Below are 57,671 nucleotides of genomic sequence, written 5' to 3' on the forward strand. Positions count from 1 at the left end.
ACTTCGTTATCGGTCGGGTACCACGTTCTATGCTAACTCGCTAAGGTTACCCTTTTAGTCCGTTGAGCGGTTAGATGAGTCGAGAACCACCATTATGTGGTTGTATATGACGATAGTTTGAAGGGGAATTTGAAAAATTCGTTCTATTCTTGCTCTTTTTCCCCGCCATCTGCCCCGCCAAATACTCCGCCGGTCGTTTCTTCGTCGTCCAGCCCGTCGAGCATGGCGAGCATGAGCGAGTCCTGAACCCAGGAGACGAAGTTGTACACCACAGCCATGTACTCTTCCTGGGTCTCGATCTCGGAAGGGTCGGTGAACGCTGCAATATCTTCTGCGGTGTCTTCGTCCACGATGTAGAGGCGGTCGGCGAGCACCAGGCGAATATCGCCGAGCGCAGCAGCCCAGGCGCGGGCGTGTTCTTCGTTCAGCCGCAGGTCGCTGGACTCGATGTCGAAGGCGAGCATGGCGAGGTTCGCGCGTTTGGTTTCGCGCAGGTCGCGTTCGGTGTAGCGGCGGTATTCGGTGGCGGCCTCGTCGTCGCTGCTTGCGGCGGGTAGCAGGCGTGCTACGGCACTGTCGGCGGGGATGGTGGGGTTTTCGGTGATGCCGACCAGCGCCTCCAGCGGGTCGACGGTGCCGCCATCGGCGGTGGTATCTGCCGGGCGCAGTAGCGCGCGCACGTCTTCGGCGAGTTCGCGGATCAGGTCACGTTCGGCGGGTTCGAAGGAGGCGGTGTAGCCTCCGGGGGTGCGGCGGAAGGGTCGCGCCATTAGTTTTCTACTTTCTCGAAGGTTGCCAGCAGACCCCAGGCGTGCATTGCCTGGGTGTGTTTTTCGGCGTCTTCGCGCGAGCCGGTGAAGACGATTGCCTTGCCGTTGTTGTGCACCTGCAGCATGAGCTCTTCTGCGCGGGCGCGGGAGTAGCCAAAGTGGCTGCGGAAGACGTAGGACACGTAGGTCATGAGGTTGACGGGGTCGTTCCAGACGATGACTTTCCAGGGGGTGTCTGTGGCGAGGATGTTCTCCAGGGCGGTGTCGAGGTCGGTGTCCTCGAGGGTTCCGGTAGAGAGGGTCACGGCGGTAGTGTTCATTGGTTTCCTTTGCGGCCGGTTCCCTTTGATTATACGGGCGGGTATGTGTTGCCCCTATGTGACCCCTGTGTTCGTCCTGCGCTACTGCGATGTTCGTCCTGCGTTGCTCCCGCGCAGAGTGCTGGTAATTTGTCATACTACAGCACTTAGAGTCAATAATACTTTATGTAGTGATTGACACGCCGACTCAAGAGGAAAAATACCCTAATCCCCCACTACAATAAACACATGGCTACTACTTCCCTTCTCACCGACCACTACGAACTGACCATGCTCCAGGCGGCACTCGCCTCCGGCGCAGCCAACCGTAAGTGCACTTTCGAAGTCTTCACCCGCCGCCTGCCCGCGGGCCGCCGCTACGGCGTCCTCGCAGGCACCGGCCGATTCCTCGAAGGCCTCGCTAACTTCCGCTTCAACGACGAAGAACTCTCCTTCCTCTCCTCCCGCAACATCGTCAACAAAGAAACCCTCTCCTACCTCGAATCCTTCACCTTCAGCGGCAACATCCGCGGCTACGCAGAAGGCGAAGCGTTCTTCCCCCACTCCCCCGTCATGCAGGTCGAAGGCACCTTCGCCGAAGCGTGCGTCCTCGAAACCTACCTGCTGTCCATCCTGAACTTTGACTCCGCCGTGGCGAGCGCCGCCTCCCGCATGAGCGCAGCCGCTGGCAACCGCCCCTGCCTCGAAATGGGTTCGCGCCGCGCCCACGAACGCGCCGCCGTCTCCGCCGCACGCGCCGCCGTTATCGCCGGCTTTGCGGGCACCTCCAACCTGGAGGCTGGCCTGCGCTACGGCCTGCACACCATCGGCACCAGCGCCCACGCGTTCACCCTGCTGCACGACAGCGAACGTGAAGCGTTCGAGGCGCAGCTGCGTTCCCTCGGCGCCCGCACCACCCTGCTCGTCGACACCTACAACGTGGACGAGGCAGTCCGCCTCGGCGTGGAACTCGCGGGCGAAGAGCTCGGCGGCGTGCGCCTGGACTCCGGCGACCTGGTCGCCACCGCGGCACGTGTGCGTGAATTGCTCGACTCGCTCGGCAACACCCACACCAAGATCACCGTCACCAGCGACCTGGACGAGTACGCCATCGCATCCCTGGCGGCAGCGCCCGTGGACTCCTACGGCGTGGGCACCAAGCTGGTCACCGGCTCCGGCGCGCCGACTTCCTCCATGGTGTACAAGGTTGTTGAGCGTGAGAACTCTGCCGGTGAAATGCAGCCGGTCGCTAAGGCGTCGGCTGGCAAGGCGTCCATCGGTGGCGCCAAGCGTGCGGCCCGCCGCCTCAATGGCATGGGCATTGCGACCGCCGAGGTTCTGGGCACCCACGAGGACCCGAACCTGCTCGAGGGCACCCGCCCGCTCATGGTGGACTTCGTCCGCAACGGCGAGCTGCTCCCCGGCTTCACCGGCGAGGAAGGTGTGCGCCGCGCAACCGCCCGCCACGTAGCATCCCTGGCTGAGCTTCCCGAAGCTGCCCACCGCCTCTCGGAGGGTGAGCCGATCATTCCGACCGAATTCATCTAAACCACCCTTCTGAGATACTGTTTTCACCTGGCGAATCAGAGTGAAAACTCATTCCTACTTGTAAAGGACAGACATGTCTAAGGCACTGATTATTGTTGACGTGCAGAACGATTTCTGCGCCGGCGGCGCCCTCGCCACCGAGCGCGGTGCGGACGTTGCCGCGCTGATTAGCGAATACGTGGAGAACAACCACCACCGCTACGACGCGATTGTCGCCACCCAGGACTGGCATATCGATCCGGGCTCGCACTTCTCTGACACCCCCGACTACGTTGACTCCTGGCCGGTGCACTGCGTCGCCAAGAGCGAAGGCTCGCAGATTCACGAGAACCTGGACACCGACTACATTGAGGCGTACTTCCGCAAGGGCCGCTTCGAGGCAGCGTACTCGGGTTTTGAGGGTCTTCTCGCCCCTGAGGATGAGGTCGCAACCGGCGAGCACGAGCCCGGTGCGGATGCGTCTGAGGACGGCCCGCAGACTCCCCTGTCGGAGTGGCTGGATGAGCGCGGTATCGAGTTCGTCGATGTTGTCGGTATCGCCACCGATTATTGTGTGTCGGCAACCGCTCGCGATGCGGTCGATGCAGGCTACGAGACTCGCGTTCTGGTTGACCTGACCGCGCCCGTGCACGAGGACAAGCTCGACGACGTGGTTGCCGAGCTTGAAGATGAGGGCGTCGAGGTGGTTGAGGTTCTCTAACCTCCACTATCACTGTAGGTAACTCACCATTTCAGGCGGGTACTAAAGATACAGAGACGTTGAATACACAGAGGCGGGGAGCCTGGGATGTACTATCCCAGGCTCCCCGCCTCTTAGCGTGCCCAATATCCTGGCGTGCCCATAACTTATGGTGCCTGCAACCAGCCGAGGTCATGAAACCTCTGCGGTTATGTAGCAGATTGAGCCGCTTATTTAAAGCGGTCCTCCGCCATGCCGTTCACGTGCACGTTCGGGCCAGCCGGCGCCTCCTTAGTGCCAACGATTGCGCCATTACGCACGCTCGGCGCCAGGTAGGATCCGCCAGCGCCACCGGCGCCGCCCTGCTGAACGTAGCCGACCGCACGGCGCGGGTTCTTCGGGTTGTTGCACCACTGCTGCGAGATGATGATTGCCGAAACCGCGTTCACCACGCCGGAGCCGCCGCGTACCCATTCCAGGCCGCAGACCGGGCTAATGGCGTAGCTGGAGCCGACGTTTCCGGGCGCAAAAAAGCCCGCGAGCGCATACACACCCGCGGGCTTCTACCTCTCAATCTTGAGAGGTCGTTAGACTAACCCTTAGTCTCGCAGAGGTACACCTTGGCCTCGCCGTCATAGACGTTAATGCCGGTCCTCATCGAGTTCATAGAGTTAGAGAGTTCACCCTGAATAACACGCGGCGACAGGTACGAACCACCCGCACCACCGGCACCGGAGAACTGCAGGTAGCTCACGCTCTGGCGGATACCCGCAGGGTTGTTATTCCACTTCTGAATGGTCGTAATAGCAGACAGCGCCAGTGCAGCACCCGAACCACCACCGCCGTAGCCGCCGCCACCGCCTCCGGACATTGCGAACTGGTAACCGTTGAACTCAGCGGCAGTCTCCTCAGCAGAGAATTCGATACGCTCGCCGCCGGGCAGAGTCAGCACTTCAAGGTTCTTCGGGTCATTATTGTCGAGCTGGTAGCTATAAGCGACAGCGCCGTTACCGCCCTTGGCCTCAAAACCGGAGCCGCCCGCGTTACCTGCAGCCGAAGAGCTGTACAGCACCTGGTTATTCTGGCTGTCGTAGCTAAAGATATGGTTGGGGCTACCGGTCGGCACCTCGGGCTTAGCTGCGCCCGCACCACCTGCGCCGTTGTTTCCGCCCTTACCGCCGTCAACAGATACCTTAGTGTTCAGGCTGTGGGTGTAGAACTGGGTTCCCGTGGTCGCATCCTCGCCGCGAGTGCTCAAACCGCTACCCGCAAAGCTGCGGATGGGCGGATCAGTCGGGTGGTAATTCTTCGTCACGCTCGCATCAAGAACAGCGGGGAAATGCTTCGCGTGAGGCGCTGAGGTGTAGGAGTACGTGATGCCGCCGCCACCGCCACCGCCTGCGACAGCGATGACTTCGCCGTCAATCAGCAGTGCCGAGGCGCCGCCGCCGGGGTGCCCATAAACTTCAACGGTACCCTTAGGACCGTCTTCAAGCTCCCTCCAGTTGAGGGCGCCCGGGTAACGTTTGGTCACTTCAGCCACCACTTCGGCAGGCATGGTGAATCGGGGTGCGTCGCCGCCGTCGCCGTAGCCACGCCCGCCTCGTGCCGGGCCGCCAGTCTTAAGACCAAACGGATAGGGAGTGCGGGCGTCACCGGAGCCGCCACCAGCAATGACACGAACCGTCTGGCCCGGCTTCACCTCAACGATTCCAATCGCGCGGGCACCCGAGCCGCTTTCGTGGCCGGTGTCGCTGACTCCGCCACCACCAAAAATATCGAAGCGAAGCTTACTCACGTTAGCGGGGACGGTGAATTCCTCTTCTACACGATAGTCGCTATATCCCCTCAAGAACTTGTGGGGGCTGTCAGCAAAGACGCAGTCCAGGGATGCAGCGAACGCGGGAACAGCAGCCGAGGTGGCGATGACGGGGGCGGCCCACGCGGCACCCGCAACGACCCTGCGGCGAGAAATATGAGTAGACATCAGTGTCCTTCGGTGTGGTTAGTTCAGGTGCTCGTTCCCCTACCGCGCGCGGGGCAGCAGACTGTGCCGGGCTGATGCTTCCCCGGAGGCGGGGCCCATCAGGTGCTACACTGCCACCTCAGCTGTGAAGCGGAAAATGTGGTGCTTCAGGTGTGCATGGTTAGAAAACGGTGACCTGATGTTTCTCTATATGTGCACCGCTCATGCACTCAGCACTGCCCTTTTATTCATTCTGGCTGGTGTCTAAGAACGGGGAGGAGTCTACACCGAACCGTGTGTTCGGCGCCGGATGTTACCTCCTCTCCTACCCTACAGGTATAAGGCTCTAGTTGAGGGTCATCTCTGCTTATGCGACCAAATATTACGGGCACGCAAAAGCCCCGCGAGCGCATACACACCCGCGGGGCCCCCTTATCCAAAGGTATTTACGTGCTCACCTTAGGCAGGGAAGGTTGACTATACCTCACAAAGATACACCGTCGCGGTGCCCCCCCTGACCATACTGCGAGCCTTTGTATGCATTATTGGCCCGAGAAATTTCACCTTCAATAACGCTCGGAGCCAGATAAGATCCACCTGCGCCACCCGCGCCGGCAAGCTGCGCAGAGCTGATACTCTGGCGAGCACCCGTCGGGTTATTATTCCATTTCTGAGCAATCGTAATAGCAGACTGTGAGAGCGCCGCGCCTGAGCCGCCACCACCGTAACCGCCACCGCCACCACCGGACACAATGACCTGCGCGCCGTTGAAGTATGGGGCGAGATGATAGTAGGACAGATATTTATAGGTTCCATCAGGGCGTCGGAGAGTTTCGTAATACTGAGAGTACATATCGTGGTTATCCAGCTGATAGCTCACAGACATCACGCCGTCGCCACCATTTCCTTGCAGACCATTAGTCCCGGGATTACCTGCAGTGGAGGAGCTATAAAGCACCTGCTTATTCTGACTATCGAAGCTAAAGATATCATTGGGGGTACCAGTCAACACGGTCGGCTTAGCACCACCGGCACCACCAATACCATTACCGCCACCCTTGCCACCTTCAACAGTCAGCTGAACGCTCGGGTCCTGAGCATAATATTCACGCCCAGTTGTGGCGTCACCACCGCGTGCGCGTTCCCCCGACCCACCCACACTGAGCACGGGCGGGCGGGTCTGGTTTTCCGGGCCAATCATACGAGCGTCAACAATTCCTGGGAAATGGTCCGGGTCAGGTTCCGTCGTGAACATTGTTGCCCGGGTGACACCACCGCCACCGCCGCCAGCAACAGCGATGACCTCACCGTTGATGAGCAGAGCCGAGGAACCGCCGCCCGAGCATCCATAAATCTCTTCCATAGGCTGCTTAGGATGCGGACCGTGATCCCAATCAGCAGCCCACACCCAGCGCTTGGTTAGCTTTTTCATCACGTCATCGGGAATCCTGGAGCTGGGAACTCCACCACCGTTACCGAAACCTTGGCCACCTTGGGAGCCTTCAGTCCGGTACTCATCTAAATTGTCAGCTCCGTACCCTCGGACTTCGAGCATACCGCCGCCACCTGCGATGAGCTCAATAGTTGCCGGACCATCCACCCCGATAACTCCGGTTACTTTCGCACCTGAACCGCCGAGAGAGTTGTTTTCAAAGCCTCCGCCACCTGCACCACCGATCAGTTCAAAACGTATCTTATAGAAGGTAAGGCGGCTATGAAGATATTCCGTTTCTTCCCCGCGCTTATACATGTCAGCATAGGCAGACATGTAAGGTTTTTCTGACACGGTGCAATCCGGTTTTGAAGCAGCGTAAGCTGGCACTACTGCTGAAGCCGCAATCACGGGGGTTGCCCAGGCGGCACCCTTCACGACCTTACGGCGAGAAATATGAGACATCACTGTCCTTCAATAGTTGGTGTAACCGTTCTTCTAGCCCATTTCTCGCACTCGGCGCGGCAGAATAACGGCTACATGGTGTTTCTGATGGAGGCTCCTCCGTAATGGCGACCATGCCAGGTTCGGGAGGGGCATCCACCAATAGAGTACATGAATCAGGTTTTAGAGGCACCCCAAAAGGTCATAAAACACCACGTCGAATCATTTTTATACCCGTTTTATAACTGTCCGGCAGGCTATTTCATGAGTTTAGAACGCGCAAAAGCCCCGCGAGCGCACACACCCGCGGGGCTTTTCTCTACGTTCTGTTCACGTTCTAGCGTCGGCCCACGAACCAGTCCGACAGCTTATCGATACGCGCCTGAATCTGCTCAGCAGAAGCCTGCGCGACCGCCGGGCCGCCACAAATCTTACGCAGCTCATTATGAATCACGCCGTGCGGCTGACCCGAACGAATCGACCACGCCGCCACATTCTTCGCCAACTTATTGCGTAGCTCCTTCAACTGGCGGTGATCCACCACCGAAGGCGCCGCAGTCGCCGGGCGGCGTGCCGCATGCTCACGCTGATGCGCTCGCAGCAGCGTACCGACCTGTTCGGCATCCAGCAGGCCAGGAATACCCAGGAAGTCCTGCTCCTCCTCGCTACCCACGGCAAGGTTGCCGGAGGCGAACTCGGCGCCGTCGAACAGCACACCGTGGAAGGACGCCTCGGAGCCGAGCGCCTCGAACTTGCCGCGTGCCAGCTGCTCGGAGGCGCGCTCCTCGCGGTTTGCTTCTTCGAGCAGGTGGTCATCCAGCCCCTCAACCATGGGGTCGATTTCCTGGGGTGCGCCGCGGTCGAGGGCGTGGTCACGTTCTACTTCCATGTCGTTGGCGAGCATCATCAGCTGCGGCACCGACGGCAGGAACACGGAGGCGGTTTCGCCGCGCTTGCGGGCACGCACGAAACGACCGATAGCCTGGGCGAAGAATAGCGGAGTGCTGGTGCTGGTGGCGTACACACCCACGGCGAGGCGGGGCACGTCCACACCTTCGGATACCATGCGCACGGCGACCATCCAGCGCTGCATGCCTTCACGGAATTCGTCGATTTTTGCGGAGGCTTCACGGTCGTCAGAGAGGATTACGGCGGGGTATTCGCCGGTGATTTTCTGAATCTGTTCGGCGTAGGCTTTGGCGTCCGCGTGGTCGGTTGCGATGACGAGCGCACCGGCGTCGGGCACGGTGCGGCGCACCTCAGTCAGGCGCTTATCGGCCGCCGCGAGCACGGTCGGAATCCATTCTCCGTTGGGGTCGAGGGCGGTGCGCCATGCCTGGGAGGTGATGTCCTTGGTGAAGCCTTCGCCGAGGTTTGCCGCCATTTCCTCACCAGCGGAGGTGCGCCAACGCATCTGGCCCGAGTACGCCATGAAGATGACCGGGCGCACCACGTGGTCCTTCAGCGCGGGGCCGTAACCGTAGGAGTAGTCCGCTTTGGAGCGGCGGATACCGTCATTGTCGACCTCGTAGGTGACGAACGGAATCGGGGAGGTGTCCGAACGGAACGGGGTACCGGTCAGCGCCACGCGGCGGGTCGCGTCGTCGAACGCTTCACGCAGGCCGTCGCCCCAGGACAGCGAATCACCGGCGTGGTGAATCTCGTCAAAAATTACGAGGGTCTTCGTTTCCTCGGTGTTGCGGGCGTGCAGCTGCGGCTTATTCGCCACCTGCGCGTAGGTCAGCGCCACGCCCTTGTAGTGGCGGCTGATGGTCACATCCGCGTTCTTGAAGTTCGGATCAATAGGAATACCGACCTTCGCGGCGGCGTCTGCCCACTGCTTTTTCAGGTGGTCGGTGGGCGCCACAACGATGAGCTGGCGGACCGTGCCGCGGTTAAATAGTTCCTTGGCGAGGGTCAGCGCAAACGTGGTTTTACCCGCGCCGGGGGTTGCGACTGCCATGAAGTCGCGGGGGTTGGTTTCGAAGTACTTCTGCATGGCTTCTGCCTGCCAGGCGCGCAGGCTGACGGAAGTACCCCAGGGGGCGCGGTCGGGGTATGCCGGGGAGAGCTTCGGCTTCACCATACTGTCGAATAGGGTGGGTTCCTCTGCGGGTGCGCTCATTCTCTCCTTCTTCCTCGTCTGCCTCTGCTGGTACCCTCTGCCGACTCAGGGCAGGTGCCTCTCCCCCGTTAGGAGGTGGCGCTCTAGTGTTCCTGATGCTCTGGCGGTCCGGGCACAGCGAGGTTAAATTCTAGCACCACATCCGCGGGTTGGGCCGGGCTGTGGTGCAAGAATTTGGTGCTCGTCAGCAAAGTCTCATGAGCGGTGTTGGGCCGTTGAGTCTTGCTACTGCGGCGTGTTATTTATTCGTATTTATTCAGGCGTATCGCCCAGGTTGTATCGCCCCGGTTGTGTTGTCTGAAGCGTGTCGTCTGACGCGTATTATTCGCCGGAGCCGTTGTCACCGTCGTTGCCCGGTGCCAGGCCTTCGTAGATTTCCTTGCACTGGGGGCAGACGGGGAACTTCTGCGGGTCGCGGCCGGGTACCCACATTTTGCCGCAGAGGGCACGTACAGGTTCACCGGTCAGCGCCGATTCGAGGATCTTTTCCTTGCGTACATAGTGGGAGAAGCGCTCGTGGTCGCCGGGTTCAGAAAGCTGGGTTTCTTCGCGTTCGAGCAGGGCGGTGCCACCTGCGGTTCCGGGGCCAAAGGGGTCTTCGATGCCTTCGATCGAGCTCATGTTTCTCCTTGATGATGAGGTGGGATACATAGGGTGAAGGGCGCCGCTGCACGGTTGGGTGATTGGCGCCTTCTCTATTTTAGTAGCAGTTGGGAGGTGCTGAGCCTACGGGCGGTCAATATGGAGGCAGGCCACAGCTCAACCATAGACTCCGGTGCCTTTCGGGCACTCCCCTGCGCCTCTTTCCGTTAGAAGTTCGGGCGGCACAGAAAAGGGGTTCCGCGCCAGACTTAGTACCTAACACGGAACCCCTCTCGTTTATTCCTGATGTGCTGGAGCTTCGACTCTTGTTAGTTCGCCTGGAAGCGTGCCACACGCTCCAGCATCTTGGAGCTGACCTTGTCGTAGCGGTGACCGCCCCATGCCACGCCGCCCACGAGCAGTGCGGCACCAATCAGCAGCTGAATCAAGCCACCGTAGACGAGGGTTAGTAGATCTTGGGTCACGAAAATGTACACAACAACCGAGATACCGCCGGGTAGCGCGCTGAGCATCACCAGAATTACGGTGAGCATGAGCAGCAACTGATTAGCGAAGCCCTCATTGTTCTTCGGGTTCTTGAACGGGTTAGCACCCGGAGGCGCCACGGGCGGGCTAATGAAGGTGTCCATCACGCTGCCCATACCAGCCGCTGCGGCGAGCACGCCCAGCTGGTGCATCAGCACGATGGGGAAAAGCTCCAGGTGTCCATTTGCCGCTGAGGCGACGAACACCATCACCACCACGATCGGAACCATCAGGATGCTGTAACCCCAGAGACGGCCGAGACGATCGTCAATACCGCGTAGCGGGGAGAGCACGTGCAGGCTGAATGCGGTGTTGTCGTAGGAGACGAGGTAGCACATGTAGTAGCCGGTGAAGACGGTGCAGAAGTACATCCAGAATCCGAAGAGCTGCATCACGCCGCTATTGATGATCTGGTTAGCTTCAGCCGCGTTGACGCCGTTAAAACTGGCCCGACTTTCGAAGGAGCCTACAGAGCTCAGGAACAGGGGCATAGCCACCGTCAGTATCAGGTAAAGCATGGCGGTGCTTGCGGTCAGCAGCTGCAGACGGTTGTCTTTCAGAAATGAGTGCAGGGTTCGTGCCGCCACGGCACCACGCGGGGTTGCGGGGAACCGTGCCAACAGACCCAAATCACCCGCGGCGACTTCAGCTGCGCTCGCGTGGTGCGCGCTACCGCCCACATTCGCCATGGAGCGTGCCAGGTTCTTACCCCACAGCCACCATCCGCCAGCCAGGTAGACGAGGGTCAGAGCCAGGCAACCAAGGGCGGTGCCCATATTGCCGGTCGCCATAAAGTAGGGCACCGCAAATGCCGACCCGAAGGGCGTCACGCTGAGCCACGGCAGGTAGGGCAGCACCTCTTCCCAGTGCTTGGTCAGGTAGGTTATCGTTCCACCGAAGATAAAGCCGGCGCTCATCATCAGTAGCATGGCAACGATCATCAGGGTGTTGGCGATGCGCGGGTTATCATTCAGCGCCATGCCCAGGCGGTTGGCGAGACGAGCCCACACCATGAGGTTCGCAAGGCCGAGCACGCAGCAGATGAGGTACACGACCAGCGCGAGCGGTTGCGATATAAACGCGATCGCACCCAGCAGCACGGCAATGATGCTGGCAATGCCGGGGATACCCACGAACCCGCCGAGGAACTGGCCCTTCTGCAGGGTGGAGGGCTTGATGGGGAAGAGCACGAATCGGCTCTCGTCCAGGGTGCCGTCCAGTCCGCTAAAGAAAATGGGGACAATAGCCCAGGCGAGCGCAATAACCGCGCCTACCAGGAGGGTTCCGAGCTGACCGTATTCGGGTACCTCCGAGTTAGCGATAAAGTATGCGGAGCCGAGGCCGAAGAGCATACCGCCCGCGTAGAGCGCCGCAAAAATCAGGCCGATGAGCGCCCAGATGCTACGGCGGAAGGCGGCGAGCACATACTGCCACTTTAGTGAGACGAGGTGCCCAACCATGACAATCCTTCCGAGGAGGTGCGGCCGCCGACCAGCTGCACGAATCGTTCTTCAAGGCTCATGCCGGCGCGTACTTCGTCGACGGTTCCGGCGGCGAGAATACGGCCGGAGTCCATGACGGCTACGTGGTCGCACAGGCGCTGGACAAGGTCCATCACGTGCGAGGAGATGACGACGGTACCGCCGGAAGCAACGAAGCCACGCAGAATGTCCTGAATATTAGCGGCAGAAACCGGGTCGACCGCCTCGAAGGGCTCATCCAGAATCAGCACGGAGGGCGCGTGGACAAGGGCGGCGGCGAGCGCAATCTTCTTGGTCATACCGGCGGAGTAATCGGCAACGGCACGACCCGCAGCGTCGGTCAGGTCCATTGCGGCGAGCAGGTCCTTGACGCGGGAGGCGACGGTTTCCTTATCGATGCCGTGTAGGTAGCCGGAGTAGGTGATGAGCTGCTCGCCGGTGAGCTTGTCGAAGAGATGCACGCCGTCGGGCAGCACACCCAGGTGCGCTTTGGCCTTGAGCGGGTCGGCCCACATGTCGATGCCGCGCACGTAGGCGGTGCCTTCATTGGGCATGAGCATGCCGGTGACCATGGAGATGGTGGTGGTTTTACCGGCGCCGTTGCGGCCGACCAGTCCGTAGAAGGATCCGGAGGGGATGTCGAGGTTGATGCGGTCGACGGCGACCTTCTGACCGAATGCCTTGGTGAGGCCGCGGATTTCGATGGCGGGGCGAGCGCCAGCTACAGGTATAGTCTGCGGGGTGACGGGTAGCTGCGGTGCTACCGATGCGGGAACTACAGCTTCAGGAGCTTCTGGGGCTACAGATTCGGAGGCTACAGCCTGGGGTGCTGCCGCGGCGGGGGTTGCCTCTACTGTGGTCTCTAGTACCGGGTTGGTCTCTTGTACCGGGTTCTGCGGTGAACCTGGTTCTTGCGGGTTCGGGTCCTGGGGAAAGTGACTAGTGTTCATATTTTCACCCTACCACCCCCCCCCATGAGGTCTAGCAGGTTTGGTGATGAAACCTGCATTATTAAGTACTCACAACGCATATTATGGACATTCCGGAGTGCTATAGATACCATCCAGCCGCACTATCAGACAGGTTGAGTCGATAAACTCTCCCCACCCTCAAAACCGCCAAAAAACGCAAAACAGAACGGGCTACCGTCTACCCCCGCAACCCGAGTGCGGGGGTAGACGATAGCCCGTCCGTATTCAACGTTTCAGCCGCCTAGATTAGCCAGAGCTAGCTAGACCGGCTCATGACGTTTCCCAGGCGACAGCGCCTTTTAGAACAGCGCCATAGTCAGTGCCGCACGCGCCTTGACGGTGCGCGGGTCAGATGCACCCACCACATCGAAGAGCTGCACGAGACGCTCGCGCACACACGCCTTATCGTCAGGACCAACAGCGCTGAACAGGCGCAGTAGACGGTTGTACGCGTCCTCCACGTGGCCACCGACCAGGTCCAGGTCGGCTACGTTGAACGCGGCGTCAATGTTCATGGGATCTGCCGCGGCCGCCGCACGTTCGGTTGCCATGTCCAGATCCTTCACACGGGCGAGCAGTTCAACCTGTTCCAGGCCGAGCTTCGCTTCCTTATCACCGGGGTTCTCGGCAATTGCCTTGCGGTATGCGGCGCGGGCGCCCTCCAGGTCGCCGCGGTCGAGGGCGGCGACAGCTTCTGCGTGCAGGGGCGGCAGGGGCTTTTCATCTTCGGGAACGACCGGGTCGAAGCCGCCGGGCAGCTGGTACTGTGCCGCGAGTTGCAGAACCTGGGAGAGCACATCGCCGAGGTCTTCTGCGCTGACCGGGCCGGTGTAAATCGGTGCCGGGCGGCCCGCCAGAACGGCAACGCCCGCGGGCACGCCGCTCACGCCGAATGCCTGGGCAGCTTCGGGGAGCTTGGTGACGTCCACGGCAGCGCAAATCATGCTACCTGCGGCGGAATCAACAAGCTTCTGCACGCCTTCGAGCATCTGCAGGGAGGAGGGCGAGTGCGGCGCGTAGAGCGCAAAAATTACGGCACCCTGGCTGGAGAGCTGAACGAACTTCTGGAACTCTTCGGGGGTGTTGACCTCGTAGCGCCAGGTGGGAGCGGAGGGGGTCTGCTCGCCGCCCTGTTCGCCAGCAGACTGTGCCGCGTTGGGGTTTAGTTCCATGGCGTTGCGTACGGAGGCGGGAATCTCCTGCGCTGCCCCGTTCTGCGCTGCACCACCCTGCGCGACATGACCCTGTGCCGCGTTCTGGGATGCGCCGCGGTCTGCCGGATCAAAAATAATGCTCATCCTGGGCTCCTTTACGTTCTGTACCTATTGTTGCGTGCGGGCTAAATCCTTCACGCGTTCCTTCCTCTATTATCCCCACAACGCACCGTTGCGAGCGCCCGTTCTCTGTCGCCTACGCTCTGAGCTCATGCCGGGGATAGCGTTTGGGCTATTGCCCGATCCGTCCCGCAAATATCTCTCCCACATGCACTCCCCTGTCCTTGGGATTCACCGTGGACGCCGTAACAAAGTAAACCAGCCGGTAGAATGGCACAGTAGAGAAAAAATACCCGGAATGATTCGGAAAGGAAGAGCATGAGCGAGAAGAAAGCCTCAGAAGCTCCCGCAGAGACGACATCGTCCCCCGAGACGCGCAAGAAGGAATCCCTCACCGATCAGCTAACGGAGACCTTCAGCGAGCTGACCGAAAGCATTAGCCAGGTGCGTTCCAACCGCCGCCGCGCTTCTATGCCTCCTACGGATACCATTCCGGTGGTTCCCGCCGCTTCTGAGGATGCGCCTCCCGCACCGAAGGTGGTCGGCAACGGCAAGGCATCCATGATGCACAACCCGGTCGCTTTTGGTTTCCTCATGACCGTGGGCGTGGGTCTGGCGCTCTTCGCCTACTACATTTTCAACAATGTGGGTGCCCTGGTGGGTTGGGTGACCGGTGCTATTTTCATTGCTCTGGGTCTAGACCCGATTGTGCGCCGCCTGGAGTCTTGGGGCATTAAGCGCGGTATCGGCGTGATTGCTGTGCTTGCTGGTTTTGCTGGCGCTGTGACCGGTCTGGTCATGACCATTGGCCCAATTATTAGCGAGCAGGCATCTAAGTTTGTGCAGTACGCGCCGGGTATCTATCAGAACACAATTGATTCTGATTGGTACCACGAGCTTGATCAGCGTTTTAACATCAGCACCTGGGTGAATGAGAACGTCCCTAAGTTCTTGGAGTCAACGTTCTCCTCTTCACAGGTCAATAGCTTCATGTCGAGCTTGGTTTCTGCTGGGTCTACTTTGGCGCAGAGCGTGACCGGCGTGATTATTGTGCTGTTCCTGTCTCTATACTTCCTCACCTCGATGGACACCATCAAGGCGTGGGGTGTGCGCCTGGCGCCGGCGTCCAAGCGTGTGCGCGTCAAGTACATTACCGACAAGATTACCGAGTCGGTGGGTAACTACGTGATGGGTCAGGCTCTGGTTGCTGTGCTGAACGCGTTTGTGGCGTTCTTGATTATGGCTTTTTTGGGCTTTAGCTTCCCGCAGTTGATGGCTTTGGTCGTCATGATTCTGGCGTTCATTCCGCTGGTTGGTGGCGTGATTGCGCTGATTTTGACCTCGCTGATTCTGCTGACTCAGGGTTGGAGTCTGGCGCTGTGGTTTGCGGTGGCGTACTTCCTGTACTTGCAGGTGGAGGCGTACCTGATTTCTCCGCGTATTATGGCTCGCGCTGTTTCGGTTCCTGCCGGTGTTGCGATTATTTCTGTGGCTGCCGGTGGCGCGCTCTGGGGCGTGCTGGGTGCGCTGATTGCTATTCCGGTGGCGGCTTCCATGCTGATTCTGGTGCGTGAGGTGTTCATTCCTCGCCAGGACCAACTGTAGTCACCGCCCAGTTGTAGTCGCCTCCCAGCTGTAGAGTCCCCTCTAGGTTCTCTACGCGCTCACGGCTCTTCCACCGAGCAGGCGTTTAAGACATAAGGCGGCGGCTTTGGATGTTCTATCCAAAGCCGCCGCCTTGATATTTTTATGCAGTGTTTTTACGCTGTGTTTTTATGCCAAACCTTTAGAGCTCAGTGATTTCTTCTGTCACCGGGCCATTGTATTCGGTGGGCAGCTCAGTGGGTACACCGGTCACGATGCTGACCACGGTGTTGAGGACCTGCTGCACGGACTTCTCGCCCACCCACAAGTGCTTGCACCCCTCAAAGGGAATCACCCGAGTACGCGGTACAGCCGCAAAACGCTCACGCGCTGCCGGAGGCTGCAGGTAGTCGTCGTGCTCGGGCACCAGCGCGTACAGCGGGTTCGAGATCTTGTTCCATTCGTCCAGCTCAGCCGGGTGCACGCGGTGCAGCGGCGGGGAGAGCAGAATAGCGCCGGTGAACTCGTTCGCGTATTCGGGCGCGTACTTGAGCACCAGCTCGGTGCCGAAGGACCAGCCGACCAGCCAGGGGTTCGGCAGGGCGCGCTCGCGTACGAACTTCAGGATTGCGTCGAAGTCCTTCTTCTCGGCAAAGCCGCCGTCAAAGACGCCTTCGCTGGTGCCGCGAATCGAGGAGGTGCCGCGAGTGTTGAAACGCAGCACCGCAATGTTCGACAGCGCCGGCAGGCGGAAGGACGCCTTCTTGTACACGTGCGAGTCCATGTAGCCGCCGTGGGTGGGTAGCGGGTGGAAGGTCACCAGGGTTGCCTTGACTTCGCCTTCGGGCAGGGCGAGTTCACCGACGAGGCGCTTGCCGTCCGCAGTGGTGACGGTAAAGTTCTCACGGCGTGCCGGAAGCACAGTACGTGCCTTAATGGGGGTGGGCTCAGCGGCGGTGCTGAAGACGTAGCGGGCGGGATCAAATTCCTGCGCGCGGGTGATATCGGCGGTGTTGCTCATTGCGTTCCTTCAAGAAATGGATTCGAGAATGTGGTTTTGGTCAAGAATGTAGTCTTAGGCTGCACCTTAAGTGCAGTGTTCAGCCTATTTGCGGCGGGTGCGCCAGCAATGCTGATGCCAGTGCCTGCGCTCATCAATGGCGCGGCTACGGCCCATCGTGTGGCTTTCCTGCCACACCACCAGGTGCGCTGTTCTGGGCGGAATCGAGCGGTAGCATTCGGGGCAGGTGTAGGTTTTTTGGGCGTTGACGGCGGGAATGTATTGCACCAGCCAGTCACCGTATCGGTCACGTTCCAGTCGAGGTGCAGGGTCGAGGATCCTGCTGATATCACGCCCTGCGGGTGCTTGACGGTGCCACTTATCGCTGGTGGTGCCGGATACTCGCCTGCCGGGATGATTCTTACGTGCCATGAGCCCTATTCTACCGCGCTGCTCAGCTATCTCTATCTACCTACCCTGCCGCTGTTCGCTCTGCGCTCTTCCTCATACTGGCGTGGTACTCATGCTGAGGCGGTACTCCCCCGCTCTGTGCCGCGCCTCCCTACTGTGCTGTATTTCCCTACTGGGCCCTGTACCGCGACCTGTACCAGGCTCAGGTTCCCTAGCTCATACCCTCACCTGCTAGAGCCAAACACTCGTACCTGCTAGAGTGGACGGATGCGTATTGTCATTGCTGAATGCTCCGTAGATTATGAGGGCCGCCTCCGCGCCCACCTGCCCCGCGCTACCCGCCTGCTGATGGTCAAGAATGACGGCTCCGTCCTCATTCACTCCGACGGCGGTTCCTACAAGCCTCTGAACTGGATGAGCCCTCCCTGCTCCCTGCTGGTGGCTGAGCGTGAGGACGTTCCGCAGAGCATCCGTGAGGACCTGGAGTCCGATGTTCAGCAGCTGTGGACCGTTCAGGCAGCTAAGAGCGATGACCGCCTCATGATTCGCATCTACAAGATTGAGCACGAACACGCCACCGACCTGGGTGTTGATCCTGGCCTCATCAAGGACGGTGTGGAGGCTGACCTGCAGCGTCTGCTCGCCGAGCAGATCCACACTCTCGGTGAGGGCTATTCGCTGGTACGCCGCGAGTACCCGACCGCTATCGGTCCGGTAGACATCATGGCGAAGGATGCGCACGGCGTCTCCGTGGCGGTCGAGCTCAAGCGTGTGGGCGATATTGACGGTGTGGAGCAGCTGACCCGTTACCTGGAGCTGCTCAACCGTGACCCGCTGCTAGCTCCGGTGCGCGGCGTGTTTGCGGCGCAGACGATTAAGCCGCAGGCTCGTACCCTGGCTGAGGACCGCGGCATCCGCTGCGTGAGCCTGGATTACGACGCGATGCGCGGCGTGGACGACTCCGCTGACCGTCTGTTCTAGCTGACCGTCTGTTCTAAACGGCTCTAGCTAGGCGGCTGCACATAGCTTGAGGGGCGCCTCCCGATACATGGGAGGCGCCCCTTTTCTGTGCGCATTATCTTTCTATGCACGCTGTCGTTCTGCACGCGCGCTCTTTCTGGGCCCATGCTCTACCCCCGGATACACCAATCGCCGGTGCCCCTCCCCTTTCAGGGTGGAACACCGGCGAGGTGTACACAGCGGTCAATTCCCTCTGTAGAGAACCGACTTTAAATCTGTGCGTGCTTTGCAGCGATGGTCACGTGATCGTTCGAGACGGTCAAGAAACCTGCGTTGAGGATGGTCTTAATGGGCTCACCATCAACAGGTTCAATGAGCAGCTCGCCGTCCTGTGCCAGCAGCGTGCAGGTGGGGATCATGCCCGGCAGGATGCCGAGGTCACCGCTGACGGAGCGTGCACGAACGTACTTCGCTTCGCCAGTCCACACGACGCGTTCGCGGGAAACAACTTCAACTTTCAGAGCCATGATTACTTAGCTCCAGTCTGTGCCTTGATTTCCTCGTAGCGGCGCATAACGTCGTCCATACCACCAATGTTGTAGAACGCCTGCTCGGGGATGTGGTCGACATCGCCGTTGCAGATCATCTGGAAGGACTCGATGGTGTCCTTCAGCGGAACGGTCGAACCCTCGACACCGGTGAACTGCTTTGCAGTGTAGGTGTTCTGGGAGAGGAACTGCTCGATACGACGTGCACGTGCCACGACAATCTTCTGCTCCTCGGAGAGCTCGTCCACACCCAGAATCGCGATGATGTCCTGCAGTTCCTTGTTTTCCTGCAGAATAGCCTTCACGCGAATTGCGGTGTCGTAGTGCTCCTGACCGATGTACTGTGCGTCCAGAATTCGGGAGGTGGAGGACAGCGGGTCAATTGCCGGGTACAGACCGCGCGATGCGATTTCACGAGAGAGCTCGGTGGTCGCATCCAGGTGCGCGAAGGTGGTTGCCGGCGCCGGGTCGGTGTAGTCATCCGCAGGCACGTAAATTGCCTGCATGGAGGTGATGGAGTGACCGCGGGTGGAGGTAATACGCTCCTGCAGCAGACCCATTTCGTCCGCCAGGTTCGGCTGGTAACCCACTGCGGAGGGCATGCGGCCCAGCAGGGTGGAAACCTCAGAACCTGCCTGAGTGAAACGGAAGATGTTGTCGATGAACAGCAGCACGTCCTGGTTCTGAACATCGCGGAAGTACTCCGCCATGGTCAGACCGGTCAGTGCCACGCGCAGACGGGTTCCCGGGGGCTCATCCATCTGGCCGAATACAAGAGCGGTGTCCTTCAGAACGCCTGCTTCTTCCATTTCGACCCACAGGTCGTTACCCTCACGGGTACGCTCGCCAACACCGGTGAACACGGAGGTACCACCGAAGTTACGAGCCACACGGGTAATCATTTCCTGGATCAGCACGGTCTTACCCACGCCTGCACCACCGAACAGACCGATCTTACCGCCCTTGATGTAGGGGGTCAGAAGGTCGATGGACTTAATACCGGTCTCCAGCATTTCGGTGGAGCCTTCCAGCTCTGCGAAGCCGGGAGCGGCACGGTGAATCGGCCAGTAGGTGTCAGCCTTGATCTCGGAGTTCGGCACGTCGAGTGCGTCACCGAGAACGTTGAAAATGTGGCCCTTCACGCCGTCACCAACGGGGACGGAGATCGGTGCGCCGGTGTCGACTACAGCCTGACCGCGGACCAGGCCGTCAGTCTGCTGCAGGGAGATAGCGCGAACGATTGAGTCGCCCAGGTGCTGTGCGGTCTCGAAGGTGATGGTGCGGGTGCGGCCGTCGAGGGTCAGCTCGGTGGTCAGAGCGTTGTAAATCTCGGGGACCTGACCGGCGGGGAACTCGACGTCGACCACGGGGCCGATGACGCGGGCAATACGACCCGTTGCGCCCTGAGTCGGTGCGGAGACCGATTCGTTGTAGGTGGCAGTCATATTTCTCACTTACTTAGAAAGTTTGGACAGTTGATGGCTTCGTTGGCGTACAAGTACTAGGAGCCGAGGGCGTCTGCGCCGCCCACGATTTCGGAGAGCTCCTGAGTAATTTCCGCCTGACGTGCGTTGTTCATCAAACGGGTGTACTTGGTAATCAGCGTCTCAGCGTTGTCACCTGCGGTCTTCATTGCGCGCTGGCGGGATGCCAGCTCACTTGCTGCTGCCTGCAGGAGGCAGGAGAAGATACGCGATGCAATGTAGCGCGGCAACAGCGCGTTGAGCACTTCCTCAGCGGAGGGCTCGAACTCGAAGGATGCCGCCTGCTCGTACTCAGCCTTGGTCAGTTCCTGGTCGGGAACGATTTCCTCGCCCATAGCCTTTGCGTCACCCACGTGGATGGGCAGCAGGCGCAGGATCTTGGGTTCCTGAACAACCATCGACTTGAACTCGGTGTATACGATGTGCAGTTCGTCCACGCCGCCCTCTTCGAAGGGCAGGTCGTAGGCTTCGAGCAGCGCGTCACGAATCTCGACGGCGGTTTCGACGCGAGGTGCATCGGTGTGGCCCTCCCACGCACGGGCGTAGGGGCGCTCACGGAACTCGAAGTAAGCCTTTGCCTTACGACCAACCAGGTACAGCTGTACCTCCTGGCCGTTAGAGCGCAGCCTCTCAATCAGAGATTCGGTACGACGCAGGATAGCGGAGGAGTACGAACCTGCCAGACCGCGGTCACTGGTAACAACCAGGATTGCGGAGCGGCGGTGTTCGTAGGCTTCGGACTCGTTCGGCTTGTGAATCAGCGGGTGCTTAATACCGTGCTGAGTCGCAACCGCAGTCACCACGCGGGTCAGAGCGTTCGCGTAAGGTCCGGCTGCCTGAGCAGCGTTACGAGCCTTGTTAATGCGGGAGGTCGCGATCATCTCCATCGCCTTGAAGATCTTCTTCATAGACGACGTCGAAGCAATCTTCTGTCGGTAAACCCTAATCTGGGCTCCCATAGAGCTTCCTTTCTCCTTGCTTTCTGCCCCGCCCCAGCCTCATAGCTGAGGCGGGGAGAAGGCGAGGACTAATCGCTAACCGATGGTTTCCTGAGTGATGTCGCTATCGCGAGCTGCCTTGTGCTCCTCGTGACCTGCGTCGACGAGGTGGCTGCTGCCCTCAGACTTGAAACCCTGCTTGAAGTCAGCAACTGCGGACTTCAGAGCTGCAACGGTGTCATCCTCAAGCTTGCCGGAGGAAGCGATATCGGTCAGTACCGAGGTCTTGTGACGCAGGTACTCGATGAATCCTGCCTCGAAGCGCAGCACGTCGGAAATCTCGATGTCGTCGAGGTGACCGGAGGTACCAGCCCAAATGGAGACAACCTGCTCTTCAACTGCGTACGGGGTGTACTGCGGCTGGCGCAGCAGCTCGGTCAGGCGAGAACCGCGGGTCAGCTGTGCCTTGGTAGCGTCGTCCAGGTCGGATGCGAACATTGCGAACGCTTCCATTGCACGGTACTGTGCCAGCTCCAGCTTCAGGGTACCGGAGACCTTCTTCATAGCCTTGGTCTGTGCAGCACCACCAACACGAGAGACGGAGATACCGACGTCGACTGCCGGACGCTGGTTAGCGTTGAACAGGTCGGACTGCAGGAAGATCTGGCCGTCAGTAATGGAGATGACGTTGGTCGGAATGAAGGCGGAAACGTCGTTTGCCTTGGTCTCAATGATCGGGAAGCCGGTCATCGAACCTGCGCCGAGGTCGTCAGAGAGCTTAGCGCAACGCTCCAGCAGGCGGGAGTGCAGGTAGAAGACGTCACCGGGGTATGCTTCACGTCCCGGCGGGCGGCGCAGCAGCAGGGACACAGCGCGGTATGCTTCTGCCTGCTTCGACAGGTCGTCGAAAATGATGAGGACGTGCTTGCCACCGTACATCCAGTGCTGGCCGATAGCCGAACCGGTGTAGGGTGCCAGGTACTTGAAGCCTGCTGCGTCGGATGCGGGAGATGCCACGATGGTGGTGTACTCCAGCGCGCCGCGAGTCTCAAGGGTGTGGCGGACAGCTGCAATGGTGGATGCCTTCTGGCCAACAGCCACGTAGATGCATCGAACCTGCTTCTCGGGGTCACCGGAAGCCCAGTTGTCCTTCTGGTTCAGAATGGTGTCAATCGCGATAGCGGTCTTACCGGTCTGGCGGTCACCAATGATCAGCTGACGCTGACCGCGGCCGATCGGAATCATCGAGTCGATTGCCTTCAGACCGGTCTGCAGCGGCTCGTGAACCGACTTACGCTGGGTCACGCCGGGAGCCTGCAGCTCCAGTGCGCGGCGACCTTCGGACTCAATGGGGCCCAGGTCATCGATCGGGTTACCGAGGGGGTCAACAACGCGACCGAGGTACGCGTCGCCAACGGGCACCGAGAGGACCTCACCGGTGCGGTGTACGACCTGGCCCTCTTCAATACCGGTGAAGTCACCCAGGACAATCACACCAATATTGCGGGTATCCAGGTTCTGTGCGAGGCCGAGGGTGCCGTCTTCGAAACGAAGCAGCTCATTCGCCATAACCGAGGGAAGGCCCTCGACACGAGCGATACCGTCGGAGGCCGATACAACTCGACCCACCTCAACACGTTCTGCATTGCCGGGTTCGTAAGACGCTGCAAACTCGTTCAGCGCATTACGGACATCTTCGGCATTGATGGTCAGTTCGGCCATCTTGTGTCCCTGCTCTCTCATTGTGGTTGCGTTCCGTCAACGGAACCAACCGAAACTTGCAATTCGGGTTGAACGGGCGGGCAATGCCGCCACTTCTGCGAAGGAGGCATCAGCCACGCACCCGCTACCCGAGGTATCTTCTAAATCACCGTTGCGACGAACGGTTCAGCGTCGCTAGCTTGAGCCGCTAGCCGATGGAACGAGTCAGGTCGGACATGCGGGTCTCGACGGTACCGTCGATCACCTCGTCGCCCACCTGAACACGCAGACCGCCCAGAACGGCGGGGTCCACCGAAACGTCGAGCTTCAGCTCACGGCCGTACACGGCGTTGAGCGCGCGACCGAGACGTTCAAGCTGTGCCTGCGACAGCGCAATCGCGCTAGTTACTCGCGCAATGTAACGGTTCTGTCGCGTGACGATGATTTCTGCGAACTCATCGGCTACCCGTGCAGCGTGACGGCCGCGGGGGTTGGAGCCAACTCGTTCGAGCAGAAGCACACCTTCGGCGGTGGTGGCGGGGCCACCGAGCGCCACGGCGAGCTTCTTCTTTGCTTCTTTGCTTGCCTGATGGTCGGACAGCGCTTCCTGCGCCTGAGCGTTGGAATCAACGGTACGCACAAAGGTGAGTAGTTCGTTGAGCACCTCGTCCAGGGCATCCACGCCACCGCGAGACTGAGCCGATGCGGTCACGGCGAGCACTGCTGCACGCTCCAGGGCGTTCGCTAGATCTGCATCATCAGACCAGCGCTGAGTCACCGCATTGGTGAGCACAGCCATAGCCTGCGAAGAGATCTTACCGTCGAAGACGGTGTTAGCGATACCCTGACGTGCTGCTGCATCACGCGAAGAATCGGTGACAGCACGGCGCAGGGTGCCGTTGTGGTCGAGAACATCAACCACAGCGAAAAGCTCGCTCGCCAGGTTCAGAGGCTGCAGGGAAGCGTGAGCTTCCAGCACCTCTTCCACCTTGCTCAGTGATTCAGTAGATACTCCTGCCATTACCGAGCCGCACCTGCGTTCTGCTTCTCGGTTTCAAGGTCAGCAAGAAAACGATCTACCACACGGGCCGATCGCTCATCATCGTTGAGGGCTTCGCCCACAATCTTGCCGGCAAGGGTCGTAGCAAGAGTGCCAACCTCGGAACGGAGGGACACTGCTGCTGCCGCACGCTCTGCCTCGATAGCCTTTGCTGCATTATCGCTAATGCGCTGAGCCTCAGCGGTTGCACGCTCGCGAGCGTCGGCAATGATTGCCTCGCCCTCTGCGCGTGCCTCTTCACGAATCTTCTGAGCCTCCAGTCGAGCGCTTTCGAGCTGCTGGGTGTACTCATCGCGAGCCGCTGCAGCCTCTGCCTGTGCCTTCTCGGCCTTGGCAAGGCCACCTTCGATTGCTTCCTTACGGTCCTGGTAGATCTTCTCGAACGCCGGGACAACGTACTTAGCAACGATGTAGTAGAGGATCAGGAATCCGATGAGGGTAATGACAATTTCCCCGACGTCGGGAATCAGGGGGTTCGAAGTTGCCTCCGCTCCCCCTTCGCTTGCCAGATAAATCATGGAGGGAATCCTGTTCTATGGGATGGGTCGTTTAGGATGTGGCAGAGCCGGTTACTTGATGAAGACGAGAACCAGGCCCAGAATTGCCAGTGCCTCGACCAGTGCGAAGCCCAGGAACAGCATGGGCTGCAGGGTCTTCTGGGACTCGGGCTGACGAGCAACGCTGGTCATGTATGCCGCGAAGATCAGACCCACGCCGATGCCGCCGCCAATAGCTGCCAGACCGTAGCCAACCGCAGTGATGGAACCAACCATTATTTTTCCTTTCAACAGTGTTCGACCGGGAACATACCCGGACCGAACAGAGTTTGATTTGAGTTAATAGCCCGCACAGTGAACGTGTGGGTTGCTTTATTCACGCCCAATGACGAACGTGAAAACCTAAAAAACTAGAGAGTTTAGTGTCCCTCGGAAACCGAGCCCTGCAAGTACACAGCCAGCAGCAGAGCGAACACATAAGCCTGGATGCACTGAATCATGAATTCCAGGAAGTACAGGAACATGCCCAGAGCACCGGGAGCAATAGCAGCCAGGTAGCCGATGCCACCCAGGGTCTCAACCATGTAGGTCACCATGCTGGATGCAACCATCAGCGCCAGGTGACCACCGAACATGGTCGCGAAGAGACGCAGTGCGTGAGTTGCCGGACGAATCAGCAGGTTCGAGAAGAACTCGATCGGAATCAGGATGGGGTAAATCCAGACCGGCAGACCCGAAGGCATGGTGATGTCCTTGAAGAAGCCGCCCAAGCCCTTGCGCTTGATACCAACACCAACCCAGGTCAGGTATGCGACGCCAGCCAGTGCGTAGGCGCTACCGGGGTGGGAGAAGGAGGGCAGCTGAACAAACGGAATCGAACCGAAGAGGTTGTTCACCAGAACGAAGAAGAAGGAGGCGAACAGAATCGGCACGAAAGGCTTGTAGTGCTGAACGCCCAGGGTTTCCTTGCCGAGGGAGTTACGAGCAAACATGTAGCCGGATTCAGCAATGAACTGAGTCTTGCCGGGAACCATGGCACGCTTACGTGCTGCGGTGAGGAAGAAGACCGCAATAATCACCACGGACAGCAGAATCAGTACGTTCTGCTTACCGAAAGCGAAATCACCAATGGTGAAGAAGGGGGGCAGATGCATGTCTTCAGGGGTCGGCGGCACATAGGCTTCCGCGAGGATCAACCCGTTCTCGATCAAAGCAAGTCCTTTCTTGCTACTAGTGGCTATCAAGAGCCCATGTCTGCCTATAAACGACTGACATGCTAACTACATGGATGAATGTGTGACCTAGCGGTCCGCGTTCAATGACCTAACGGTCTTTATTCTGCCTGGTCATGTGGGTAAAGACGAGGGTCAAACCTCCAACAGCGCCAATCAAGACGCCAACCCACACCAGCCAGGTGGTGGAGAAGACCAGGTCACCGAGGTAACCGATGCCTCCCCACACTGCTACACCGATGATCAGATAGAGAATCGACATGACTGCGCCGGAGAGACCTCCGTCAGATACCAATTCTCCGGTGGTGCGGAGCTTTTTATCTCCGTCCCACCATTTCTTCTCTTCGGCCAAACGTTTTTCCTTTCAAACACCAATCGTGTTACCGACCATGGTCTTCCGAGTCGGTGTCGAAGTACAAAATTCTCAGTCGTGCGATGCTGACTGTTTCAATAACAATCCACAGAATCACGCCGGTACATGCGCCTGCGAGAGTCCAACCGTGCCTCAGATTCTCGGGGAATGGCACAAACATCAATACCAGACCGAGCAGAGCAATCTTCACGAGGTAGCTCACCACCAGCGATTTGGGTACACCCCAGTCGAAAATGGGAGCAACCAACATAACTAATACGCCCAGAGTGAAGCATATATAGATTATCAGAAAGCCCAATGTTATTCCTAGCGCGCCCACAGGACCCGCAAACAGGTACGCACTCATCATACCGCCCAACCAAGCCAGCAGAGAGTAAGCCGATACTCTGTAGAACAAAAATTTCCAGGAAAGCTCTTGACTCTCGAAAGAAGAGGCCTTCAGACCTGCTTGAGCACGCTCTCGGCGGCGTTTCTGCTGCCTCATACGTTCCGCCGGCGGATACCACAGAACGTCGACCACATGCCTCCAGAGAGGCTCTACGGAAGCCTCAACCGAAGGTTTAGAGTGTTCAGAAGCCATTAGTGTTTCTCCCCACGATTCTGATTCGACTGAGCCGAAGAAGAGGAAACAGAAGAAGGCAGACCCGCACGATCCTTCACGGAGTCCGGCATAATCGGCTCCGGATGCAGCGAGGTCGGCTCAACCTTCTCAGGAGTTGCCGGAACACCAGTAGCAGATGCCAAAGAATCAGTAGCAAGGTCGGACGCAGTGGGCTTCGCCTTCGGCGCCGAGCCCTTCGACTCCGTCGCAAAACGCTTCGACAGGTCAATCGTAGACGTAGGAGCCTCACCGCCGAAGAGCTGCGGCATACGCAGATACACCACCAACACGGCAAGAGCCACCACCATCACGCCCACAGTCGCCACCACGGCACCCGAAGCATACAGGTCAGACGCAAATGCCAACAGCACCCACACCAGAATGGTCGTACCCGTCACCACGGCGGTCGAACCAAGGTGGCTGAAACCGACATCCGTCAGACGCTGATAAGTGTGAGTACGGTGCGGCTTGTACCACTGCTCCCCCGCCATAAAACGACGGAACAGAGTCGTACCCGTATCCGCAAGGTAAGTCATCAGCGGAGCAAAAGCCAGCAGGAACGGAACATCCGCAAACCACGCACCCACAGCCAACGTACCCAGCGCCGCACCCAAAACATAAGAACCCGCATCGCCCAAAAACACGTTCTTACCAGGGCGCACATTCCACGGCAGGAACGCCGCAAAAGCACCGGCAACAGCCACACCAGCCAAAGCCAGCCACGGAAGGTTCACCATCCAACCGGTCAGCGCATACGCCAAACCAGCCACCAGACCGTGAGCACCAGAAATGCCGTTAATACCGTCCATAAAATTCGCCACGTTAATGTAGCCGGCAATAAAAATCGCGCCAAGGATCAGCAGCAGAATATTCGTGCCCTGTACCGTCGCAAAGCTCACGCTTACCAGAAGACCAATGACCAGCTGCAGGCCCGCACGACGCACAATGCTCACGCCGCGGATATCCTCAAGCCAGCCCAGGGCAAGAGCACACAGAATCGCTGCGGCAATCGTCACCGCCAGCTGCAAAGACTCAGCAGAACGGTACGTCCAGCCGAACAGGGTAGCCACCACAAACGCCACAAGAGTCGCGGCTGCAGTCGCCAACCCCATACCGCGGTACGTCGGAGCAGTATGCGAAGAACGCTCATTAGGAACATCCACCATGTCGTAGCGGTGCAAAATCGGGCGCACCGCAAACGGCAAAAGGGCACCCAAAACAAAAGCAAGAGCAAAAATACTCAACAGCTCAGAAAAGGAGGTCATACCAGCTCCAAAGCATTGGCGCCGCTCCCCTGGACGCAAACTCCAGAATCGCGGCTGAGGGACGATGTGTGCGTAGTGTGTGTGTTTACTTCGTATTCTATAGAACTCTTCAGTAGCCCGGGACTAAACGGTACAGAATCTCTCCATACGCTCTGCATATTCTGCGTCCTGATATGTTCTACACCCGAGAAAGAGAAAACACCGGATACCGCACCTGCCACGCAAGTGCAGCATCCGGTGTCATTTCCGTAAAGATTAGAACGTCTGCGCATCCGCCAAAGTACGCGGATCAGGGGCACGCTCCAGGCCATGACGCTCATAGCCGCTGTGCTCCCGATAGTTCTGAATCCACCGCTCATAATCGAGCTCATCAGGGTCAAGTGCCGGGGCACTCGACCGGGAAATATACCGGTTCTCCTCGCTCGGCACCAGCTTCTCAGTACCGCCGAAGAGAGTCTCATCCAGCTTCTCACCCTTGCGAAGACCAATCTCCTTGATCTCCACGTCATACCGCTCATACGCCTGGCGCATCGCCTTCGCAACGTCCAGAATCTTGACCGGCTGGCCCATATCCAGCACCATAACCTCGCCCGGGCGACCAATCGCACCGGCAAGCATCACCAGCAGGCAGGCATCGGTAATCAGCATGAAGTAACGGGTCGCACGCTTATCCGTCAGGGTAATCGGACCACCCGAAAGAATCTGCTTCGTAAAGAGCGGCTTAATCGAACCGCGCGAACCAAACACGTTACCGAAACGAACCGACACGTAGGTGTTGCCGGTCTTCTCGCCAAAGTACGCGGTCAGACGCTCCGCCACGCGCTTGGACTGACCCAGCGCAGTCTTCGGATCCGCCGCCTTATCGGTCGAAACGTTCACGAAGGTCTTCACGCCCACCGCCTCCGCGGCACGCAACACGTTCAGAGTACCCAGAGAGTTCGTCTTCCATGCTTCCTGCGGGTACGCCTCCAGCGCCGACACATGCTTCAAAGCCGCAGCGTGGAACACCACCTCGGGGCGACGGTCACGGAAAATCTCCAGCAGGTTATCGCCCTCACGAATATCAGCCAGAATAATGCGGTCATCATCCAGACTCGACTCGTGAGTAATCGAAACCTTCGTCTCCATCAGAAGAGTCTCATCATGATCAAGCATCATGAGAGTCTCAGGGCCAAACTCGCTAATCTGACGGCACAGCTCCGAACCAATCGAACCGCCCGCACCGGTGACCAGCACGCGCTTACCGTGCAGGTACGAACGCAGAATATCGCGGTCAATATCGTAGTTAATCTCGCCACGAATCACGCGCATCAGGTCGTTATCGCTCGCGGTAATCAGACGCTCACCCATCAGGCGAGCATTCGCGCTACTAATACGCTGAACCTCAACCTTAAGCTTACGCATGCGGTTGCAGAAGGACTCGAAGTAGTCCTCCGACATATCCGAAATCGTCACCAGAATCTTACGGGTACCCGACTCACGAATCACCTGCTCCAGCTCAGGGTAAGTCGTAATCACCGAAATGCCGTGGAACTTCGTACCAGCCTTCAGCTGGTCATCATCGAAGACCGCAACCGGGCGAAGCTTCGCCTCCTCATCGTGCAGCATCGAATCCATGACCATGCCGCCAATAAAGCCGGCACCGTACACAATCACCGGCTCGCCGGTCAGCTCACGCACAGCACCGCGCTCAGTGTACACACGCTTCGCCATGCGAGCGCCCGCCATCATAATGAGGCTAAACGCCGCCGCAATCGCAGGCACGCTATGCGGAATATGCGGCAGACCCAGCAGCTCATCCACAAAGGAGAAAGCAGTCAACGCCGCACCCGCGCTCAAAGCAGCCGCGCCGGCACGCCAGGACTCGTCAAATGAACCGTACGAATACACGCCGTTATAAATCTTCACGCCCGCCAGACCAATGACCAGGTGCAACACCACAGCCAAAGTAGCGGTCATCGTCAACGACGCCGGGTGAATAATATCGAACACCGAGCCGTTACTGAGCAGCACACTATAGCGGAGCATATAGGCGAACAAAACCGACAGAACCCAGGCGCTCGAATCAATCAGCGCCTGCGCAATCAACCACCACGGCTTACGCTCATACAGGCGGTTCACCAGCATCGTGCCAGAGTCACCCTCCGTCACCATCGTGCCGCGCTGAGCAGCCTTCCGCATCACCACATGAGCGTGAGGTTTCAACTGAGCCACTACATGCCTCCTTCAGATGCGGTACCAGAAGAACGAGAAGAAGCACGAGCCGTCAAAGACGACAACGCACGAAACGCCGAACGGCGCGCCCGCTCAGGAACAAAACGGTACACACTACGCACCGCCATATTCTGAGCCCACTGAAGCTTAGAAATACCGTGACCGGTGTACAGTCGACGCTGAATCGCCACATCCTGCAACCAGGCATCCACTCCCCCGCGCTTCGTGTACGCGCCCGCACCCACGCGGTAACGCACCAGAGCCTCGGGGATATTACCCAGACGGTAGCCGGCATCGCGCAGACGCATCCACAGCCACCAATCCTCAGCGCCGGGCACGAACTCGTAACCGCCCAGCTGCTGCACGGCGCTCTTCACGAACGCCACGGACGGGTGATAAATCGGGTTGCGCGAATCCATCGCGCGCAGCAGACGCTCAGAATCAACAATCGCCTCACGGGTCGACTCCACCGCAGTATTGCTCTCATTCACCTCAAGCATGGCAGAGCCCAGCACCGTGTAGCCGCCCTGCACCAGGGCAGGAATCAGACGCGCAAAACGAGTCGGCTCAGACAGGTCATCAGAATCAGCACGAGCCACCAGCTCATAGGTGCACGCCTGCAGACCGGCGTTCAGCGCCTCCGCCAAACCAACATTCTGAGCCAGCTCCACCACCTGAATCGGCGGGCAATCCAGATTCTCGGCGCGCTGAACCCAGCGGTCCACCACGGCATCCAGCTCGGGGGTCAGTGGACCGTCCTTCACCAAAACCAGCTCGGAAGGACGCACCGTCTGGTTCAGAAGATTCGACTCCAACGCCTGATCCAGATAGGCGGGGTTCTCCTTCGCGTACACGCTCATCAGCACCGAGAAATCGGGTACAGAGCTCACGCAACCGCGCGCCTTCTCAGAGTCAGCGGGGCTTTCATCGGATGCAGGCACGCCGTAGCGGCCGGGGAAAGTCAGCGGGTAAATGCCCTCAAGCACCTGAGCATTCGGGCGAGGCGCACGCAAACCATCACGCACACCATTCAGGAAATACCCCAGGTAGGTTCGGCGGTCATCAGTACGCAGAACAGTAGAAATCCACAGGCGCGCCGACGAGCCACCGTACAGCAGCTTCTCCAGCGGGTTCAGAGTACGCGAACGAGTAAAGACCCACAGCTTATTGCGCACATCGTTATAGAAACGCGGGCCCGGGTCAGCGTTCGTCGTACCAAAAGTCTTCGTGTGGTGCTTAGCCACAGAAGAAGGCACCGCAATGCCGTCACGGTGATGAATCAGACGAGTCGAAAATTCGAAGTCGTCATTCCAAATGAAGAACTCAGCAATCGGCAAACCACCATTACGGCGAATAGCCTGCGCATCCATCAGAATCGACACGAACGAGGCGCTACGAATCGGACGGGCACCCACCGCCTGCGCACGAGCATGACGCTGCTCCCCCGCCGCAAACATCGTGCGCGGAGTGTTCATCGGGTGGTCCTCGCCGTTCGTCCACACCACACGAGACGCCACCACCGCGGGGCGCTGCGAAGGCACCGGCGAATAGTTCAGCCAGGCGGCAACCGCCTCCGACAGGGTGTTCTCGGTCGGCTCGGTGTCATCATCCATAACCCACACCAGATCCGGGTTATGGCGTTCCAGAGCGCGATCAATACCCACCGCGAAACCGCCAGCGCCGCCCATATTGCTCTCCAGGCGGATGCAGTCCACCGGCAGCTTATAGTCCAGGGCGCGCAGATACTCGGCAGTACCGTCCGTGGAGGCGTTATCAACAATCACCACCGCCGCAGGCACACGCTCACCAGAAGCGATACCAGCAAGGGTCTTCGGCAGCAGGTCCTCACGGTTATAAGTCACCACCACGGCAACCGTGCGGGGATACTCGTTCAAAGGATCGTGAGAAGAAGACTGATTGGAAGAAGGCTGGGCAAAAGCGGTCACGTCGCTGTACTTTTCTGCCATAAGTTCTCCCTCCGCGGCGCGATGCGCCTGAATCAGCCGGTACGCGATATACCCATACCGTACTGGGCGCTTCTGGTGTTTCTCGCGCCCGCGGCATTCAACCGTGTGGATATATCACTCAAAGAAAATATTCTACCTGCGGTCTCCACTAGAGAGTGAACCATCACCTCAAAAGACGCACTTTATGACAAATAAACAACCGAATTCAGTTGATTTATCCGCATAGCGGACGTACCGGCACACCCAGTTTTGGGTATCCATCAAGCTACCAGCTTCACAGCCTGTGTTTGCGCTGTGCACCCCGTGCGAAAAAACGACCAGAGACCGAATAAAAACCCACAAATTCCCCATAAACTGTTCAGATATGGGAAAGTTGAAATGACCCCATTTTTCCCCGCAACGTACGCGGGCTCGTGAGAGGTAAAAGAGATGTCCGAATCCAAGTGGAAAGTCATTGGCGCCAGCGGCTTCGTTGGTTCCTCCATCGTCGCGCGTCTAAACGCAGAAGGTATCAGCGTCGACCCCATTGAGGCACCTCGACTCGCAACCCGAGCCCTCGACGTAGACAGCATCATCGACGAAGCAGACCAGCTTGAAGGCATCATCGACTCCCTCGCAGAAGCCTTCGCAGGCGCGCAGGTCGTCGTCAACGCTGCGGGCCTCGCAGCGCCCAATATGCAGGATCTACCTCCGCTCGTCGGCGCAAACGCCCTGCTTCCCGCAGTAATCGCCATCGCCGCGCAGCGCACCGGCGTGCGCCGCGTCATCCACCTCTCCTCCGCAGCTGTGCAGGGCCCGCGCCTCGTGCTGGATGATTCCGAAGAGACTAACCCGTTCAGCGCCTACTCCTTCTCCAAGGCACTCGGCGAAGAAGCGCTGCTCGACCTGCAGGACTACTTCCTCGAAGAGCACCCCGACTGCGCACCCGAACTGTGCATCCTGCGCGCAACCAGCGTGCAGGGCCGCGGCCGACGCACCACCGAACTCTTCGCCAAGATGGCCTCCTCCCCCTTCGCATCCGTTGCGGGTGCAGGCACCGGCAAGTCCCCGGTTTCCAGCGTGCACGCCCTCGCAGAATTCGTGGTCATGCTCGGCACCTTCCCCGGCGAGCTACCCACCATCGTGCTGCAGCCCTGGGAAGGCGCAACCGTCGCCTCCGCATCCGTGGATGCTGGTCGCCGCCACCCGCACCGCCTGCCCGAGTGGCTCTGCCGCGCAGCCGTCAAGGCGGGCTACACCGTCTCCGAACTGATGAATGACAAGTTCGCAGGATCCGTGCGTAAGGTCGAGGTCATGTGGTTTGGCCAGGGCATCGACGACTCCTGGGCACGTGACAACAACCTTCTGCCCACCCCGCGCGTGCGTGAAGTACTGCGCAATGCCCACACCGCGCTGGGTAAGAAGAAGGACCGCCGCTTCGAGAAGAAGTAGGTAGCGCGCGTGCTCTCCTAAAGGTGCACGACCTGAGGCACACAGCCTAGTTGCGCGCCTCTAGAGGGCTCATAACGAAAGGGAACCCCCGATATATCTGAACGATATATCGGGGGTTCCCTATACGTTTTTATGCTCCGGGCTCATACACGCGCAGAGGTTTAGAGGTGATCCTCCGGGGTGTCTTTCTGCTCGGTCTTTGCCTCAGCTTCAGTCTTGGTAGCCTCTGCCAACTTAGCCTCATCCTTAGCGGCAGTCTCAATCTTCGACTCGCCAAAGACCAGCGCGCGAGCAGTATCAGCAGGAACCGGGTGGGTCTGGGGCTCATCCGCACGAACCGGCTTCGGAGTGTTGTCACGGTAGCCGCGCGAACGCTCCTGATCCACGCCGGTGCTGAAAGCAGAAGACAGAGCCGAAGTAGCGCCCAGCAGGGACGCCGCGACAGAACCGGCAACCGGTGCCGAAGCGCGACGAGCAGGCTCACCGCTCACGGTGTGGGTGCTGTCCCACTGCTCATACGCCTCATCCAGGTCAGCCTGCTCATCCAGAGCACGCTCAGAAGGAGTCGACTCAGACGACGCAGAAGAAGCAGCCTCAGCTTCCTCAACCTTACGAGCCGCCTGCTCGTCAGCCTCCGCACGAGTCAGAATGGTCGGAACGACCTCGCGCAGCTCCTCCACCGAAATTGCGCCCTCACGAACCACCACGTAGGGGAAGGAGGTGCAATCCAGAATCGTGGACGGTGCCGGGTCACGCTCAGTCACCACAACCACGCCGTCCTCATTCGGCTCAGACTCAAGCGGCTTAGGACGAGCACCACCATCAATCACCACGGCAACGTCCTCGCCCAGGGATTCCATGGCGGTCTGTGCGTCCAGAGCGGCTTCCTGACCGGTCTTGTTCGCGCTCGAAACCGCCAGCGGACCGTGCTCAGTCAGCAGCTTCAGGGCGAACTCATCATCGGGAACACGCACGGCAACAGTACCGCGGGTCTCACCCAAATCCCAGCTCAGTGACGGGTACGCGTGAAGAATCATAGTCAGCGCGCCGGGCCAGAAGCGACCACCCAGATCGTAAATATCGTCCGGAACGTCGTCGACCACGCCAGCGAGCGCAGCAAGATCAAAGATCAGCACGGGCGGCGGCATGGTGCGGTCGCGGCCCTTATCTGCCAGCAGCTTGGCAACGCCCTGATGCGAGAAAGCATCGGCGGCAATACCGTAGACGGTATCGGTGGGCATCACAATCGTGTCGTGCGCCTTCAGCGCCTCGCGGGCAGCTTCAATGGCCTCGCGGGTCTCAGTTTCAGTCGTTACGGGGTACAGCTTTGCAGTCACGGGTCTTATTCTCTCATGTTTTTCTGGATGCGGCGAGACACCGGCACCCACAACGCGCCATGTGGAAGCACTCTTCCGGGGGTTCACCATATTTCGCGGGCTTTGAGCTGGCTGAGGAGGCGGACGCGTTGCCTTCATGCAGCCCGGCACGGGCTAGGTGGTGCATCTACTAGTCTAAAGGCTCTAGTGGGCGCGGTTTATAACCGACGCTATGACGCGGACGATTATTCAGGTCACGCACCGGGTAGCAGCCCTCGAAGCCAACACGCGCCAACAGCTCGGCGACGGCTTCTTCCTGGGTGTCGTCGTGCTCCATAATGAACAGGCCGCCGGGGGTAAGAAGCTCGAAGGCGCGGGCGGCAATTGCGGAGGGCATCTGCATGCCGTCCTCTCCCCCTCCGTACAGTGCCATGTCCGGGTCGTGCAGGGCGGCTTCCGGGTCGGCGGGCACGTTCGCCGGCGGAATGTACGGAGGGTTAGAGAGCACCGCATCGAAGGTTCCGGCAAGTTCGGGCAGGGCGGTGAGGGCATCCCCCTGAACCAGGTGCACGCCGAGTGGCTCCAGGTTCTTGCGGGTGTAGGGGATGGCGTCTTCGGAGAGCTCTACCGCGAATACTTGGGCGTTCGGCAGTTCGCTCTTGATAGCCGCGGCGATAGCCCCGGAGCCGGTGCACAGGTCGACGATGCGCAACGCACCGGTTGCCGAATTGGTGCGGGGTGCCGAATTGGTGCGTGCGGTCAGCACTTTGAGGGCTTCTTCGACGAGTAGCTCGGTCTCGGGGCGGGGTACGAACACGCCCGGTCCGACTGCCAGTTCTAGACGGTAGAAGGGAGCGGAGCCGGTGATGTGCTGCAGCGGTTCGCGGCAGGCGCGGCGGGCGACCAGCGCCTCGTACTCTGCGACCTGGTCGGGGGTGAGCCGCTCCCCCATCAGCGCGGCGTGCTGGAGGCGCGAGCGTGAGCCGTCGTAGAGCAGGTGCGCTGCGAGTAGCTCAGCGTCGACGCGGGGGCTGGGCACCTGCGCCAGTGCCGCGGTGGCGCGCGTAATTACCTGTGCGAGTTCTTCCCCGCGCGGGTCGTGCACATTCACCTTCATGAGCTCTCCTCCTCGTCTCTCAACAGCTCAAAACCTGTCACAGCATATGGCTAAGGGGCTCCACCGCCGTAGCGGCGAGCCCCTCACCAACATCTCACGTCGATTCAGCGAATCGGCAAGAGCCTATACAGAATTACTTTTGTTCCTGGCCCACCTGAGCGAGGCGGTGCGCCTCATCCATCTCAATAGCGGACTGAACCACAGGCTCCAGGTCACCATTCAACACAGCATCCAGGTTGTACGCCTTGTAGCCGGTACGGTGATCCGCAATGCGGTTCTCCGGGAAGTTGTACGTACGGATACGCTCCGAACGGTCCATGGTACGCACCTGCGAAGCACGGTGTGCCGCGTTCTCAGCGTCAATCTGCTCCTGCTGGTGAGCCAACAGGCGCGCACGCAGAACGCGCATCGCAGCTTCACGGTTCTGCAGCTGAGACTTCTCATTCTGCATCGCCACCACAATACCGGTCGGAAGGTGAGTAATACGCACCGCCGAGTCGGTGGTGTTCACCGACTGACCACCGGGGCCCGAAGAACGGTACACGTCAATCTTCAGGTCGTTCTGGTTAATCTCGATTTCCTCGGGCTCATCCACCTCAGGGAACACCAGAACACCGGCAGCAGAAGTGTGGATACGGCCCTGAGACTCAGTCGCCGGAACACGCTGCACACGGTGCACGCCACCCTCATACTTCAGGTGCGCCCACACGCCCTCAGCCGGCTCATTCGAGGAGCCCTTAATAGCAATCTGGGCGTCCTTGTAACCGCCAACATCGGTGCTGGTCGAAGAAATAATCTCAGTCTTCCAGCCCTTGTTCTCGGCATAACGCATGTACATGCGCAGCAGGTCACCAGCGAACAGAGCCGCCTCGTCACCACCGGCACCAGCCTTCACCTCAAGAATGACGTTACGGCCATCATCCGGGTCACGCGGAATCAGCAGGCGGCGCAGCTTCTCCTGAGCAACCTCCAGCTCCTCCTCCAGACCGGGAATCTCCGCCGCAAAATCCGGATCCTCATCAGCCATCTCGCGAGCAACCTCAAGGTCATCCTTCAGCGAAGTGTACTTGTTGTACGCAGTCACAATACCGGTCAGCTCCGCGTAACGGCGGCCCACACGGCGTGCCTTACCCTGGTTCGCCTGCACAGCGGGGTCAGCAAGCTGATTCTGCAGGTCAGTGTGCTCATCCAGCAGAACCTGAATAGATTCAAACATTCTGTTCTCTCTTCCATCTCCCGCACTTTACGCCGCACGGGCAGGCACTAGACATCTCGCACCCCACACAACAGGGATGCGCAAAACGAACATCTCACGCGCCCCACCCACATGAGGAGGTGGGGCGCGTGAGATACGAGCCTTAGTCGACCAGACGCAGACCGTTCTTCTGAACCGTCAGAAGGAACTCCACGTTGCTTTCAGTCTTACGCAGCTGGTTGGTCAGAACGCCCAGAGCCTGCTCAGGCTCCATACCCGCCAGGGCACGGCGCAGACCCCACATAATCTTGATCTCATCCGGGGAGAGCAGGTTCTCCTCGCGGCGAGTACCAGAAGCGTTAATATCAACAGCCGGGAAGATACGCTTATCCGCCAGCTGACGGGACAGGCGCAGCTCCATGTTACCGGTGCCCTTGAACTCTTCGAAGATCACTTCATCCATCTTCGAGCCGGTCTCAACCAGGGCGGTAGCCAGGATGGTCAGCGAGCCGCCCTCTTCAATGTTGCGGGCAGCACCGAAGAACTTCTTCGGCGGGTACAGTGCGGCAGAATCCACACCACCGGACAGGATACGACCGGATGCGGGAGCCGCCAGGTTGTATGCGCGGCCCAGGCGGGTCATGGAGTCCAGCAGCACGACCACATCGTAGCCGAGCTCCACCATACGCTTCGCACGCTCAATAGCCAGCTCAGCCACAGTGGTGTGATCCTCAGCCGGGCGGTCGAAGGTCGAGGCGATAACCTCACCCTTAACGGTGCGCTGCATATCGGTCACTTCTTCAGGACGCTCATCCACCAGGACCATCATCAGGTACACGTCCGGGTTGTTCACGGTAATCGCGTTCGCAATGGACTGCAGCATGAGGGTCTTACCCGCCTTCGGCGGGGACACAATCAGACCACGCTGACCCTTACCAATCGGAGACACCAGGTCAACCACGCGGGTGCCCAGCTTCTTCGGGGTGGTCTCCAGTCGCAGACGCTCCTTGGGGTACAGCGGAGTCAGCTTCGAGAAGACGCGGCGGTTAGCTGCTTCCTCAACGGTCTGACCGTTAATCGCCTCAACCTGAACCAGCGCGTTGAAACGCTGGCGGCTGTTCGACTCACCATCACGCGGCACGCGAATCGCGCCGAGCACGTGGTCACCCTTACGCAGGTTGTACTTCTTCACCTGAGCCAGGGAGACGTACACGTCGTTGGTGCCGGGCAGGTAGCCGGTGGTACGCACGAAAGCGTAGTTATCGAGGATGTCCAGAACACCCGAAATCGGTGCCAGCACATCGTCTTCGCTCAGACGAGGCTCGTTCTCCTCGCGGCGGCGAGCCTGCTTCTCAGCACGCTCAGCCTGACGGTCACGCTTGGAACGGCGCTCAGTGCGCTCAGTGCGCTCGGCGCGTTCTGCACGCTCAGCAGCCTTACGCTCGGCACGTTCGCTACGCTCAGCATTGCGCTCTGCACGCTCCGCCTGGCGGTCACGCTTGGAACGGCGCTCAGTACGCTCACCATCCTGGTCGCGGCGACGCTCACGGGTACGAGTACGCTTCGAGCTCTTCTCACCGTCAGGGGTGCCAAAAGTCATGTCCAGGGCAGCGTTCAGGCTGTCCAGGCTCGCGGTGCCGTCAGCGGTAGTAGCCTTCAGCTCAGCAGAGTTACCGGGCAGGTCAACCTGCTCCGCACGCTCGCCAATACGCTCAGCAGCCAGCTCAGCGCGCACATCCAGCGGAGGAAGCTCAGCAGGCTTCTCGTCCTTACGGGTGCGGGTGCGGCGAGTACGCTTCTCCGGCTTCTCGTTATTCTCAGTCTTCTCGGACTTCTCAGCCGATGCGTCCTCGCCCTCAGCGGCGCGGCGAGCGCGCGCACGCTTCTGAGCGGGAGTCTCATGGCGGGAAGAACGGGTACGCTTCTCAGACTTTTCAGCCTTCTCAGCACCCTCAGCGGGAGCCTCAGCAGCCTCCGCGTTTTCGGTCTTCTCAGCCTTCTCCACCTTCGCCTCAGCATCCTTCTGGGTGCGAGTACGGCGGGTACGGCGAGGCTTAGACTCCTCAACCTTCTCAGCAGCGGGGGTCTGGGCAGACTCAGCGGGAGTCTCAGCCTTGGGCTCAGCAGGAGCGGCTACGGCGCCGCCACGCTGATGCTCCTCAAGAGCCTGAACCAGCTCAGCCTTCTTCAACTTCAGGTAGCCGCGGATACCAAGCTGCTGGGCGAGGACACGCAGCTGCGCGACCTTCAAGTTTGCAAGTTCCGGTGCGGCAGCGGCCGTACCGTACTCATCGGTGACAACAATATTCTTTGCCAACTACAATTCCTTTGGTTATAAGCCCTGAAAATCTTCAGAATAAAGATCGGGCGAACGCTATAGCGCGGTCAAAGGCTTAGACACTGCCGAAAGAAAACAGCAGTCCGCACCTTCGACTCCCTCGAACCGCACTGGAGGCGGTTCGCGTCTCTTACCGTACCCGCTGATTCAGACACAGCGGGCACACACGGAAGATAAGGCGCTCTATCACAAATGTGGGCAAGCCCAAACCATCATCTCTAAGAATCATCTACACGAGATGAAGAGGACGGATTGGTCACTTTGAAAGGGCACCCGCCGCGAAACCGAACCTCCAGAAAAGTCTTCCCCTATGCGTCAGAAACAAAGAAAGACGTGGAATCCAAAGGCACTCCCCCGAACCCTGCCGGCTCCCGCTCAGATACACAAAGCACCTGAGGCATCAGGGGAAACGGAAGTACGTTACGAAGGATAGTATCGACGGTCTACATTGAACGACGGGCGAACCTCAACATAGGACGAACTAATAACGTCCTACTGAGTAACTATAACACCTTCAGTATCAATTTCAAGAGGAAGAACCCGCCAGTTCAGGCGACAATCCACAATAGCGCTACAGGGGTGAGTCGCCGCGAACTCGGCAATAGCCTCCTGCACCTGCTGCACCTGCTCGTCACCGTGCGCAAAGGTCAAAACAGTAGGGCCAGCGCCAGAAATCACCGCAGCAAAACCCTGACCGCGCAGGTACGCAACCAGCACAGCGGACGGCTCCATCGCGGTCACGCGGTACCCCTGATGCAGGTAATCCACGGTCGCATCCATCAGGTACTCGGGAGCATCAGAGAGAGTGCGCACCAGCAGCGCCGCACGAGCCGAGTTCGCCACCGCCTCAACGTGGGGCATCTCCTCAGGAATCAGCGAACGAGCAAGCTTCGTCGACACCTCATAATCGGGCACAGCCACCACAGGGTGAACATCAGGATGCACCGGAATAATCAGGGTCTTCCAGTTACCCATCTCACCCCAAGACACCGACAGGTTGCCGTAAATCGCCGGAGCCACGTTATCCGGGTGGCCCTCCATATCGGAGGCGACCTGTAGCATCTGCTCACGGCTCAGACGGTGCTCCTCCGGCAGCAGACCGCTCGCCGCAGCCACACCCGCCACAATAGCCGACGCCGAAGAACCCATACCGCGAGAATGCGGAATCTTGTTATCAGCAATCAGCTTCACCGGCGGCAGTTCATCCAAACCAGCCGCCGCAAAACCAGCCTTCATCGCCTGCAAAACCAGGTGGCTCTCATCGCGAGGAACATCCGCGCTACCCTCACCACTGAGCTCAAACTCCAGGCCGGACTCAATACGCTCAACAACCAGCTCATCATAGAAGCCAAGACCCAAACCCATGCTGTCATAGCCGGGGCCCAGGTTAGCGCTCGTAGCGGGAACGCGGACCTTAACGGACGCGCCCACCGGAATATCAGAAATATGCAGGGAAGACATGAGAAGAACCTCGCGATCGGTGACGTAATGAGTGAATAGGTGAAAGATACAAAAAGGGCTGTCATGCAGGTGCACCCCGCCCCGCAAACACGGGACGGAGTGCACAACGTAGTATGAATAGGCTAGTGCAAATCGAGAATATCTGCCACAGCAACCACGTCGAAGGGAGCCTTAGTCGGCTCAACCTTCACGCCGTTCACAGCCTCAAGAGCCCACTGCGGGTCCTTCAGACCGTGACCGGTCACGGTGATGACGATGGTCTTACCCTCGGGAGCTTCACCGGCACGGTGCTTCTTCAACAGACCCGCAACGCCAGCAGCTGAAGCCGGCTCCACGAAGACACCCTCGCGGGCAGACAGCCAGCGGTGCGCCTCCAGAATCTCCTCATCGGTCACAGCCTCAATCACGCCGCCGGACTCGTCACGAGCAGCTTCAGCCTTCTCCCACGACGCGGGGTTACCGATACGGATCGCGGTCGCAATGGTCTCAGGAGCCTCAATCGGGTGACCAGCAACGATCGGTGCAGCACCAGCAGCCTGGAAGCCCCACATGATCGGGCGCTTGGTCGCAACCGGCTCCAGTACCTTACCGTCACGGTTGGTGTAAGGCTCCGAGTACTCCTTGTAGCCCTTCCAGTACGCGGTGATGTTACCCGCGTTGCCAACCGGCAGCAGGTGGTAATCGGGAGCGTCACCCAGGGTGTCAACAACCTCGAACGAACCGGTCTTCTGACCCTCAATACGGTAAGGGTTGACCGAGTTCACCAGGAACACCGGGTAGTTCTCGCTGAGCTTGCGAGCAATCTCCAGGCAGTTATCGAAGTTGCCGTCAATCTGAATGATGTCAGCACCGTGAGCAATCGCCTGAGACAGCTTACCCATAGAAATCTTGCCGTCCGGAACCAGCACTGCACAGCGCATACCAGCCTGCAGAGCGTACGCAGCAGCCGAAGCGGAAGTGTTACCGGTCGAAGCACACACAACAGCCTTCGCGCCGTCACGCTTAGCGGCGGTCATCGCGCTGGTCATACCGCGGTCCTTGAACGAACCGGTCGGGTTCATACCCTCAAACTTCAGGTAAACGGTGTTACCGGTCTCAGCAGACAGTGCCGGCGCGTGAATCAGCGGGGTGCCGCCCTCGCCCAGGGTCACAGCCTTCACATCGTCTGCGAAAGGCAGACGGTCACGGTACTCATTGATAACGCCCTGCCACACGTGTGCCATTGGCTTCTCCTTCAATCTTGGCGCCCCGCCCGCCGGACCTCCCATAGGTCCGGCGCGGTAGCGGGTACGCGGGTTAGTTAGTGAGCGATGCACCCGCAAGCGAACATCGCACGTTTAGTGAGCGGCGCGTGCCGCACATAGATAACGCTTTTGAGCCTTAGTGCTTCTCGGACTCCACGCGGATGACCGAGTTCACCTCACGCACAGTGTCCAGAGCATCAATCACAGCAATCGCACGGCGCAGATCAGAATCCTTCGCCGAGTGAGTCACCATACGAATCTGAGCCGCGCCCTCCTTCGGGGTGGACTGACGCAGAGAATCAACAGAAATACCGTGCTCGGCAAGGATACGGGTAATATTCGCCAGAACGCCCAGACGGTCCTCCACCAGAACACCCACCGAGTAGCGAGAAATCACGTTATCCAGGCTAGTTGCGTGCAACTGAGCGTGAGAAGTCTCCGGAACACCGGGACCGCCCAGCACCAGGCGACGAGCCAAAGACACAAAGTCACCCAGAACAGCCGAAGCAGTCGGAGCGCCACCCGCACCGGGACCGTAGAACATCAGCTCGCCAGCGTTCTCCGCCTCAACGAACACAGCGTTGAACGCACCGTGCACACCAGCCAGCGGGTGCTGACGCGGAATCAGGGTCGGGTTCACGCGAATGTTCGCGCCGTCCGCACCCTCGCGCTCACAAATGGCCAGCAGCTTGATGACGTAACCATCAGCATCCGCAGCCGCAACATCATCAGCGGTGATGGAGGTAATGCCTTCAGTGTGCACATCATCGATGGTGAAGTCAGAGTGGAACGCCAGCGAAGCAACAATCGCAGCCTTTGACGCGGCATCGTGGCCCTCAACGTCAGCGGTCGGGTCAGCCTCCGCGTAGCCGAGCTTCTGAGCCTCAGCCAGTGCGTCCGCGAAGGATGCGCCGGTGGTGTCCATCTGATCAAGAATGTAGTTGGTGGTGCCGTTCATGATGCCCAGAACGCGGGTCACACGGTCACCAGCCAGGGAGTCACGCAGGGGGCGCAGAATCGGGATAGCACCCGCAACAGCAGCCTCGTAAGAGAGCTGAGCACCGGACTCATCAGCGGCAGCCTGCAGCTCCACGCCGTGCTTAGCCAGCAGCGCCTTGTTGCCGGAGACCACGGACTTACCCGCCTTCAGAGCACGCAGAATGCGGGTGCGAGCCGGCTCAATACCGCCGGTCAGCTCGATGACCACATCCGCCGCATCAATCAGGGATTCAGCGTCGGTGGTGTACAGCGAGGGGTCCGCATTCCAGTGGCGGGATGCATTAGTATCGCGCACAGCAATACCGATCAACTCCACGGGGGCGCCAATGCGCTTTTCAAGGACGGCGTTATCCTCGACCAGGATGCGAGCAGCCTGGGAACCGACATTACCGGCACCGAGCAGTGCTACTTTGATCTTTTCAGCCACGATAGTCTCTTTCTACGGTCTGTTCCGGGTTCGCCCCGGTATCTCTTCGGGCTACGGTGTGGATGCGGCGCAGAGCACGCACTCAACAACCACTTTATCAAGAGCCGGGGACGGCTCAGCAGCCTCAAGCTGCGACTTTTACTCTCTGAGATGAGGTATCCCTCACAGTGATGAGGTGAACCTTATCTTCTGTCATGTTGTGAACGCACAAAACCGTGAAGACCCCACCCGCAACCGCCACCTCACGGCGTCCATGGCAGAGACGGGAACTTCACGGTTTTTCATGATGTTCAGACAGTGTTCTTAGATATCCGAACCCATATCCAGCGCCAACATATCCTCCTCACGCTGACGACGAATCATCACGCGAGAAGGCTTACCCTCAGCAGTGGCAATCACCGGCGGGCGAGTCAAGAAGTTATAGTTCGAACCCAGCACATAGCAGTACGCGCCGGTCGCCGGAACCGCCAGAATATCGCCAGCCTGCAGGTCAGCGGGCAGGTAGCAGTAGCGCACCACCACATCGCCAGACTCGCAGTGCTTACCCACCACGCGAGAGAGCACCTGCTCCCCCGCCGGGGCACGATTCGCCAGGGTCACCGAATAATCCGATTCGTACAGCACCGGGCGGGCGTTATCACTCATACCGCCGTCCACCGAAACGTAGCGACGCACACGAATCTCGCCGTTCTCATCTTCAATGCTCACGTTCTTAATGGTGCCCACCGTGTACAGGGTCGCACCCGAGGGACCCGAAATCGAGCGACCAGGCTCGAAGGACATGTGCGGAATCGCCATGCCCAGGCGCTCGCAGGTTGCTGCGACGGAAGCGGCAATCGACTCGGTCACCTCGGTAATGGAGCGGGGGTGATCCGCCTCGGTGTAGCCAATACCGTAGCCGCCACCCAGGTCCAGCTCCGGCAGGGTCACGCCCAGGTCACGGTTGAGACGGTTCATGAACTCCAGGGCGGTAGTTGCCGCCTGCTCGAAGCCCTCCGCCTCAAAAATTTGCGAACCAATATGGCAGTGAATACCGCGGAAATCCAGGGAATCGGTCGCGTTCAGAATCGCGGCAGCCAGAGCCGCGTAAGAATCGGTAGCCTCAACACCCCAGTACTCCAGCTCCTCCTCATCCAGACCGGCGAGCGCGGCGGTGCCCGGCTGCAGGGACATGCCGAATTTCTGGTCCTCGTGCGCGGTCGCAATGGACTCGTGGGTCGAGGCATGCACGCCGGGAGTGATGCGAATCAGCACCGGAACCGGGGCGTAGGGTTCCTCACCCTCAGCCACACGCTCGGCGGCAAGCTCGGCGTACACGCGCTCAATGAGCTTGAGCTCGTCCACCGAGTCAGCCACCACACGACCCAGGCCGCTGCGGATCGCACGGGCAACCTCAGCCTCCGACTTGTTGTTACCGTGCAGGGCGATGTTCGCCCCCGGCACCTGTGCGCGCAGAGCCAACGCCAGCTCACCACCGGAGGCGGTATCCAGGCACAGCCCCTCCTCGGTAGCCCAGCGCGCCACGGCAGTGGACAGGAACGACTTACCGGCGTAGTAAACGCTCACCTTCGCACCGTGCGCGGCAAAAGCCTGCTCAAAAGCGGTGCGGTAGGCGCGGGCTCGGGCGCGGAAGGTCGTCTCGGAGAAGACGTACTGCGGGGTTTCGTGCTCATCAGCCAGGTCGCTGACGGTCACGCCATCAATGCAGAGCTCGCCCTGCTCATTGCGGGTGAAGGAATCAGTCCAGATGGTGCGGGACAGTGCCTCGGGATGCTCGGGGTAGGTGAGCCATTCGGGGGCGTAGAGGGCGCGGGCTTCGCTCATCGTGTCTCTTTCTTAGCTATCTTGCCGGCATACGTTCAACCCCCGCCCCGGTAGCACCGGGTCGGGGGTTGAAACGAGAGTATTACATGCGCTCGGGTGCGCTCACACCCAGCAGGTTCAGGCCGTTAGCCAGCACCTGCTGTGCCGCGTTGTTCAGCAGCAGGCGGGTACGGTGCAGGTCGGTGACCTCTTCATCCGCCTTGGGGGCGACGCGGGAAACGCCGTACCAGCTGTGGTATGCCGAAGCGAGCTGCTCCAGGTAGCGGTTCACGCGGTGCGGCTCGTAGAACTTCGCGGCGTCACGCACGGCAGCCGGGAACTGACCGAGTACAGCCAGCAGCTCGCCGTCAGCAGCCGAGTCGAGCAGGGAGGTGTCCACGCCGTCCTCGACCTTCACGCCAGCCTCCGCGGCGTTGCGTGCCACAGCGGCGGTGCGTGCGTGAGCGTACTGCACGTAGTAGACCGGGTTCTCGTTGCTCTTGGAGGTCAGCAGGCCCAGGTCAATGTCGATGGGGGTGTCCACCGAGTAGCGGGTCAGCTCGTAGCGTGCCGCGTCAACGCCAACAGCCTCGACCAGGTCCTCGAGGGTGACCACGGTGCCGGCACGCTTGGACATGCGGACGGGCTTGCCGTCCTTGACCAGGTTCACCAGCTGACCGATCATGACCTCAATCTGGTCGGCGCGGTAACCAAGAATCTGGGCGATAGCCTTCAGACGGCCCACGTAGCCGCTGTGGTCAGCGCCGAGCATATAAATCGCCACGTCAGCGGGGTTTACTGCACGGGTCATCTTGTCCTGGTAGTAGGCGATATCACCCGCCACGTAGGCGTGGTTACCGTCAGACTTAATGACCACGCGGTCCTTGTCGTCGCCGTAGTCGGTGGTGCGCATCCACCATGCGCCGTCAGCCTCGAAGAGCTGACCGTTCTCGCGCATAGCGTCGAGCAGGGCGTCCACCTTGCCGCCTTCGAACACGGAGTTCTCGTGGAAGAACACGTCGAAGTGAGTACCGAATGCCGCCAGGGACTCCTTGATCTGATCGAACATCAGGTGAGTACCGATTTCGCGGAAAATCTCTTCGGGGTTCTCAGCCTCAAGCGCGTCGGGGCGCTGAGCCAGAATCTGGTCCTTAATGTCAACAATGTACGCGCCAGCGTAGCCGTCCTCGGGGGTCTCCTCACCGCGAGCAGCGGCAATCAGGGAGCGCACGAAACGGTCAATCTGGGTACCGTGGTCGTTGAAGTAGTATTCACGCACGACGTTAGCGCCCTCAGCCTCAAGGACGCGGGCGAGCGCATCACCGACGGCAGCCCAGCGGGTGCCACCCAGGTGGATGGGGCCGGTGGGGTTCGCGGAGACGAACTCAAGGTTGATGGTCTTACCGGCGAACTTGTCGCTGCGGCCGTATGCTTCGCCAGCCTCAACGATGGTGGCGGCGAGCTCACCAGCAGCTGCGGCGTCCAGGGTGATGTTCAGGAAGCCGGGGCCAGCAATATCTACGGATGCAACACCGGGGATAGCGCCAATCTTCTCTGCCAGAAGAGCTGCTGCCTCACGCGGGTTCTTGCCCACCTTCTTGGCGAGCTGCAGAGCGACGTTGGTTGCCCAGTCACCGTGTTCGCGGGACTTGGGGCGCTCCACTCGGACGGCGGGCAGTTCAGCGCCCTCCACGAGGGTCAGCTGGCCGGAGGAAATGGTTTCTTCAAGGGCAAGCGCAATGGCTTCAGAGAGTTCTTCAGGAGTCATAACAAACTATTCTAGCAAGCCTTGGCAGGTGCCTGACCCTTTATCTAGTGCATATCTGATACCATAGGTGGGTTGCCTCTGTAGCTCAGCGGATTAGAGCACCAGTTTCCGGTACTGGGGGTCGAAGGTTCGAATCCTTTCAGGGGCACGATGTTCTTATTCGAGAGGGAACACGGGAGCCGATATCCGAGGCGTATTGTTCGGGTATCGGCTCCTTTTTATTTAACAACCCAACTTTATTTAGCCGCTCAACCTGTTATGCATAAAGCCTGCGCCGGGCGGCCGTTCCCGCCAGCTCCCTCTTCAACCTCAGAGGGTGGACACTACCCGCCTGCCTGTTGTGGCAACGCTAACAGCCTTGAGAGAATGGGAAAACGCGCACACCCGTCACATCAGCACGGCTTCAAGCCACAACAGCGGAGGTAACCCGATGACCACCATGCGCCAGATTCAGCTCACCGAATGGGGCGACGAAAGCGTTCTGCACGAAGCAAACGTACCTATCCCCTCGCCGGTGCGCGGTCACGTGCTCATCAAGACGGTTGCCGCCGGTGTCAACCCGATTGACCTAACCACCCGCAAGGGCCTGGGTCCCGCTGCTCAGCTGACAGATCCGTCGTACAAGCCCTTCGTGCCCGGCTGGGATGTTGCCGGCACCGTGGTTGCTACCGCCGGCGACTACACGGGTTTTAAGGTGGGCGACGGCGTATTTGGTCTTGTTGCTTTTCCCTCCCCCGCCGGTGCTTACGCCGAGTATGTTCTCGCCCCGGCGCATCAGCTGGTGAAGGTGCCCGCCGATGTTCCCTGTGCGCAATTGGGTGGCGCTCCCCTGGCGGCACTGACCGCATACCAGGCGCTCTTCGAAGTGGCGCGATTGAAGGAAGGCGAGCGCGTACTCATTCACGCCGGTGCCGGAGGCGTCGGCCATCTCGCCGTTCAGTTGGCGGCGCAGGCTGGCGCTCAGGTTTTTGCGACCGCCTCCGCGGCTAACCACGAGTTTGTGCGCTCGCTGGGTGCCCAGCCTATTGATTACCGCACCGAGGATTTCCGCGCCGTACTGGGCCAGACCATGGATGTGGTGCTCAATGCCACCGGTCAGCAGACCTTCCTCGATTCGCTGGAGGTGCTGGTTCCCGGCGGCCGCATTGTCACCCTGACCAGCCCCGACCCGCTGGATGTTGCGCGTGAGCGCGGCTTCGAGGCGCAGTGGCTGACGGTTCACCCGGACCGCACGCAGATGCAGGAGATTGCCCGCCTCATGTCCTTGGGCCTGTTGAAGGTGCACGTGGATCAGGTGCTTGATTTTTCGCAGGCTGCGCAGGCTCACGCCCTGGTGGCGACGGGTCGCACCCGCGGCAAGATCGTACTGGTTCCCTAACGCGGCGCTGATTCATGCAGACTTCTGAGAGCACGCCGAAAGTTGAGGGCGCATTGAACGCTGAGGACGCACTGCCTGCTGAGGGTGTGCCGAATGTAGAGGGTGCATTGAACACTGAGGGCGCGCCGAAGGTTGAGAGCACCGAGTACCGCTCCGGTTTTTACCGCGAGGCGGGCTTTTACGATGCCCACTCGCTACCCGACTACGGCGCGCAGTCGCCGGTAACTCGCGAGGCGTTCGCCTACGACTTCTTCCCCGCGACCGGGGATATCTCGTCCCCCGCGCCGCTGCTGGTGTGGGTTCACGGTGGCGCCTGGCGCTTCGGCACCAACCAGGCCCTACGCGACACTATCCTGCGCACCCCTGGCGGGGAGCAGCCCAATACCCAGGCGCTCATGCGCGCCGCTTTTCAGCAGGCAGGCTGGGCGGTCGCGTCCATCAACTACCGGTATTCGCATCAGGCGCTCTTCCCGGGTGCCCTGCACGATGTGAAGGAGGCGGTGCGTTTCTTCCGCGCCAACGCGCACGAGTTCGGTATTGACCCGCAGCGCATTGCGGTAGCGGGCGGAAGCGCCGGCGGGCATCTGAGCATGATGGTTGCGCATACGGGAGATTCCGCCGCCGGTGCCTCTGCACCTGAGGATTCTGTATCTGAAGATTCTGCATTTGGGGATTCTGCGAGCGCACCCGAGCACGACGAATACTTTGAGGGCAGGGCGGCGAGCGCCTACCCGTCCCACAGTTCGCAGGTGGCGGCGGCGGCTTCGTTTTACGGGGTCAGCGACTTGAGGACCATCTTCACCGATCGACCCCTGGCTGGCTACGCTCTCGACCATCCCGAAGATGACGGCGCCGAGTGGCGACTGTTGGGAAGTACCCACCCGGTCCCCGCTGACGTGTCTACTATCGACATGTCCAAGGGTGAGCGGGCGGTTCCGGGTGTCTGCATCGAGCGCGCCCAAAAGAACTGGGAGCGTGCGCATCCTATTGATGCGGTACGCCCCCAGCAACGAGTGAATAAGGTTGAAAGTGCCTCTGCACCGGGTGCGAGCGGCGGCGCCACTCCCCTCATGCTTGTGCACGGTATTAGTGATTCGTGTGTGCCGTACCAGCAGTCGGTGCGGGTGTATCAGGCGCTGCGCACGCGGCAGGTGCCTACCGATTTGGTGCTGGTTCCGGATGCCGAACACGGGGATTCGCGCTGTTTTAGCCCCGATATTGTTCAGCAGATGCTGCTATTTCTCAACCGCGCTGTTCAGTTCAACCGCGCTTTCTAGAACCGCGCTGTCTGAACCGTATTGTCTGACCCGAGTGATTGATCAGAAAGTAATCGACCAGATGCGGGTTTAGCGAACGCGGCGGTTCACGTATTCGTGCTCAAGGCGGTAGCGTTCGAGGTCATCAAAAGCAACGCGACGGTGCGTGTTAATGCGCTCGAACGGAATATCTCCGCGCTCCAGCAGGCGAACAACGGTCGGGCGGGATACGCCCAGGTAGTCTGCCGCCTCCTGCGTGGTCATGAGGCGGTCCTGGCGTACCACGCAGACGTCCTTACGGTCGGCGAATGCGCGCGCTACGGAGGTGAGGGGTCCGTACATTTCGGGGGAAATCTGTACACGCTCGCCGTCGCCGGTGACCAGGTAGAGGGTTTCTTCGGCGCTGAGGCGGTCGAAGTGGGTGCGCAGACTCGCGTGAACGAGGGCTTGGAAGAGCTCTTCGCAGCGGTGGTGAATTTCTTCGTGCTGTCCGTCTTCGCAGCAATCCAACACTGCAACACGTGTTGCCGGGTACGTCTTTGGTGATGGCATAGTCACTCCTTCGTTACTGTGTTATTCACCACTGTAGCAGTTGAACGAAACTATCGAAAGAAAGTTAAGAAGCGCAGTTAATTCGCATCTACGGCGCATAAAATTCAGATGAATAATTATTAACTCTCTTGATAGCATTTGATATCATTTATTGTATCTTAACTACCCTTTTTAGGGTCGTCATTCCACCGCTCCCCACCCGGGGTTCCCGCGAACAAACCCAAATATGACAAACAAAGCACACCCCAAGCCCACCGCGGGCAAGGCGAGTACACTGGATAGGATATGTCTGAGCAGAAATCCACGAAGAAACACGCAGATACTTCTAAGGCCCCCCGCACCGCCCCCACCATGGCGAGCATGGCCGCCGCAATCCATGCGGCAAAGGTACGATCCTCTGAAAAAGCCGGCGAAAAAACCGCAGATAAAACTACTGAGAACAACGCGGCAAAAAACGGCGCGCCGAAGAAGGGTGCGCAGAAGAACAGCGCCCCGAAGAATAACGCAGACCACAAGAACTCCTCCCGCGGCGCCTCCGAACGCAACTCCAACGCCTCCCGCTCCAACCGACGCGGAGGCGGCACCAACCGCGCCCGCAAGCAGGGCAACCAGCAGGGCGACAACAAGAGCAGCCAGCAGAACCGCCCGGCACCGCGCCGCTACGAGCCGTTCATTCCCGAGGTCATCACCTACCCCGAAGAGCTGCCCGTCAGCGAACGCCGTGAAGACATCATGGAGGCGATCCGCGACAACCAGGTCGTCATCATCGCGGGTGAAACCGGCTCCGGTAAAACCACCCAGATCCCCAAAATGTGCCTCGACCTGGGCCTGGGAGAGAAGGGCCTCATCGGCCACACCCAGCCGCGCCGCCTCGCCGCACGCTCCGTCGCCGAACGCATCGCCGAAGAACTCGGCCAGAAAATCGGCGAAACCGTCGGCTACCAGGTTCGATTCACCTCCGAAGTGGGCGAACACAGCGCTATCAAGCTCATGACCGACGGCATTCTGCTCGCCGAAATCCAGAACGACAAGCTGCTGCGCCGCTACTCCACCCTCATCATTGACGAGGCGCACGAACGCAGCCTGAACATTGACTTCATCCTCGGCTACCTCAAGCGCATCCTGCCGCAGCGCCCGGATCTGAAGGTCATCATCACCTCCGCGACCATCGACCCGGAGCGTTTCGCACGCCACTTCTCCCCCAGCTACGTGCCGGGCAAGGGCATCGTCGACGAAAACCTCAGCGCCGAAGAACGCGAAATCGCCGAAGCGATCCTGCCCGACGACGCGCCGCCCATCATTGAGGTGTCCGGCCGAACCTACCCCGTGGAAATCCGCTACCGCCCGCTCGACGAGGAAGACTACCTCAGCGACGACGAAATCGAAGACGACCACGACCCCACCGACGGCATCCTCGACGCCATCAAGGAACTATCCAAGGAAGCGCCCGGCGACATCCTCATCTTCTTCTCCGGCGAACGCGAAATCCGCGACGCCAAGGACGCCATCGAGGCAATGGTTCTCAAGTCGCCGCGCCTGAACTATGAAGTGTTGCCCCTGTACGCGCGCCTCTCGCTCGCCGAACAGCACCGCGTGTTCTCCCCCGGATCGCGCCCGCGCATCGTGCTCGCCACGAACGTTGCCGAAACCTCGCTGACCGTGCCCGGCATCAAGTACGTCATCGACACCGGCACCGCGCGCATCTCCCGCTACTCGGCGCGCACCAAGGTTCAGCGCCTGCCCATCGAACGCATCTCGCAGGCAAGCGCCAACCAGCGCTCCGGTCGATGCGGCCGCGTCAGTGACGGCATCGCAATCCGCCTCTACTCCGAGGAAGACTTCAACTCGCGCCCCGAGTTCACCGACCCCGAAATTCTGCGCACCAACCTCGCAGCCGTCATCCTGCAGATGATCGCAATCGGCGTGGTCCGCGAACCCGGCGACATCTCCCGCTTCCCGTTCGTGCAACCGCCCGCATCCCGCGCCATCAACGACGGCGTGAACCTGCTCCGCGAACTCGGCGCGCTCACCGAACGCCCCCGCCAGCCCCGCAAGGGCCGCGGCAATAGCGCAACCCTCACCGCCATCGGCCGAGCCATGGCGGCATTCCCCGTGGACCCGCGCCTGGCCCGCATGATCATTGAAGGCGGACGCCGCAACTGCGCCAAGGAAATGATGGTACTCGCCGCCGCCCTGACCATCCAGGACCCGCGCGAACGCCCCGCCGACGTGCGCGCCGAAGCCGACGCGATGCACGTCCGCTTCGTCGACGACACCTCCGACTTCTCCTCCTTCCTGCTGCTCTGGGACTACATCAACGAGCAGCAGGCGGCGCTGTCCTCCTCTCAGCTGCGCAAAATGTGCCACCGCGAATACATCAACTACCTGCGCATCCGCGAATGGCAGGACCTCTTCGCCCAGCTGCGCGAAATGGGCCGAACCGCCAACATTCACGCCAGCGGCGGTCGCGATATTAACGCCTCCGCGCACGAGGTAGACATCCACAAGAGCCTGCTCACCGGCCTGCTCTCGCACGTAGGCGTCAAGGAAGAACGCGAGAAGGACTCCAAGGGGCGCACCCGCGGCCCCCGCGAATACCTCGGCGCGCGCGGCACCAAGTTCGCAATCTTCCCCGGCTCCGGCCTGTTCAAAAAGAGCCCCGACTGGGTGCTCTCCGCCGAACTCGTCGAAACCTCCCGCCTGTGGGCGCGCACCAACGCCTCCATCGACCCGCAGTGGATCGAAGAAATCGGCAAGCACCTCATCAGCGTGCAATACTCCGAACCGCACTGGTCCCTCAGCTCCGGTGCGGCAGTAGCCTACGCCAAGGGCACCCTCTTCGGCCTGACCATCTACGCCGACCGCCCCGTGCAGTACGCCCGCGTAGACGCCGCCGCAGCCCGCGAACTGTTCATCCAGTCCGCCCTCGTCGAAGGCCAATGGCACACCCAGCACAAGTTCTACCTGCGCAACCAGCGCGCCCTCGCCGAAGTCGAAGAACTCGAAGCACGCCTGCGCCGCCGCGACCTGCGCGTAGACGACTCCGTACTCTTCGCCTTCTACGACGCACGCATCCCCGCCCACGTCACCGACGTGCGCGCCTTCGACAAGTGGTGGAAGCAGGCACGTCTCGAAGACGACAACTACCTGGACTTCAACCCCGAAAAGCTCATCAACGAGGAAGCCGCCGACTACGACGACTCCCAGTTCCCCCGCCAGTGGGTGCAGCGCACCGACAGCGGCGAACTGACCCTCGACCTGCGCTACGAATACGCCCCCACCGCCGGCATCGGAGGCGCACGCACCGACGCCGCCAAGCGCGACGGCGTAGCAGTCCAGGTACCCATCCTGTTCCTCAACCAGCTGAACCCCGAACCGTTCCGCTGGCAGATCCCCGGCCTGCGCCACGAACTCGTCACCGCGCTCATCAAATCGCTCCCCAAGGCGATTCGACGCAACTTCGTACCTGCACCCGACGTAGCACGCGCCGCCTGCGCCGCACTGGAGGAGGACTACTCCCCCGCCACCGACGAGCTCATCCCCTCCCTTGCACTCGTACTACGCCGCCTGCGCGGCGTCGTTGTCGAGCCCGAAGCCTTTAACTGGGACGCCGTGCCCGAACACCTGAAAATGGGATTCCAGGTGCGCAACGCACGCAACAAAATCCTGGGCGAAGGCAAGGACCTGCGCGCCCTGCAGCAGCAGCTCCACAAGGAGATTCGCGGCGCCCTCGCCGACTCCCTCGGCGCATCCGACGACACCATGGCAAAAATGGTGGCGCTCGCGCAGGGCGGTTTGGGCGGCTCGGGCAACTCGGGCAGCTCCGCGGCTTCTGCCAAGAAGGGCGCGAAGAACGCTCAGAGCGGCACCGCTCAGCTAGCTGATGCGCACGGTTCGCAGGTACGCGAAATCAGCGGCCTCACCGAATTCCCCGCCGATCTGTTCCCCAACGGAGAAATCCCCCGCAAGGTACAGCGCATCATCGCCACCCAAGCAGTCAACGGCTACCCCGCCCTCGTCGACGAAGAAACCAGCGTAGGCCTGCGCATCTTCCCCACCGAAGCCGAACAGCTCCACGCCCAGCGCCGCGGCATCATCCGCCTGCTCCAGCTGCAGGTGCCCTCACCCGTACGCTACGTGAGCGAACACCTCTCCCACAAGGAGAAAATCGTCTTCACGCAGAACCCGCACGGCTCCATCGACGAACTCATCCGCGACTGCACCGTCGCGGCACTCGACCACCTCGTGCCGCACACCCCCATCTTCACGCACGCCGAATACAGCGAACTCTACGAGCACGTGCGTGCCGAACTCATCGAGACGGTCTTCGACGTCACCAAGCTCGTCGCCGAAATCCTCTCCGAAGCCACCGTGCTGAAGAAGGCCATCAAGAAGGCAACCTCGCTGACGACCATGCACGCCGTCTCCGACGTGAAGGCACAGATGGAGAACCTCGTCTACCCCGGATTCGTGGCGAAAACCGGCTACGACCAGCTGGTTCACATCCCGCGCTACCTCAAGGCCGCCCAGGTGCGCCTGACGAAGCTCGGACCGAACCTGCACCGCGACAACCAGCTCATGCTCACCGTGCAGGACCTGGAAGACTCCTACGATAACGCGGTCAAGTCGCTACCGGCAGGCACCATCGTGCCGGATGCGCTCCGCCGCGTGAACTGGATGATTGAGGAGCTGCGCGTCAGCTTCTTCGCCCAGGAGCTTGGTACCGCATACACGGTGTCTGAGAAGCGCATTGCGAAGGCTCAGCGTGAGGCGCTGGACGCTATCAAGCGCTAAGTAGTACAAAGAGTCCCCCGCACGATTACCTCGTGTGGGGGATTCTTCTATCTCTATGGTTTTCTTCACCCGGTGGGTCGGCAAGCCATGCACTTCCTCCGCTCCTGCAGGGGAACCCGCCGCACCCGGACGCTCCGCTCTTCCTTGCTTCGCTGCGGAGAGCGCCCGGGGCGGCACCCTGATGTCGCTTCCGGAAGGCATAGCCGCCTCCACCCGCGAATTGGCAAGAGCGTGCCGAGGGGCCGGTGTCCTCCGTAGTGACATCAGGGTGCCCGAAGCGAAGCGAGGGCGGGTTCCCTGTAGGAACGAGGAGGAACACCGCCCCTCAAGCATTCCAAGCCGCTTGAGGAAATACGCGGCGTAGCGCCCTCAAGTGCCTCAGCGGGAGAAGCGTTTAGGCAGCCGCCTCGCAGAAGGTCACCGTCACCGAACCGTTACCGCGCTCGCGCATCCACTGCGGCGCGTTCTCAGTCGAAACAATCGCACCCTCGCTCACGGACGGTGCAATGTACGAGCCGCCCGCGCCACCGGCGCCGCCCTGCATCGTGTAGCCGATGCCTTGACGCACGCTGGTCGGGCTGTTCAGCCACTTCTGGGTCAGCACAATCGAGGAGACAGACTGTGCCGCACCGGAACCGCCGCCTCCGTAGCCTGCGCCGCCACCGCCGGACACCACGGACTGGTAGCCGTTGAAGTTCTGCGCGTACGCACCCTCATCGTTGTAGACGTCCAGGTCCCAGCTGCGGTCCTCGTAGGTGCCCTTCTCGTGCACGCTGGCGGGGTTCTCATCCAGCTGGTAGGAGTATGCGCCCGCGCCGTCGCCGCCGTTGCCCGCGAAGCCGCTCGTGCCCGCGTTACCGGCAACAAACTGGCTGAATAGCACCTGGTTGTTGGTGGTTTCAAAGCCGATGATGGGGCCGCTTGCCGGCAGGGTGCCCGCCGCACCACCGGCACCGCCTACGCCCGCTGCGCCGCCGGAACCGGAGTTGTAGATCAGCACCTTGGAGCGTTCAGCGTTGTAGACTTCGTAGCCGGGGGTGCCGTTGGAGCCTGCCGCCGCGGAGGCGCTACCCGCCGCGTCGAACTGCGGGGATGCGTCCGAACCGAGGGGTGCCACACCGGCATCGATCTGGCCGTTGAAGTTGGAGTACCAGGGGTCTGCGTAGGACACGCCGGAGGTGGTCATACCCGCGCCGCCACCGCCGCCTGCTACAGCTACAACGACGCCGTCGATGAGCAGCGCGGAGGAGCCGCCGCCGGATGCTGCGTACGCCTGGGTCTTGGAGTTTGCCGGGTCCGCGTACTTGGCGTCGACCTGCGCGGTGATGGTGGCGGGGATGGTGTAGGCGGGTACGGAGCCGCCGTTGCCGTAGCCTTCACCGCCTGCGGTGGGGGTGAGGGAGCCGTCACCGATACCGCCTGCCGCGGCGATAATCTGCACGGTGGAACCGGGGGTGACGGGGATGATGCCGGTGACCTTCGCGCCGGATCCGGCGGGGGTCATGCGGTTGTTGGTGCCGCCCGCGCCGCCGACCAGTTCAAAGCGGAGCTTGTGGACGTTGTTGGGCACGGCGAAGCTCTGCACGGTCTTGGTGCCTTCCTCGGTGCCGGAGATGTTGTACGCCGGGTGTGCGGCGAGCGTGCAGTCTGCGGAGACGGACGCTGCGTAGGAGGGGATGGTTGCGGAGGCTGCGACGACGGGTGCCGCCCAGGCTGCACCAGCAACGAGCTTGCGGCGGGTCAGGGAAGTAGACATGGTATGCCCTTTATTCAGGTGGGGTGATGTGTTTGCGGTGCGGAAGCGGGAGCCTGAAAGTCTGTGCCTCTGCGCCGAGGAAAAGCATACCTTGAACCTCAGCTTTAACATAAATCCCTAGCTCGAGCACGGTATGGGAGCTCTTGGGCATCTCGCGCCGCTCCCTTCCTTCGCTCCTGCAGGGGAACCCGCCACGCCCGGACGCTCCGCTTCTCCTTGCTTCGCTGCGGAGAGCGCCCGGGCGGGCACCCTGATGTCGCTTTCGGAAGGTGCGGCTTTATGCGAGCCGCAGGTTCCGTCCGCGCACGCAACGCCAGCAGAGGGTCTGCAGATTATCGGGCTCGTTATTGCCGCCTTCGGATAGCGGGACCTTGTGGACAACCTCTAGGATGAGGATTCGTTCACGCATGATGGAGTTGCCGCATCCGGGGTTTTGGCAGGTGTAGTTGTCGCGTTCTTTGATGCGTTGGCGTAGCTGGGCGGTCATGAGGGTGCGTTCGCCGCCTTCGGGCCATGCCCAGCGGATTTTGCGTTCGAGGGTTTCGGAGAGCGCGTCGAGGGTTGGGGTGTCGAGGGTGACGGTGACGGCGCGGTTTTCTTTGCCGCCGGGTGAGGTGTATTCGAAGCGGTAGATGGGGTACGGCACGGTCAGCCCCACGTGGCAGACGTTGAGTTTGTTCCAGAACTCGTCGGCGTAGATCTTGGTGATGAACTGGGGCGGGTTGATGTGTGCGATCATGTCGTCTTCGCGGCGTCGCACGTTGTCGACGGCGGTTTCGAGGCGCGCGATATCGTCGGAGAGGCGCTGCACGTCTTTGAGGGTTTGCAGGTCGGCTTCGATATTGAAGTATTTGGTGAGGCTGCCGATGGGGTCCCGCTCGGCT

The 57,671-nt window shown here is 60.2% G+C and carries 45 protein-coding genes and 1 tRNA gene (1 of these 46 running past the window's edge); 9 read left to right on the forward strand and 37 right to left on the reverse strand.

Annotated elements, in window-relative coordinates:
* Positions 1-143: 143 nt before the first annotated feature.
* Positions 144-770, reverse strand: a complete 627-nt coding sequence (locus O3649_RS04440; protein WP_303939092.1) for a DUF2017 domain-containing protein — start codon at positions 768-770, stop codon at positions 144-146.
* Positions 770-1,090, reverse strand: a complete 321-nt coding sequence (gene clpS, locus O3649_RS04445) for an ATP-dependent Clp protease adapter ClpS (protein WP_005507825.1) — start codon at positions 1,088-1,090, stop codon at positions 770-772. The genes O3649_RS04440 and clpS overlap by 1 nt, the downstream gene beginning before the upstream one ends.
* Positions 1,091-1,318: 228 nt before the next feature.
* Between clpS and O3649_RS04450 the strand changes: the two genes are divergently transcribed.
* Together O3649_RS04450 and O3649_RS04455 are read left to right on the forward strand one after the other, a co-directional pair.
* On the forward strand, positions 1,319-2,617 hold the full coding sequence (locus O3649_RS04450) for a nicotinate phosphoribosyltransferase (RefSeq protein ID WP_298457488.1): 1,299 nt from the start codon (positions 1,319-1,321) through the stop codon (positions 2,615-2,617).
* 73 nt (positions 2,618-2,690) lie between these two features.
* Complete coding sequence (locus O3649_RS04455; RefSeq protein WP_049326936.1) at positions 2,691-3,317, forward strand: isochorismatase family protein; 627 nt, start codon at positions 2,691-2,693, stop codon at positions 3,315-3,317.
* Positions 3,318-3,526: 209 nt separating this feature from the next.
* Here the strand turns inward: O3649_RS04455 and O3649_RS04460 are convergent, their stop codons facing one another.
* The 8 genes from O3649_RS04460 to O3649_RS04495 form a co-directional block, all read right to left on the reverse strand.
* Complete coding sequence (locus O3649_RS04460; RefSeq protein WP_371572959.1) at positions 3,527-3,847, reverse strand: hypothetical protein; 321 nt, start codon at positions 3,845-3,847, stop codon at positions 3,527-3,529.
* Positions 3,848-3,888: 41 nt separating this feature from the next.
* Positions 3,889-5,283 carry a transcriptional initiation protein Tat gene (locus O3649_RS04465; protein WP_294633546.1) on the reverse strand — a complete coding sequence of 465 codons (1,395 nt, stop codon included), beginning with the start codon at positions 5,281-5,283 and terminating at the stop codon, positions 3,889-3,891.
* A 463-nt stretch (positions 5,284-5,746) separates the two neighbouring features.
* A complete protein-coding gene (locus tag O3649_RS04470) occupies positions 5,747-7,159 on the reverse strand; it encodes a transcriptional initiation protein Tat (RefSeq protein WP_371572962.1) in 1,413 nt (470 codons plus the stop codon).
* A 316-nt stretch (positions 7,160-7,475) separates the two neighbouring features.
* Entirely contained in the window at positions 7,476-9,263 is a 1,788-nt protein-coding gene (locus tag O3649_RS04475; protein ID WP_005507820.1) for a DEAD/DEAH box helicase, read from the reverse strand.
* Positions 9,264-9,584: 321 nt separating this feature from the next.
* Positions 9,585-9,884: a DUF3039 domain-containing protein gene (locus O3649_RS04480; RefSeq protein ID WP_005506434.1), complete on the reverse strand. Its 300-nt coding sequence runs from the start codon at positions 9,882-9,884 to the stop codon at positions 9,585-9,587.
* 290 nt (positions 9,885-10,174) lie between these two features.
* A complete protein-coding gene (locus tag O3649_RS04485) occupies positions 10,175-11,851 on the reverse strand; it encodes a transporter (protein WP_070600362.1) in 1,677 nt (558 codons plus the stop codon).
* Positions 11,827-12,822: an ABC transporter ATP-binding protein gene (locus O3649_RS04490; protein ID WP_070690101.1), complete on the reverse strand. Its 996-nt coding sequence runs from the start codon at positions 12,820-12,822 to the stop codon at positions 11,827-11,829. Before O3649_RS04490 ends, O3649_RS04485 begins: the two co-directional genes overlap by 25 nt.
* Positions 12,823-13,142: 320 nt before the next feature.
* A complete protein-coding gene (locus O3649_RS04495) occupies positions 13,143-14,141 on the reverse strand; it encodes a co-chaperone YbbN (protein WP_049347474.1) in 999 nt (332 codons plus the stop codon).
* 294 nt (positions 14,142-14,435) lie between these two features.
* Here O3649_RS04495 and O3649_RS04500 point away from each other — a divergent pair, with 294 nt between their 5' ends.
* Positions 14,436-15,722: an AI-2E family transporter gene (locus tag O3649_RS04500; RefSeq protein WP_012903752.1), complete on the forward strand. Its 1,287-nt coding sequence runs from the start codon at positions 14,436-14,438 to the stop codon at positions 15,720-15,722.
* A 181-nt stretch (positions 15,723-15,903) separates the two neighbouring features.
* On the opposite strand, the gene O3649_RS04505 is transcribed toward O3649_RS04500, so the two are convergent.
* Together O3649_RS04505 and O3649_RS04510 are read right to left on the reverse strand one after the other, a co-directional pair.
* Positions 15,904-16,722 carry an alpha/beta hydrolase gene (locus O3649_RS04505; RefSeq protein WP_049357681.1) on the reverse strand — a complete coding sequence of 273 codons (819 nt, stop codon included), beginning with the start codon at positions 16,720-16,722 and terminating at the stop codon, positions 15,904-15,906.
* Between the two features lie 84 nt (positions 16,723-16,806).
* Positions 16,807-17,133 carry an ATP/GTP-binding protein gene (locus O3649_RS04510; RefSeq protein ID WP_080975040.1) on the reverse strand — a complete coding sequence of 109 codons (327 nt, stop codon included), beginning with the start codon at positions 17,131-17,133 and terminating at the stop codon, positions 16,807-16,809.
* A gap of 246 nt (positions 17,134-17,379) precedes the next feature.
* On the opposite strand from O3649_RS04510, the gene nucS reads away from it, so the two are divergent.
* Entirely contained in the window at positions 17,380-18,093 is a 714-nt protein-coding gene (gene nucS, locus O3649_RS04515; protein WP_005506450.1) for an endonuclease NucS, read from the forward strand.
* A 248-nt stretch (positions 18,094-18,341) separates the two neighbouring features.
* Here nucS and O3649_RS04520 read toward each other — a convergent pair whose 3' ends face one another.
* The 13 genes from O3649_RS04520 to O3649_RS04580 form a co-directional block, all read right to left on the reverse strand.
* Positions 18,342-18,599 (reverse strand): hypothetical protein, encoded by a 258-nt coding sequence (locus O3649_RS04520; protein WP_070629492.1) that lies wholly within the window; start codon positions 18,597-18,599, stop codon positions 18,342-18,344.
* Positions 18,600-18,601: 2 nt separating this feature from the next.
* Positions 18,602-20,065 carry a F0F1 ATP synthase subunit beta gene (gene atpD / locus O3649_RS04525; RefSeq protein WP_005507810.1) on the reverse strand — a complete coding sequence of 488 codons (1,464 nt, stop codon included), beginning with the start codon at positions 20,063-20,065 and terminating at the stop codon, positions 18,602-18,604.
* 56 nt (positions 20,066-20,121) lie between these two features.
* Positions 20,122-21,063 carry a F0F1 ATP synthase subunit gamma gene (locus O3649_RS04530; RefSeq protein WP_070506648.1) on the reverse strand — a complete coding sequence of 314 codons (942 nt, stop codon included), beginning with the start codon at positions 21,061-21,063 and terminating at the stop codon, positions 20,122-20,124.
* A 75-nt stretch (positions 21,064-21,138) separates the two neighbouring features.
* The gene (gene atpA / locus O3649_RS04535; RefSeq protein ID WP_070629493.1) at positions 21,139-22,764 is read right to left on the reverse strand and encodes a F0F1 ATP synthase subunit alpha; all 1,626 of its coding nucleotides are present in this window, start codon (positions 22,762-22,764) and stop codon (positions 21,139-21,141) included.
* A 187-nt stretch (positions 22,765-22,951) separates the two neighbouring features.
* Positions 22,952-23,764 (reverse strand): F0F1 ATP synthase subunit delta, encoded by an 813-nt coding sequence (locus tag O3649_RS04540; RefSeq protein ID WP_005507806.1) that lies wholly within the window; start codon positions 23,762-23,764, stop codon positions 22,952-22,954.
* A complete protein-coding gene (locus O3649_RS04545) occupies positions 23,764-24,321 on the reverse strand; it encodes a F0F1 ATP synthase subunit B (RefSeq protein ID WP_049326923.1) in 558 nt (185 codons plus the stop codon). The genes O3649_RS04540 and O3649_RS04545 overlap by 1 nt, the downstream gene beginning before the upstream one ends.
* 51 nt (positions 24,322-24,372) lie before the next feature.
* Complete coding sequence (gene atpE, locus O3649_RS04550; protein ID WP_005506461.1) at positions 24,373-24,576, reverse strand: ATP synthase F0 subunit C; 204 nt, start codon at positions 24,574-24,576, stop codon at positions 24,373-24,375.
* A gap of 143 nt (positions 24,577-24,719) precedes the next feature.
* Positions 24,720-25,511: a F0F1 ATP synthase subunit A gene (gene atpB, locus O3649_RS04555; protein ID WP_005507804.1), complete on the reverse strand. Its 792-nt coding sequence runs from the start codon at positions 25,509-25,511 to the stop codon at positions 24,720-24,722.
* 112 nt (positions 25,512-25,623) lie between these two features.
* Positions 25,624-25,884 carry a hypothetical protein gene (locus O3649_RS04560; protein ID WP_005506464.1) on the reverse strand — a complete coding sequence of 87 codons (261 nt, stop codon included), beginning with the start codon at positions 25,882-25,884 and terminating at the stop codon, positions 25,624-25,626.
* Positions 25,885-25,912: 28 nt separating this feature from the next.
* The gene (locus tag O3649_RS04565; RefSeq protein WP_070629494.1) at positions 25,913-26,485 is read right to left on the reverse strand and encodes a hypothetical protein; all 573 of its coding nucleotides are present in this window, start codon (positions 26,483-26,485) and stop codon (positions 25,913-25,915) included.
* A complete protein-coding gene (locus O3649_RS04570; RefSeq protein ID WP_070629495.1) occupies positions 26,485-27,771 on the reverse strand; it encodes a glycosyltransferase family 4 protein in 1,287 nt (428 codons plus the stop codon). Before O3649_RS04570 ends, O3649_RS04565 begins: the two co-directional genes overlap by 1 nt.
* Before the next feature lie 255 nt (positions 27,772-28,026).
* Complete coding sequence (locus O3649_RS04575; protein ID WP_070629496.1) at positions 28,027-29,985, reverse strand: polysaccharide biosynthesis protein; 1,959 nt, start codon at positions 29,983-29,985, stop codon at positions 28,027-28,029.
* A complete protein-coding gene (locus O3649_RS04580; protein WP_070629497.1) occupies positions 29,985-31,952 on the reverse strand; it encodes a glycosyltransferase in 1,968 nt (655 codons plus the stop codon). The genes O3649_RS04575 and O3649_RS04580 overlap by 1 nt, the downstream gene beginning before the upstream one ends.
* A gap of 429 nt (positions 31,953-32,381) precedes the next feature.
* Between O3649_RS04580 and O3649_RS04585 the strand changes: the two genes are divergently transcribed.
* On the forward strand, positions 32,382-33,383 hold the full coding sequence (locus O3649_RS04585; RefSeq protein ID WP_070629498.1) for an NAD(P)-dependent oxidoreductase: 1,002 nt from the start codon (positions 32,382-32,384) through the stop codon (positions 33,381-33,383).
* Positions 33,384-33,544: 161 nt separating this feature from the next.
* On the opposite strand, the gene O3649_RS04590 is transcribed toward O3649_RS04585, so the two are convergent.
* From O3649_RS04590 to argS, 9 genes are all read right to left on the reverse strand, one after another.
* Positions 33,545-34,720 (reverse strand): L-threonylcarbamoyladenylate synthase, encoded by a 1,176-nt coding sequence (locus tag O3649_RS04590; RefSeq protein WP_070629499.1) that lies wholly within the window; start codon positions 34,718-34,720, stop codon positions 33,545-33,547.
* Between the two features lie 169 nt (positions 34,721-34,889).
* Positions 34,890-35,816, reverse strand: coding sequence for a peptide chain release factor N(5)-glutamine methyltransferase (prmC, locus tag O3649_RS04595; protein ID WP_070629500.1), 927 nt, complete (start codon positions 35,814-35,816; stop codon positions 34,890-34,892).
* 133 nt (positions 35,817-35,949) lie between these two features.
* Positions 35,950-37,032 (reverse strand): peptide chain release factor 1, encoded by a 1,083-nt coding sequence (prfA, locus tag O3649_RS04600; RefSeq protein WP_070629501.1) that lies wholly within the window; start codon positions 37,030-37,032, stop codon positions 35,950-35,952.
* A 142-nt stretch (positions 37,033-37,174) separates the two neighbouring features.
* Positions 37,175-39,328, reverse strand: a complete 2,154-nt coding sequence (gene rho / locus O3649_RS04605; RefSeq protein ID WP_070629502.1) for a transcription termination factor Rho — start codon at positions 39,326-39,328, stop codon at positions 37,175-37,177.
* Between the two features lie 513 nt (positions 39,329-39,841).
* On the reverse strand, positions 39,842-40,810 hold the full coding sequence (gene thrB, locus O3649_RS04610; RefSeq protein ID WP_070629503.1) for a homoserine kinase: 969 nt from the start codon (positions 40,808-40,810) through the stop codon (positions 39,842-39,844).
* A 122-nt stretch (positions 40,811-40,932) separates the two neighbouring features.
* Positions 40,933-42,033: a threonine synthase gene (gene thrC / locus O3649_RS04615; RefSeq protein ID WP_070616551.1), complete on the reverse strand. Its 1,101-nt coding sequence runs from the start codon at positions 42,031-42,033 to the stop codon at positions 40,933-40,935.
* 157 nt (positions 42,034-42,190) lie between these two features.
* Positions 42,191-43,480 (reverse strand): homoserine dehydrogenase, encoded by a 1,290-nt coding sequence (locus O3649_RS04620; RefSeq protein ID WP_070616553.1) that lies wholly within the window; start codon positions 43,478-43,480, stop codon positions 42,191-42,193.
* Between the two features lie 303 nt (positions 43,481-43,783).
* Positions 43,784-45,304 (reverse strand): diaminopimelate decarboxylase, encoded by a 1,521-nt coding sequence (locus tag O3649_RS04625; RefSeq protein WP_371572971.1) that lies wholly within the window; start codon positions 45,302-45,304, stop codon positions 43,784-43,786.
* Between the two features lie 82 nt (positions 45,305-45,386).
* Positions 45,387-47,051: an arginine--tRNA ligase gene (gene argS, locus O3649_RS04630; protein ID WP_371572973.1), complete on the reverse strand. Its 1,665-nt coding sequence runs from the start codon at positions 47,049-47,051 to the stop codon at positions 45,387-45,389.
* 74 nt (positions 47,052-47,125) lie between these two features.
* Between argS and O3649_RS04635 the strand changes: the two genes are divergently transcribed.
* The 3 genes from O3649_RS04635 (at position 47,126) to O3649_RS04645 (ending at position 49,706) form a co-directional block, all read left to right on the forward strand.
* Positions 47,126-47,199: transfer RNA gene (locus O3649_RS04635), tRNA-Arg, on the forward strand.
* Positions 47,200-47,481: 282 nt separating this feature from the next.
* Positions 47,482-48,429, forward strand: a complete 948-nt coding sequence (locus O3649_RS04640; RefSeq protein WP_371572975.1) for an NADP-dependent oxidoreductase — start codon at positions 47,482-47,484, stop codon at positions 48,427-48,429.
* Between the two features lie 14 nt (positions 48,430-48,443).
* Positions 48,444-49,706: an alpha/beta hydrolase fold domain-containing protein gene (locus O3649_RS04645; RefSeq protein WP_371572977.1), complete on the forward strand. Its 1,263-nt coding sequence runs from the start codon at positions 48,444-48,446 to the stop codon at positions 49,704-49,706.
* A 69-nt stretch (positions 49,707-49,775) separates the two neighbouring features.
* On the opposite strand, the gene O3649_RS04650 is transcribed toward O3649_RS04645, so the two are convergent.
* A complete protein-coding gene (locus O3649_RS04650) occupies positions 49,776-50,237 on the reverse strand; it encodes a helix-turn-helix domain-containing protein (protein WP_005506503.1) in 462 nt (153 codons plus the stop codon).
* Positions 50,238-50,522: 285 nt separating this feature from the next.
* Between O3649_RS04650 and hrpA the strand changes: the two genes are divergently transcribed.
* Positions 50,523-55,031, forward strand: a complete 4,509-nt coding sequence (gene hrpA, locus O3649_RS04655; protein ID WP_371572979.1) for an ATP-dependent RNA helicase HrpA — start codon at positions 50,523-50,525, stop codon at positions 55,029-55,031.
* 394 nt (positions 55,032-55,425) lie between these two features.
* On the opposite strand, the gene O3649_RS04660 is transcribed toward hrpA, so the two are convergent.
* Together O3649_RS04660 and O3649_RS04665 are read right to left on the reverse strand one after the other, a co-directional pair.
* The gene (locus O3649_RS04660; RefSeq protein ID WP_371572981.1) at positions 55,426-56,787 is read right to left on the reverse strand and encodes a hypothetical protein; all 1,362 of its coding nucleotides are present in this window, start codon (positions 56,785-56,787) and stop codon (positions 55,426-55,428) included.
* Positions 56,788-57,064: 277 nt separating this feature from the next.
* On the reverse strand, positions 57,065-57,671 hold the 3' portion of the coding sequence (locus O3649_RS04665) for an HNH endonuclease (protein WP_371572983.1). Its footprint extends 389 nt past the window's final position; only the last 607 of its 996 coding nucleotides appear in the window; its start codon lies beyond the right edge, outside the window; it ends in the stop codon at positions 57,065-57,067.

The sequence above is a fragment of the Rothia sp. 27098_8_29 genome, assembly GCF_041432785.1.
GTDB classification, from domain to species: Bacteria; Actinomycetota; Actinomycetes; order Actinomycetales; family Micrococcaceae; genus Rothia; species Rothia mucilaginosa.

Excerpts from the sequence above, each read along its gene's own strand:
- O3649_RS04640 (WP_371572975.1), top strand. The coding sequence starts at position 47,482 with ATGACCACCATGCGCCAGATTCAGCTCACCGAATGGGGCGACGAAAGC.
- O3649_RS04455 (WP_049326936.1), top strand. The coding sequence starts at position 2,691 with ATGTCTAAGGCACTGATTATTGTTGACGTGCAGAACGATTTCTGCGCC.
- atpD (WP_005507810.1), bottom strand. The coding sequence starts at position 20,065 with ATGACTGCCACCTACAACGAATCGGTCTCCGCACCGACTCAGGGCGCA.
- O3649_RS04440 (WP_303939092.1), bottom strand. The coding sequence starts at position 770 with ATGGCGCGACCCTTCCGCCGCACCCCCGGAGGCTACACCGCCTCCTTC.
- O3649_RS04510 (WP_080975040.1), bottom strand. The coding sequence starts at position 17,133 with ATGGCACGTAAGAATCATCCCGGCAGGCGAGTATCCGGCACCACCAGC.
- O3649_RS04505 (WP_049357681.1), bottom strand. The coding sequence starts at position 16,722 with ATGAGCAACACCGCCGATATCACCCGCGCGCAGGAATTTGATCCCGCC.
- O3649_RS04450 (WP_298457488.1), top strand. The coding sequence starts at position 1,319 with ATGGCTACTACTTCCCTTCTCACCGACCACTACGAACTGACCATGCTC.
- O3649_RS04485 (WP_070600362.1), bottom strand. The coding sequence starts at position 11,851 with ATGGTTGGGCACCTCGTCTCACTAAAGTGGCAGTATGTGCTCGCCGCC.
- O3649_RS04545 (WP_049326923.1), bottom strand. The coding sequence starts at position 24,321 with ATGATTTATCTGGCAAGCGAAGGGGGAGCGGAGGCAACTTCGAACCCC.
- O3649_RS04580 (WP_070629497.1), bottom strand. The coding sequence starts at position 31,952 with ATGGCAGAAAAGTACAGCGACGTGACCGCTTTTGCCCAGCCTTCTTCC.
- O3649_RS04565 (WP_070629494.1), bottom strand. The coding sequence starts at position 26,485 with ATGGCTTCTGAACACTCTAAACCTTCGGTTGAGGCTTCCGTAGAGCCT.
- O3649_RS04570 (WP_070629495.1), bottom strand. The coding sequence starts at position 27,771 with ATGACCTCCTTTTCTGAGCTGTTGAGTATTTTTGCTCTTGCTTTTGTT.
- prmC (WP_070629500.1), bottom strand. The coding sequence starts at position 35,816 with ATGAAGGTGAATGTGCACGACCCGCGCGGGGAAGAACTCGCACAGGTA.
- thrC (WP_070616551.1), bottom strand. The coding sequence starts at position 42,033 with ATGGCACACGTGTGGCAGGGCGTTATCAATGAGTACCGTGACCGTCTG.
- clpS (WP_005507825.1), bottom strand. The coding sequence starts at position 1,090 with ATGAACACTACCGCCGTGACCCTCTCTACCGGAACCCTCGAGGACACC.
- O3649_RS04660 (WP_371572981.1), bottom strand. The coding sequence starts at position 56,787 with ATGTCTACTTCCCTGACCCGCCGCAAGCTCGTTGCTGGTGCAGCCTGG.
- argS (WP_371572973.1), bottom strand. The coding sequence starts at position 47,051 with ATGACTCCTGAAGAACTCTCTGAAGCCATTGCGCTTGCCCTTGAAGAA.
- O3649_RS04540 (WP_005507806.1), bottom strand. The coding sequence starts at position 23,764 with ATGGCAGGAGTATCTACTGAATCACTGAGCAAGGTGGAAGAGGTGCTG.
- O3649_RS04585 (WP_070629498.1), top strand. The coding sequence starts at position 32,382 with ATGTCCGAATCCAAGTGGAAAGTCATTGGCGCCAGCGGCTTCGTTGGT.
- thrB (WP_070629503.1), bottom strand. The coding sequence starts at position 40,810 with ATGTCTTCCCTGCATATTTCTGATATTCCGGTGGGCGCGTCCGTTAAG.
- O3649_RS04645 (WP_371572977.1), top strand. The coding sequence starts at position 48,444 with ATGCAGACTTCTGAGAGCACGCCGAAAGTTGAGGGCGCATTGAACGCT.
- O3649_RS04625 (WP_371572971.1), bottom strand. The coding sequence starts at position 45,304 with ATGAGCGAAGCCCGCGCCCTCTACGCCCCCGAATGGCTCACCTACCCC.
- nucS (WP_005506450.1), top strand. The coding sequence starts at position 17,380 with ATGCGTATTGTCATTGCTGAATGCTCCGTAGATTATGAGGGCCGCCTC.
- prfA (WP_070629501.1), bottom strand. The coding sequence starts at position 37,032 with ATGTTTGAATCTATTCAGGTTCTGCTGGATGAGCACACTGACCTGCAG.
- O3649_RS04530 (WP_070506648.1), bottom strand. The coding sequence starts at position 21,063 with ATGGGAGCCCAGATTAGGGTTTACCGACAGAAGATTGCTTCGACGTCG.
- O3649_RS04465 (WP_294633546.1), bottom strand. The coding sequence starts at position 5,283 with ATGTCTACTCATATTTCTCGCCGCAGGGTCGTTGCGGGTGCCGCGTGG.
- O3649_RS04520 (WP_070629492.1), bottom strand. The coding sequence starts at position 18,599 with ATGGCTCTGAAAGTTGAAGTTGTTTCCCGCGAACGCGTCGTGTGGACT.
- O3649_RS04500 (WP_012903752.1), top strand. The coding sequence starts at position 14,436 with ATGAGCGAGAAGAAAGCCTCAGAAGCTCCCGCAGAGACGACATCGTCC.
- O3649_RS04480 (WP_005506434.1), bottom strand. The coding sequence starts at position 9,884 with ATGAGCTCGATCGAAGGCATCGAAGACCCCTTTGGCCCCGGAACCGCA.
- O3649_RS04495 (WP_049347474.1), bottom strand. The coding sequence starts at position 14,141 with ATGAGCATTATTTTTGATCCGGCAGACCGCGGCGCATCCCAGAACGCG.
- atpA (WP_070629493.1), bottom strand. The coding sequence starts at position 22,764 with ATGGCCGAACTGACCATCAATGCCGAAGATGTCCGTAATGCGCTGAAC.
- O3649_RS04475 (WP_005507820.1), bottom strand. The coding sequence starts at position 9,263 with ATGAGCGCACCCGCAGAGGAACCCACCCTATTCGACAGTATGGTGAAG.
- atpE (WP_005506461.1), bottom strand. The coding sequence starts at position 24,576 with ATGGTTGGTTCCATCACTGCGGTTGGCTACGGTCTGGCAGCTATTGGC.
- O3649_RS04490 (WP_070690101.1), bottom strand. The coding sequence starts at position 12,822 with ATGAACACTAGTCACTTTCCCCAGGACCCGAACCCGCAAGAACCAGGT.
- O3649_RS04470 (WP_371572962.1), bottom strand. The coding sequence starts at position 7,159 with ATGTCTCATATTTCTCGCCGTAAGGTCGTGAAGGGTGCCGCCTGGGCA.
- O3649_RS04650 (WP_005506503.1), bottom strand. The coding sequence starts at position 50,237 with ATGCCATCACCAAAGACGTACCCGGCAACACGTGTTGCAGTGTTGGAT.
- hrpA (WP_371572979.1), top strand. The coding sequence starts at position 50,523 with ATGTCTGAGCAGAAATCCACGAAGAAACACGCAGATACTTCTAAGGCC.